A 56,628-nucleotide genomic window follows, 5' to 3' on the forward strand; every position below is an offset into this window, starting at 1 on the left:
CCGGGCCACCGAGTACACCAGCTCCCGTGTGCACTCGATCTCGGTTGCGAGGTCGGCCATCCGGTGGCGCAGCGCCTGGAAGGTGCCGATCGGTCGACCGAACTGCTTACGGTCGGTGATGAACGCCAGAGTGTCGGCGAACGACCGTTCGGCCACGCCGAGTTGCATCGCGGCAAGGATCAGACGCTCGGTGTTGAGTCCGGCCATCAGCTGGTTCCAGCCATTGCCCACCTCGCCGACGACGGCCGAATCGGGCACCTCGCAATCGGTGAAGTACAGGTCGTTGACCTCACGGCCGCCAAGGGTGTCGATGCCCTTGATCTCCAGACCCGGAGTGCCGGCGGGGATGTGGAATTGGGTCAGGCCCTCGTGCTTCTTGTCGGTTTTCTCGGTCCGTGCGATGAGCAGGATGGACTTGGCGAAGTGTGCATTGGAGCACCAGGTCTTCTGCCCGTTGATGACCCAGCCGCCGTCGACCTTCTCGGCCCGGCACGACAGATTGGCGACGTCGGAGCCGGCCTCGGGCTCCGACATCGAGATGGACAACGAATCGCCGTCGACGACGCCGGCCAGCACATTCTTCTTCAGCTGTTCGTCGGCGAACTTCTCGTAAGCGGCGGCAGTGATCAGGGTCGGGCCGATGCCACCGATCGGCGCGTTCCCGCGCATCGCCTCCTGCAGCAGGATGCACATCTCCACGTTGCCCGCGCCGGCGCCGCCGAAGTCCTCGGGAACCACGATGCCGGTCCACCCGAGAGCGGCCATTTTTCCGTAGAGCTCGGGCGAATGTAGTTCCGCACCGTTGTCGGTGAGCGCGTCACGTTGTGCACGGGTACCGGCTTCGCGTTGGCAGAAATCGGCGACGGCCTTGGCAAAAGCGGTCTGTTCGTCGGTGAAGGACACCATTGCTTGATCTGGCCTTTCGTGAGGATCGGGTGAGCGATGCTCGATGTTGGGCTAGAAAGTATCACATCAAATATATGTAAGCAGGATAGCGGTGACCTACAACACAATCGATGCCCGCTACATTGGTCGCATGCCAAAGTCTCAACGGCCGACCTCGACCGACGAAGGCGGCGTCGACGTCGCAGCGGCTGCCGATTCTGCCGGCACTGACTCGTCATCGGTCACCGGTCGCGACCTCGATGATTCCCGGACGACGGAGGACATCACCTCTCTTGATGGCGATGACTTCCTCGCCGTCAACCGCTCGAAGCGCGACCGGCTACGAGCCGAGGCCGAGTCCAAAGGAGGGCGGCGCGGGGGTCGATCACGTGGCGGGTCGGATTCGGCCGACCGGGTTCCCGGAAGGGTTGCCACCGGCGGCGGGGGCCGCGGCACGCGCATCGCCTTGATCATTCTGGTCGCGCTCTCGGCGCTACTGGCCGTGACTACGGCCTACTTCGCCTACGCCTGGGTGCAGGCCGAGGATCGCGCCGACGCGGCGGGGCCGTCGGCAGCCACTCGCTCCGAGGTCATGCGCATCGCGCGGGATTATGCGGCCACGGTCGCCACCTATGATCCGGCTCGCTATGACGATCTCGACCGTCGCATTCGCGAGATCTCCACTCCGGAATTCGCGAAGACCTACATCACCTCCTCGGCGGATGCGCGGCGCGGCAACGCCTCGGTCAGTGGCACTTCGCGGGCGGTTGCCAATGATGCGGGCGTGGAGTCATTGTCCGACGGCACCGCGGTCGTGCTGGTGACACTCGATCAGACGGTCACCTCTCCGGAAGTGAGTTCGCAAGTGCCCGAGGGTATCCCATACCAGTCTCGGGTCAAGGTCACGTTGGAGCGACGCGACGGCCGATGGCTACTGGCTGATCTGGACACCGTCTGATTGCCTGGGGGCGTGGTCGGCCAGGAGTAGCCGCAGTCCCAGGCTGCTGACGCGCTCGGCCGAGGGTCGACGGCGGGGGCGGGTCAGGTCCATCGTGACATTGAGTGCTGCCTGAACCAGAAAGCGTGCCTGCACCGGAGTCAGCTCGGGTCGATCGCGGGTCAGCCAGCCTGCCCACTCCTCGACGTTGATCCGTTGCTGGGCGCGCAGCTCGGTGCGCTGGCGCGGTTCGATGTTTCCGATCTCGCTGGCGTAGACGGCGAGGATGTCGTTGTTTGTGCAACACATGTCGCAGTAACCGGTCACCAGCGCGACGATCGCCTGTCGGGGGGTGGCGGCGCGCGCGAGCGCATCGGAGATCATCGCCGTGACGCGGTCCGATGCGCGCCAGAACGCGGCCTGCAGGATCGCGGCCTTGCTCTCGAAATGGCGGTACACGCCGGACGGGGGCAGATCGGCGGCGCGCGCGATGTCGTCGATGGTCACCTCGCGGAATCCGCGGGCGGCGAAGAGTCGGATCGACTCAGCCAGCAGCACCTCACGTTTCGACGTGGGGGACAGCCCGCCGGCGGGTCCGATCCTCGGAGTGGATTCGGGCGGGAGCTCCACATCCGTCAGTGACATCGCGGCGTCGGTGATCAGCGTCACGATCTGTCGTGCGGCCAGGACCGTCCGGTGAGTGGCGGGACTGGCGACTGCGCTGGTCATGGCGGCGGTGATGAGATCTGCTGCGGCACCGTCGAGATCCGGACGGCACGCATACAGGACGCTGCGTATACGACGATGCTGGTCGACCACCACCGTCCGGACATACCGGGCGTCGTCGTCGACGAGGTAGTCGGCCTCCCAGTGGTAGATCCCGCCGGTCCGGCGGTTGTCCACGGCCGCTGCCGTGAGTGCGCCGAGCAACCCGCGCAGCTCGCCGGCGGGGTCTTCGGGCGACGACGGCACCGCGGCGGTTGCTGCTGCCAGGGCGCCGGCCAACGAGCGCGCGGTCTCGGCGAAAAGCGCGTACTTGTTCGGAAAATGCCGGTAGAGCGCGGGCGCGGAGATGCCCGCGGCGTCGGCGATGTCGTCGAGACGCACGGCGTGATACCCGCTGTCGCTGAAAGCCTTCGCGGCCACGCGCAGGATGACATCGCGCCGATCGGCCGGCCGGCGCCGTGGCTTGCGGCCCTGCGGGGCAGCCGGAGTCGACGAACGTGAAGCCATGGGATGCGAGCTTAGCCGGAGTCGATCTTCTCCACCCGTGATTTCTTTGTTTGGGACAAAAGTCCAGGAAAAAGGGTATTTCCGTAAAGGAAAGTTAATGAGTATTCTCGTGATCTAGGTCGCACTGTGGTAGTACTGTGGGCGTCGATCCACCCGTGACAGGCGAGGGCGACAAAGCTGAGGAGTGAGGCGAACAGTGAGCGAACACGACGCTGCCGTGGACGAAGTGCGGGCCGAGGTCGACGCACGAGGGGTGGCCCGGATCGAGATCGACCGGCAGCATCGGATGAATGCGCTCAACGGCGCAGCCACCCGCACGATCATGGACGCGCTCGGCGAGTGGTCCCAGCGCGATGACGTGCGGGTGGTCATCATCGACGGCGTCGGCGGCAGCTTCAGCACCGGCGCCGATGTCATCGACATCGCGCAGACCGCGGGCGGCAACCCGACCGGTGGCCTCGATGCCACGCAGGCCCGGGGCGTCATCTCCGGCGGCTCCGAGCTCGCCCGTGCAGTGCGTGCGGTCCCGGTTCCGGTCATCGCGTCGGTGGACGGGCCGGCGGTCGGCATCGGTGCATCGTTGGCGATGGCCGCGGACCTCGTCTATGCGACCGAACGGTCCTACTTTCTGCTGGCCTTCATCAACATCGGACTGATGCCCGACGGCGGGGCATCGATGCTGGTGGCCTCCTCGATCGGGCGCGCGCGTGCCAACACCATGGCGCTGTTGGGTGAAAAGCTGCCGGCTGCGGAGGCTTTCGGTGCAGGGCTGCTCAGCGGGCTGGTCGCCGACCGTGCCGCGCTCGACGCCACTGTCGACAAGGTCATCGGAAAGCTGGCCGGCACGTCGACCAGCGCGCTGCGATTGACCAAGGCGGCGCTCGACGCCCACACGATGGGTGACTTCGAGGCCGCGCTCGACCGGGAACTCGACGGGCAGACCGAGCTGCTGCAGTCCGCCGAGTTCCAGGCTGCGATGGCGGCCTTCGCGGGCAGCGCCACATCCTGACGCGTCGGACCCTCGGCCGTGTCGCCGACCGCCACCCGACCGACATCGACACCAGCACAACACCCAACGCGACCTGCGAGAGCGGCGCACGACTGGAGGAGTATCCCCAATGACCGCAACCATCGACCCGGCCAGCGATCTGACGACCGAGCCACTGCGGTCGCGGCGTAACCACTGGAACAACCAGGTGCGTCGGCACGCCTTCATGACACCGGACGGGCCCGCGCTGAAGTTCCTCGGTCAGGTCACGACCTGGCGTGAGCTCGATGAGCGCACCCGGGCATTCGCCGCCGCGCTGAACCGCCGGGGCGTCGGATTCGGCGACCGCATCCTGTTGGTCATGCTGAACCGCACCGAGTACGTGGAGGCCACACTCGGTGCCAATCTCATCGGTGCGATCCCGGTCCCGGTCAACGTCCGCATGAGCCCCGCCGAGATCGCCTTCCTCGTGTCCGACAGCGGCGCGAAGGTGATCGTCACCGAGTCGCTGCTCGCACCGCTCGCCGACGCCGTGAGCGCGTCCACCGGAGCGATCGATTCGCTGATCGTGGTCGGCGACACCGACAACGAGGCACATCTCAAGTACGAGGAACTGATGGCGGAGGATGCCTCGGAACTTCCCGAGATCGACATCCCCGAGGAGACCGTCGCGCTCATCATGTACACCTCGGGTACCACCGGAAAGCCCAAGGGCGCCATGCTGACCCATCAGAATCTGCAGGCGCAGGCGGTGACCTGTCTGCAGGCGCTGCAGACCCGGTCCGACGACATCGGTGCCTGCGTCGCGCCGATGTTCCACATCGCCGGCCTCGGTGCGATGACCCCGCTGTTCTACATGGGTGCGCTCTCGGTGATCCACCCGCTGGGCGCCTTCGACCCGAACGACATGCTCGACACCCTCGAGCGTGAGGGCACCACCTCGATCTTCCTGGTGCCCGCACAGTGGCAGGCGGTGTGTGCCGCCCAGCAGGCCAAACCACGTGACCTGAAGTTGCGTGTGATCAGCTGGGGTGCGGCGCCGGCATCGGACACCGTGCTGCGGGCCATGAGTGAGACCTTCCCGGATGCGCTCAACGTGGCCGTCTTCGGCCAGACCGAGATGTCGCCGATCACCTGTGTCCTCGAGGGCAAGGATGCGCTGCGCAAGATCGGGTCCATCGGCAAGGTGGTGCCGGCCGTCACCGCACGCGTGGTGGACCCGGAGATGAATGATGTCAAGCGCGGCGAGGTCGGCGAGATCGTCTACCGCGGACCCAACATGATGAAGGGGTACTGGCAGAATCCGCAGGGCACCGCGGATGCCTTCCACGGTGGTTGGTTCCACTCCGGCGACCTGGTGCGCGAGGACGAGGAGGGCTTCCTCTACGTCGTCGACCGTGCGAAGGACATGATCATCTCCGGCGGTGAGAACATCTACTGCGCCGAGGTGGAGAACGCGCTGTTCGGCCACGACAAGATCGCCGAGGCCGCGATCATTGGTCGCGCACACGAGAAGTGGGGTGAGGTGCCCGTCGCGGTGGTGGTGCTCGCCGAGGGTGTCGACGACCTCACGCTGGAGGAGATGGAGCCCTATCTCAACGAGAACCTGGCCCGGTTCAAGCATCCCAAGGATCTGGTCATCGTCGACGAACTGCCGCGCAACGCCGGCGGCAAGGTTGTCAAGCCTTCGCTGCGGTCGTCCTACGGCAGCAAGGATGCCGGCCTGGCCAACTGAACACGGTTGTGTGGGTAACCACACGGGGAACTGACATCCACGCTGGTTGTATCCACCGTGGATGTCAGTTCCCTTTGTGGTTTGTGGAGCGCCGAATACCAGACTAGAACACGTTCCATTTTTCCGGGAAAGTGACTAGGGTCTCTCCTAGATCGTCCACGTCTGGCGGGGGGCGATTCACGTCAGACGAGTCGTAGTCGGAAGTGGAGGAAGTCAGTGAAGACCAAGGGTGCGCTGCTGCGCGAGAACAACAAGCCGTGGGAGATCGAGGAGATCGAGATCGGTGATCCCCAGCGCAGCGAGATCAAGATCAGGATGGAAGCGGCCGGCATGTGCCACTCCGACCATCACCTGATGACCGGTGGTATCCCGATGGCGGGCTTCCCGATCCTGGGAGGCCACGAGGGCGCCGGTGTGGTCGAGGAGGTGGGGGAGGGCGTCACCGACTTCGAGGTCGGCGACCACGTGGTGCTCTCCTTCATCCCGTCGTGTGGAAAGTGCCCTTCGTGCAAGGCGGGTCTGGCCAACCTGTGCGACTTCGGTGCCATGCTGCTGCAGGGTGAGGCCGTCTCTGACAACACCTTCCGCATCCACACCGCCTCGGGTGAACCGGTCTATCCGATGACTCTGCTCGGTACGTTCTCGCCCTACATGGTGGTCCACGAGGCGTCCGCGGTGAAGATCGACAAGGACATCCCGTTCGAGGTCGCCGCGCTGTGCGGCTGCGGAATCCCGACCGGATACGGATCTTCGACCCGTAGCGGTGACGTCCGGCCCGGTGAGGATGTCGCCATCGTCGGCGTCGGGGGCGTGGGGACCGCGGCGTTGCAGGGTGCAGTCATCTCCGGTGCGCGCAATGTGATCGCGATCGATCCCGTGGAGTGGAAACGCGAGCAGGCCATGAAGTTCGGTGCCACCCACGCGTTCGCCTCGGTCGAAGAGGCGGCGATGAGCATCGCCGAACTGACCAACGGGCACATGTGCCACAAGGTGATCGTCACCGTTGGCGAGGTACACGGCAAGGACGTCGACACCTGGATGGGCATCACCGCCAAGGCCGGCACCTGCGTCCTCACCGGCATGGGCAACATGATGGAGAGCGAGGTCACCCTGAACCTCGCGATGCTGACCCTGCTGCAGAAGAACTTGCAGGGCACCATCTTCGGTGGCGCCAACCCGAAGCTCGACATCCCGCAGCTGCTGTCGATGTATCGGATGGGCAAACTGAACATCGAGGACATGATCACCCGTCAGTACCGTCTGGACCAGATCAACGAGGGATACCAGGACATGCTCGACGGCAGGAACATCCGGGGTGTCATCCGCTACACCGACGAGGACCGCTGACGCGGTAGCGACAGAACGCGGCGGTACGCTGGCCGCTGTGTCGTCTCTGGATTCGTTAGCACAATGGCCGGTCGACAACGTTGCGGCCGCAATCATCACGCCGAGTGGGGTCACCGCGCAGTACGGGGACCCCACTCGCGTGTTCGAACTCGCCTCGGTCACCAAACTCCTGGTCGCGCAAGCCGTGCTGCTGGCGGTGGAGGAGGAGGCCGTGGCCCTCGACGATCCGGCAGGCCCGCCGGGCGCCACCATCGCGCATCTGTTGGCTCATGCCTCGGGGCTCGACTTCGCCAGTCGCGACGTCGTTGCGCCCCTTGCGACGCAGCGCATCTATTCGAGCGCCGGGTTCGAAGTGCTCGCCGAGACGGTGGAGGCCGCGACCGGCATCGGCTTCGCGGAGTACCTGCGCCAGGCGGTCTGCGAGCCGTTGGGTATGTCGTCGACCCAATTGGCCGGGCCGGCCGGTCACGGCGCCCGATCCTGCGTCGCCGACCTCGCACGGTTCGCGGCGGATCTGCTGTCGCCCCGGCTGGTGTCTGCCGAGTCGGCGGCCCGGGCGGTATCGGTGCAGTTCCCGGGCCTGGACGGGTTCGTCCCGGGCTACGGAAAGCAGCGGCCCAACGATTGGGGCCTCGGATTCGAGATCCGGGGCCACAAGACGCCGCATTGGACCGGCGAGCAGAACTCGCCGCAGACATTCGGTCACTTCGGTCAGACCGGTACGTTCCTGTGGGTCGACCCCGAACTGCACGCAGCGTGCGTCGTGCTCGGCGACCGCGATTTCGGAGCCTGGGCCAAGCCGCTGTGGAGCGAGTTCAACGATTCGGTTGTCGACGAGATTCGGTCTCGATCTCGAACCTGAGAAAGCACACCAGAAACTGGCGCAACACGGGCACCATGGGGCACAATTGACCACACAAGTGTGATATCCGGATTCGCGAGGTGTGTTGGGGAAGACGTTCCTCGTCGAGACCGGAGGTGAAACAAGGTGCGCAATCTGAGTCAGTTTGCGGACATGACGACTGGAGTGGTGTACATCCACTCGGCGCCGGTGGCGCTGTGCCCGCATGTGGAGTGGGCTCTGTCGTCGACCCTGAATGCGCGGGCCAACCTGAAGTGGTCCGCGCAAGAGGCCGACCCCGGGATGCAACGTGCGACCGTTGACTGGACGGGGCCGGTCGGTACCGCCGCACGTCTGGTGACCGCTTTGCGCGAGTGGTCGGGCCTGCGGTTCGAGGTGACCGAGAACGCCAGTGACGGTGTCGACGGTGAACGCTTCTGCTACGTACCCGGACTAGGGCTGTGGCGCGGTTCGACGAGCGCCAACGGCGACGTCGTGATCGGCGAGATGCAACTGCGTGCGCTCATCGAGCGTCAACCCGACAGTGTCGGACTCGCGGGCGAACTCGAGGCGGCGTTGGGCACTGCGTGGGATGACGCGCTGGAGGCCTATCGCATGGGTGGCGCCGGCGCCGAGGTGACCTGGTTGCAGCAGCGGGTGGGGTAGGCACACCTCTGCTATCGAGTAGGTGACGAGCGGCAGCGAGGAGCCGTATCGAGATCTCCAGCTGGACAGGTGATCTCGATACGCGTTCTCGCTGTCGCTCGCCCGCTAATCGATCGTCGGTGGGGCGCTCCGGGGGTTCCTCAGGGATCGGGTTGGGCCGGGTCAGAGCGGGATGTTCTTGTGCCGGCCGCGACGTGCGGGTGCGGCGGCGAGTGCCTCGGCGATGCGGCTACGGGTGGTGGCCGGGTCGATGACATCATCGACCACACCGATCGACTGGGCGCGACCGACACCACCGGCGATGGCCTCGTGTTCGGCAGCGAGACGCTCGTGCAGCGCCTCACGCTCGTCGTCGGGCGCTGCGGCGAGGGCCTTCTTGTGCAGGATGCCGACGGCGGCTTTGGCGCCCATGACGGCGACTTCAGAGCCCGGCCAGGCGAACACGGCAGTCGCGCCGAGCGCGCGGGAATTCATCGCGATGTAGGCGCCACCGTAGATCTTTCGGGTCACCAGGGTGACCCGAGGGACGGTGCATTCGGCGAACGCGTGCAGCAGTTTGGCGCCGCGGCGCACCACGCCGTTCCATTCCTGTCCGACGCCGGGCAGATAACCGGGGACGTCGGTGATGACCACCAGCGGAACGCCGAATGCATCGCACAGGCGCACGAACCGCGATGCCTTCTCCGCGCTCTCGGAATTCAGGCAACCGCCCATCCGCAGCGGATTGTTGGCGATCACACCGACGCTGCGGCCGGACAGTCGGCCGAACCCGACCACGATATTCGGTGCCCACTTGGCCTGCAGCTCTTCGAAACTGGAGATCTCGGTCTCGCCGTCGCCGGCGAGTTGTGTGTCGAGCAGATCCCGGAGGACCGGATGCACGTCGTATGCGCGCCGATTGGACTCGGGGAGAAGGGCTTTGAGATCAGTGTCGCCGGCGCGTGCCTGTTCGAGATCGAACTGGCCCTGCCGGCCGAAGGTGGATACGAGTCGGCGGGCCCGCCAGTATGCGTCGGGCTCGGAATCGGCCGTGATGTGGCTGACCCCGGATTTCTTACCGTGCGTCAGCGGCCCGCCGAGGGACTCCATGTCCACCGATTCGCCGGTGACACTCTTGACCACGTCGGGACCGGTGACGAACACCCGGCCCTCCGGGGCCATGATGACCACGTCGGTCAGCGCCGGACCATATGCAGCGCCACCGGCCGCGAAGCCGACGACCACCGAGATCTGTGGGATGTATCCCGACGCGCGAACCATCGCCTCGAAGACACCGCCCACGGCGTGCAGGGCCTCGACGCCTTCGGCCAATCGGGCACCGCCGGAATGCCAGATCCCCACGACGGGGGCCTGTTCGGCGATGGCGGTGTCGATCGCGTTGACGATGTGGGCACATCCCACCACACCCATGGCACCGCCCATCACGGTGCCATCGGTGCAATAGGAGACGGTGCGAATGCCGTCGACCGTGCCGATGGCTGCCTGCACACCTGATTTGTCGCGGGTGTGCAGCAGCGACATCGAGCCTTCGTCGAAGAAGTTGGTCAACCGCAACAGCGGATCACGGGGATCGGCTGTCTCCTCATGGCCGACGATGGGGGCCACTGTGGTCATCGCAGTCTCCTGTGGTGTCGGGAGGTCAGTAGCGACCGAAGGCGAGGGCGACGTTGTGCCCGCCGAATCCGAATGAGTTGTTCAACGCGTAGTCGATCTGCCCGTGACGGGCCTCACCGGCGACGACGTCGATGTCACATTCGGGATCCTGGTTCTCCAGGTTGAGCGTCGGCGGGATCACGCCTTCCTCGACACTCTTGATGGTGATCACGGACTCCAGCGCCCCGACTGCGCCGATGGAGTGTCCGAGAGCCGATTTCGGTGCGTACACCGCGGCCTGCTGCCCGATGGCGGCCTTGATGCCGGCAGCCTCGGCGGTGTCGCCGATCGGCGTGGACGTCGCGTGCGCGTTGATGTGGGTGATGTCGGTCTTGGTGAGACCGGCGGTCTGGATTGCCCGGGTCATCGCGCGTGCGTTGCCTTGGCCGCTGGGATCCGGAGCCACCAGATGGAACCCATCGGAGGTGATCCCGGCACCGAGCAGGCGCGCGTGAATGTGTGCGCCGCGAGCCTTGGCGTGCTCCTCGCGCTCGAGGATCAACATGGCGGCGCCCTCACCGAACACGAAGCCGTCGCGGTCCTTGTCGAACGGACGTGACGCACCCGCCGGATCGTCGTTGCGTGTGCTCATCGCCCGCATCATCGAGAACGCAGCGATCGGAATCGCGTCGATGTGACCTTCCACGCCACCGGTGACCACCATGTCGGCGTCGCCCATGACGATGTGCCGCCACGCGTGCGCGATGGCCTCGGCACCCGACGAGCAGGCTGACACCGGGGTGATCACACCGGCCCGTGCACCGACGTTGAGGCCGGTAACGGCCGCCGGGCCGTTGGGCATGGCCATCGAGACGGCCAACGGGGATACCTTGCGGTAGTTGCCGGAGGACTCGATCGCCTTCACCGCGTCGACCATCGCGTCACCGCCACCCTGACCGGTGCCGAGTACGACCGCGAGACGGTCGGGGTCGACCTCTGGCTCGCCGGCCTGAGCCCACAAGCGCTTGCTCATGACGTGGGCGATGCGCTCGACGTAGGCCATCCGGCGTGCTTCGACCCGGGTGACCTCATCAGCGGGATCTGCCAGCAGGCGTCCACCGACGCGGCACGGCAGTTCGCCGTACTTGGTGACGAAGTCGTCGGTGAGTTCGCGGATACCGGTCTTGCCGTCGAGCAGGCCTTGCCAGGTGGAGTCGAGGTCGACGCCGAGCGAGGTGGTGGCCACCATGGAGGTGACCACCACACTCGGGAAGTTCCCGCCCAGCGTGGAGTATTCGCGGAGGGACGGAGAACTCATCAGTTCTGGTCTGCCTCGACCTGGGCCTGGATGGCGGCAGCAGCCTCGGGGTTCTCGGCCTCGAGCTTCTGAATGTAGGCCACGGCGTCGCCGACGGTGCGCAGACCGGCGAGGTCCTCGTCGGGGATCTTGACGCCGTACTTGTCCTCGGTCTGCACCGCGATCTCGACCATCGACAGCGAGTCGATGTCCAGGTCGTCGACGAAGGACTTCTCCATGGTCACCTCGGACGGCTCGATGCCGGTGACTTCCTCGATGATCTCGGCGATGCCGGCAATGAGTTGTTCCTGAGTGGCGGCCACTGTGTGGCTCCCTTCTGTGTCGAACTTCTGGGTTGACCATCTGGGTCGACCCATGGGGTGACTGATCGGTGCTGATGCAGCTCCGGAGCACGCGCGGGCGCCTGCCCATGCGTGCTTGGACTACCGGGGGTCCGGTTATCCGGGGGTCACGGCGTCACGCCGCGACCGCTATCCAAGTTCGGTGATGGTGTCGAGGCCGTCGGGGTCCTTGAGCGCCGACGTCGGCGTTCCCTTCAGCTCTCGCTTGGCAATGCCCGCCAACGTGCCAGCCGGCGGCAGCTCGACGATGGCAGTGGTGGACTGCTCGCGCATGAAGGCCGAGCACAGGTCCCAGCGCACCGGCTTGGTCACCTGGGCGACCAGCTTGGTCAGCGCGTCCGCGCCGTCGGTGACCGGGCGGCCGTCGGAGTTGGACAGCAGGGTCCGCACCGGATCGGCAGGTGTGATGCTCGCCGCCGCCTCGGCGACGGCGTCCTGGGCCGGCGCCATGAATCGGGTGTGGAAAGCGCCGGCGACCGCGAGTTTGCGGATGCGCGCCTTGGCCGGCGGGGCGGCGATGAGTTCGTCGATCGCCTCGACCTTGCCCGCGGCGACGATCTGTCCGGCAGCGTTGCGGTTGGCCGGGATCAGATCGAGCTCGTCGAGGCGCGCGAGCACCTCGGCTTCGTCGCCGCCGAGGACCGCCGCCATGGTGGTGGGCTCCATCGCGCAGGCCTTCGCCATCTCCGCGCCGCGGATCGCCGCCAACGTGACCGCCTCGTCGGCGCTGATCACACCGGTGATCGCGGCAGCAGCGAGTTCACCGACCGAGTGGCCGCCGACGATGGCGTCGGCGGGCAGATCGGTGCGTTTGCGGTACTCGTCGAAGGCGAGCAACGCGGTGGCGACCACGAGCGGTTGCGTCACCGCGGTGTCGGTGATCTCCTCCGCGGTCGCGGTGGTTCCGAGCCGCTCGAGATCGAGTCCCGTCAGCTTCGACCACGTGGCGAGTTGGTCACGCGCACCCGCGAGTTCCAACCACGTGGTCAGCATCCCTGGTGTCTGAGAGCCCTGGCCGGGCGCAAGCATCGTGAGCACGTGACCAGAGAACACCGTCGGAGCCCATTTTGCGGGTGTTGAGGCCCATGAACCTTGTGGCTTTGATTTGTAGGGTTCCCACAAAGTTCATCGAAGGGGTACCTGGTTCGTCATCACTCCGAGATGCGTTATGAAACCGTGTCCTGATGACCTTGATCTGCGAAAACGCGAAAACCGGACTGTGGCTGATGTGACCTATGTGGCGTGAGAGGGTGATTCGTTTTGCAAGTGTGTCAATCGACCCACAGTGCCCGCGATCCTCAGTACATACGCGTCGCGGGGGTTTGTCGGATCGCGACCTGTGATTTCCGCAATTTTCTTCAGTCTGTAACGAACGGTATTTGGATGGATATACAGAAGGCGGGCGCAACTCTCGACCGATCCGCCGGAGTCGAGATACGCCTCCAGAGTCGCGTTCAACGTGCTTCCGCCTTTGGCCAACGGCTGTACCAACTGGTCGTTCAGCGCGGACATCGCCGTGGTGTCTCCGTTCAGGGCGCGCTCGGGCAGTAGTTCGAGGCTGTGCACGGGCCGAGGCGCATTGGGCCACCCCACCACGGCCGTGATCCCCGACATCGCCTCATCGGCGCTGGTGTGTGCACTGCCCAGGTTGGGCATGGTGGGGCCGATCACCACCGGGCCCTCGGCGAAGTGGGTGAGCAGCGCCGTCACGAACCGCTCGGTCGGCCGGATGCTGCCGCTGACGATGGCCACCAGGAACTTGCCCTGCACCACCGACAGCGCCGATCGGTCGAACTGTTTGGCCGTGTTGTGGATGGCCAACGGCACCGACACGTTCTGCTCCGGTGGGGGTATGCCGACGATGACGGTCGCCGGTGCGTCGGAGTCCCAGTTGAGGGCGGCGGCCCGCGAGAGCAACTGCGGTCCCGTGTCACCACGCACCACTGCGTCCACCACCAAGGCCTCCAGCCGGGAATCCCAGGCGCCGCGCGACTCGGCCGCCGAGGCGTAGATGGAGGCGGCGGCAAAGCCGATCTCACGGCCGTAGCGCAGCACCGATTCGGTCAGCGCACGTAGCTGCGCGTCGTTGCGGGCCAGCAGGGGCAGCCACTTCTCGAAGAATTCCATGGCCACGCGGACCATCTCGACGGTTTGCAGCAGGGTGATGCGCCGGGCCAGATCCTGTGGGACCACCTGGAAGGCCTGCACGGTGAACTTGACGTTGCCCTCGGGGTCCTGAATCCACTCGACAAAGTTGACCACCGCGGTCTGCACCACCAACTGCACGCTGGCCCGCTGGGCGGCATCGAGGTCACCGAAGTAGGGCAGCTGGTCCTGCATGGAATGCACGGCCTCGGTGGCCAGGCGACCGCTGTACTGTTTCACGCGCCGCAAGAGCGTGTCGGGAAGCGCATCGTGCACCGTCGCCGGTGCCGGGACGTGCGCCCCCCGTTCGCCGAATACGTCGGCCGGCGGTGGCTCAGGGTTCAGCGGAGCGTCGGTCACCACTTCAATCTATGCCCTCGGCCACGCACCGATCCGCAGACGGTGAGTGGCCGAGGACATCGATGGGCTGATCAGGCGACCCCGGGGTCGCTCGTCTGCTCGGGTGCGGCTGCCACATCGGTGATCTGGTAGCGATCGGCAGCTTCCTGGGCGACAGTGAACGGGATGTTGTTGTCGCGTGCCAGGCCGACCAACACCCCGACCACGATCGACTCCGCGTCGACGTTGAAGAACCGGCGTGCGGCCGGACGTGTGTCGGAGAAGCCGAACCCATCGGTTCCCAGGGTGAGATAGGTGCCCGGCACGTAGGCGCGGATCTGTTCCTGCACCGCGCGCATGAAATCGCTGACCGCGATCGTCGGGCCGACCGTCTGACCGAGCACCTCGGTCAGATACGGCTGTGGGTGCGCCGTGTTCGGTTCGCGGACACCGAGCCGGTCGGCCTCGACGCCGTCACGGGCCAGTTCGCTCCACGAGGTCACCGAATAGACGTTGGCGCCCACATCCCACTCGTCGGCGAGGATCTCGGCCGCGCGCAAGGCATCCGGCATGGTGACCCCGGACACCAGGATATTGGCGTAGAACTTCTTGCCGTCGGGCGCCGGCTGGAACCGATAGATGCCCTTCAGCAGCCCGGCGACGTCGAGGTTTTCCGGCTGGGCCGGCTGCGAGATCGGCTCGTTGTAGACCGTCAGGTAGTAGTAGATGTTCTCTGGGTTCTCGCCGTACATACGCTGGAGGCCGTCGGCGACGATGTGGCCGAGCTCGAACGCGAAGGCCGGATCGTAGGAGACGACCGCTGGGTTGGTTGCGGCCAACAGCGGGGAATGACCGTCGGCGTGCTGCAGACCCTCACCGGTCAGCGTGGTGCGACCTGCCGTCGCGCCGATGACGAACCCGCGGGTCATCTGGTCACCTGCGGCCCAGAAGCTGTCGCCGGTGCGCTGGAAGCCGAACATCGAATAGAAGATGTAGAGCGGGATCATCGGTTCGTCGTGGGTGGAGTACGACGTGCCGACCGCGGTGAACGAGGCCGCCGACCCCGCCTCGTTGATGCCCTCGTGCAGGATCTGGCCGTCGGTGGCCTCTTTGTAGGCGAGCATCAGCTCCGCATCCACCGAGGTGTACAGCTGTCCGTTGCGGTTGTAGATCTTGAGTGTCGGGAACCACGAATCCATGCCGAAGGTACGTGCCTCGTCCGGAATGATCGGCACGATGCGGTCGCCGATCTCCTTGTCGCGCAGCAGGTCCTTGAAGATGCGGACCAGCGCCATGGTGGTGGCCACCTGTTGTTTGCCCGAGCCCTTGCCTGCGGTTTTGAGTGCCCGGCTCACGTCGGGTTTCAGGGCCTTTGACTTTGTCCGGCGGGCCGGCAACGAGCCGCCGAGCTGCTTGCGGCGGTCCAGCATGTACTGGATCTCCGGTGCATCCATCCCGGGGTGGTAGTAGGGCGGCAGATAGGGGTCCTTTTCCAGCTGCTCGTCGCTGATCGGGATTCGGGTGGAGTCGCGGAAGGCCTTCAGATCATCGAGGGTCAGCTTCTTCATCTGGTGCGTCGCGTTGCGCCCCTCGAAGTGCTTGCCCAGTGTGTAGCCCTTGATCGTATGGGCGAGGATCACCGTCGGCTGGCCCTTGTGGGCCATCGCCGAGGCGTAGGCGGCGTGGATCTTGCGGTAGTCGTGACCGCCCCGCTTGAGATTCCAGATGTCGGCATCGGAAAGCTCCTTGACCAGCTCCTTGGTGCGGGGATCCCGGTTGAAGAAGTGTTCGCGGACGAAGGCGCCGTCGTTGGCCTTGTAGGTCTGGAAGTCACCGTCGGGAGTGGTGTTCATCAGGTTGACCAGGGCGCCGTCGCGGTCGGCGTGGAACAGCGAGTCCCATTCGCGGCCCCACACCACCTTGATGACGTTCCAGCCGGCGCCGCGGAAGAACGATTCGAGCTCCTGGATGATCTTGCCGTTGCCACGGACCGGACCGTCGAGCCGCTGCAGGTTGCAGTTGATCACGAAGGTGAGGTTGTCGAGGCCCTCGGTCGCGGCGAAGCTGGCGAAGCCGCGGGACTCGGGCTCATCCATCTCCCCGTCGCCGAGGAACGCCCACACGTGCTGATCGGAGGTGTCCTTGATGCCCCGGTCGTGCAGGTAGTGATTGAAGCGCGCCTGATAGATGGCGTTCATCGGTCCGATGCCCATCGACACCGTCGGGAACTGCCAGAACTCCGGCATCAATCGTGGGTGCGGATACGAGGGCAGACCGCCACCCTCACCGGCGTGGCTGTGCTCCTGGCGGAACCCGTCCATCCGGTGTTCGTCGATGCGCCCCTCGAGGTATGCGCGAGCGTAGATGCCGGGGGAGGCGTGGCCCTGGATGAAGATCTGGTCGCCGCCGCCCGAATGATCGAGTCCGCGGAAGAAGTGGTTGAAGCCGACTTCGTAGAGGGCCGCCGACGACGCGTACGTGGAGATGTGACCGCCGACGCCGACACCGGGACGTTGGGCCCGATGCACCATGATCGCCGCGTTCCAGCGCAGCATGGCGCGGAACCGGCGCTCGACGTCCTCGTCCCCGGGGAACCAGGGTTCGCTCTCGGTCGGGATCGTGTTGACGTAGTCGGTCGAGGTCAGTGACGGGATGGACACGCGCTTCTCGCCTGCGCGTTCGAGCAGTCGCAGCATCAGGTACCGGGCGCGCCCGGGCCCGGCGTGATCGAGCATGTCGTCGAAGGACTCGAGCCATTCGGCGGTCTCGTCTGGGTCGATGTCGGGCAGGTACGAGGCGACCCCTTCACGGATCACCCGGACACGGTTACGACCATCGCCGTTGGCGCCCTCGGCCGGCTTCTGCGAGCCCGACTCCTTGGTCGTCGTGTGTTCTGCCTGTTCGGTCACTGTGATGCCTACTCCCTCGGTCGGCCGAACACGGTGGTGTCCGGCGTGCGATGACACGGGGCCGCTCCCATGATGTCGGGACCACGGCGTCCCCCTCTTATCGTGCCGCATGTCACTACGGTTGGCACCGGGTGGGCGAGGTTGTCGCCGGATGGCTGCCACCCGCTGCGACCTGCGGTAGCGTTTCGGTGTTTGTTACTGATGAGTCAGGAGAGCGATGCGGGGCGACGGTGATCATGGGGTCACGCGCACGACGATGAGTCGGGTGCGTAGGTCGTCGATCGCGGTCGGGATCGTCGTCGCCGCGGGCTTCGGGACCGCGGGTTGCGCGACACCGATCGACGGCTCGGGTTCCGCCGCGCCCGGCCAGGTGGCCGCCTACCAGGCCGAATTGTCGGCCTCGGTGGCGTCGTCGATTCGGCAGGACGGCGTGGACCTGTGTCGGGAAGCCATGTCGTCGATGGTGGTGATGGTGCGCGGCTACAACGCGTTCGTCCAACGTCTCAGCGAGGTGCACAGCTACGACCGGGTGGGTGACCTCGACGACCGGGCGCGCGCCAGTCTGATCGCGGGTTCGGACGTGATCCGTGGGCATCTCTCGTCTGTCACACCCGAGGACGTGGCCGATCCGACCGCGCAGTTCCTCGACTCCACCGGACGACTCGGTGACGCCATCGCCAAGCGGCGGTTGACCGGCCTCAACCCGATCGCGGCGGAGTGGACGAAAGACAAGAACCTCGTGTTGGACAGGTGCGCGCAGTACCTACCGCTGCCGCCGACCTCCGACGCGTCGCCGGCTCCGGCGCCCGGGTCGGGTGCGCCGCAGACGGTTGCGCCCCCTTCGACGGCGCCATCGGCCCCGGCGACGCCATGACGGGTGACGACCTGGTGTCCGCATACCCCTGTTCGGGTTGCACCCCGAGCATTTAGGCTGTTCTCTAAGCTGACAGTCGAATACGCATTGGCAGGGAGGTCACACGCGGTGGTAGCCGCCACAGAGTCCAGCAGCGCTGGGGACAATAGCGCCCACAAGCTCGGATTCACGTCTGGCATGGTCGTGCAGGAACTCGGTTGGGATGAGGACACCGACGACGAGTTGCGGGCCGACATCGAGGACGTCATCGGTGAGGAAATGCTCGACGAGGACGCCCAGGAAGTGATCGACGTGGTCGTGCTCTGGTGGCGCGACGGTGACGGTGACCTCGTTGATGCGTTGATGGATGCGATCGGACCGCTGGCCGATGACGGGTACGTCTGGGTGTTCTCACCCAAGACCGGAACCGATGGTCACGTCGATCCCAGTGAGATCGCCGAGTCCGCACCGACTGCGGGGCTGACTCAGACCAATGTGCTCAGTCTGGGGAGATGGTCGGGATCACGGCTGGTTCAGCCCAAATCCCGTAAGCGCGCATGAGTAGCGAGGTCGCCGAACAGCCGACGTCGCCGCTGGAAGTGGGGGAGGCAGCCCCGGACTTCGAACTGCGTGATCAGAACAATCAGCGCGTCTCGCTGTCCCGGCTGCGTGCCGACGGGCAGGTGCTGCTGGTGTTCTTCCCGCTGGCGTTCACCGGCACGTGTCAGGGCGAACTGGGCTACATCCGAGATCATGAGCCGAGCTTTATCCACGAGGGGTTGCGGACCGTCGCGATCTCGGTGGGGCCGCCGCCGACGCACAAGGTGTGGTCCTCGGCGCAAGGGTTCTTGTTCCCGATCCTCTCGGACTTCTGGCCGCATGGCGAGGTCGCACGATCGTACGGGGCCTTCAACGAGGTCTCCGGGTACGCGAACCGGGCCACCTTCCTCGTGGATCGGGACGGCATCATCCGATTCAGCGACATGCTCGAGCCCGGGGAGGCGCGCGATTCTTCGCTGTGGGACAAAGCGTTGCTCGCCGTGGCCGAGGACGGAGCGGCCCCGTCGCCGCGGTGACGGGTCGGCCGGTTTGGGCTCTGACGAGATACCCATTACATTCATGAGTTGGCGTCCGGCGGTAATCAACTAGCCGGATCGTCACTTGCGCGTATAGCTCAGCGGTAGAGCTCTGGTCTTACACACCAGCGGTCAGGGGTTCGAATCCCTTTGCGCGCACCACCGCGGATGTGTCGTCGAGCGGTCGTGTGAAAAGGGCGCCGCGGGCAGCGCGCCGGAACCTTAAGAGCCGCGCCGGGACTCGCCGAGATGTCGAATGAATTGATGAAGGTCCGGCGCGCCCGACACTCGATCCGCGGACGTTGTACGAGACTTTCCACGTGCGAATGATCAACGCGCGGCGCGCGATTGTCGCAGCAGGCAGCGCAGCGCTCGGGGTCGGCATCGTCGGGAGCGCGACGCTCGGGAGTTCGCTGCTCCCGGCTCTGCTGTTCGCCAGCTGATCCATCCGCGAGGCCGCGCCGAGTGGGTTGCCTCAGGAGGTATGTTGCGACACCTCCGCGACAGCGCCGGGCTTACTCGCAGGCGACCCCATCACCGTCGCCGTCGAGTGCGGCGCGGTACCCCGGCTGACCAAGCCGCAACGGCGTGGCCCCCGCGGCACGCGCTGCCGCGCAGTTCGGGAAGTAGGAGGCCGGCGCGACCCGGTCGGTCTTCGTCGGCGGGGGCGATGCCGTCTCTGATGTCGGGATCGCGGTGCCGGAACAGGCCGTGAGCACCCGTGTCATCGCGTCCTTCTCCGCCGGCGTCACCCAGAGCCGATACAGCGACTTCACCTCGATCTGGCGGGATACGTAGGTACATCGGTAGCTCTTGTTCGGCGGCAGCCAGGTGGCCGCGTCCCCGTCGCTTTTGCGTTGGTTCGCCGACCCGGCTACTGCCTGCAGGTTTCGCGGGTCGTTCGCGAAGTCACGCCGCCGATCGGCGTCGAGTTGCTGCGCTCCCTTCTGCCACGCATCCGACAGGGCGACAACATGGTCGATCTGGACCTGAGCGGAGGTGTCCGGACCACGGGTGAAGGAGATCGTCTGACGGGTGTACGGGTCGTCGAGCGTGCCGGCGAGAACCACACAGCCGCGGGTGTCGGGTTTCAGCGCGACGTCGGTGAGGTCGCGGCGCAGGATGTCGTTGCGGGTGTCGCAGCCGTTGTGGCCGTCGGTGACGCTCACGTCGTCTGACCATGATTGTCCGAACTGCTCGCGTTCGTATCCGGTCCTGGGTGCCCGACCCTTCACCGCCAGGGTGTCCAACGTCGTCAGGGAGCGTCGGACGGCTTCCGACTGTCCGGCGGGCGGTGCGGTGGTCTCCGGGGCAGGGGAGACCGACCGGGCTGCGGAACCGCTTGCGGGCGCACTCGGCACGGTCGAGCCCACTGCCGTGCGGTCGCCGCCGGCGGTGGTGTCGTCGGCATCGGGCAGCGCGCTGACCACCACGAGTCCGAGGGCAGCCACGAGAAGAACCCCGAGCAGCAGCCAGGTTCGTCGTCGGATCGGTGTCGTCTTCGGCATCGGCGCTTTCGTGTCACAGGCGGTCGGCTGACAGCATGTCACGGGCCGCCGACAGCGTCGGAAGGCGTGCGTCGGGTGCGCATGCGAGCGGGCTGCGGAACAGTGCGAAACGCGTTCGCGCAGTTGATCAGATGCTTCATCCGTTGTTCATCCGGCGCTGTTCGACCGGTGCCGGATCGCCCGGTAGCGTCGAGGGCGCCGACGGATCGATCGTTGCACTCGCCCCGGGCGATCCCGAGGACGCACCACCTTTGTCGACATCCCCGTACCCGCGGGACTCCGGGGGTGGTGTCAGACAACTCACCGCGCCCCGACCGCTCACCCGCGGCCGGGGCGCTGTGGATTCACCGGCCTCGCAGGCGTCCCGTCACAACCGTCGCCGCCAGCTCGTCAGACGACGCCACCGAGGTCAGCAGACCGTGCTCCGACAGTGCTTCGGCGGTCAGTCCCGCCTGCGCCGCGCCGGTTTCGATCAGGACGTGACCACCCGGTCGTAGCCATTCGCCCGCCGCAGCAGCGATCCGGCGGTGATGGTCGACGCCGTCTGCCCCGCCGTCGAGGGCTTGCCGCGGCTCGTGGTCACGTGCTTCGGGAGGCATGTGGGCGATCTCGGCGGTCGGTACGTACGGGGCGTTCACGACGATGCTGTCGACGGTGCCGCGCAACGCCGCGGGCAGCGGGTCGAACAGGTCACCGCAGAATGTTCGGCCACCGAGCGGTTCGATGTTGCGGGCCGCGCAGCGCACCGCAGCCGGATCGATATCGCAGGCATACAACCGGATGTCAGAGACCTCGCGCGCCACCACGAGACCGATCGCACCGGTCCCGCAGCACATGTCCACCACCGACGAACCGGCCCGGGTGACCGCGACGGTCTGTCGGACCAACCACTCGGTGCGTCGGCGTGGGACGAACACTCCGGCATCGACGAACACGGTCTGCCCACAGAAGGTCATCCGGCCGAGCACCACCTCGAGCGGTTCTCCGGTCACGCGGCGAGCAATCCAGGCGGCGAGCTGGGTCTCGTTGTCGGCATGGGCCAGCAACAGTTGTGCTTCCTCCTCGGCGAACACACAACCGGCAGTACGCAATCGTTGCGTGGTCTGCGCCAGCAACGCGGGCAGGTCGGCGACGTTCATGATCGTTCGGCGGCGTCGGCCGCGCGCAGGTATCGTGCCGCGACGTCGTCGTGATAGCGGGCCACCGCCCGACATTCGTCGATGAGTTCGGGCGGCTCCAGGATGGTGAAGTCGGCGTCGAAGGCGCGTAACCAGCGCGCGATGCTGACCAGAGATGTACTGAAAAGCACCAATTCGCAGCTGTTCTCGTCTCCCGCCTCGATGGTGCCCCACTCGTCGTGCACCATGGCGGCAACAGTGGCCAGCGGCGCGTGGACACGTACGCGCGCCGACGCGCGTCGATACACCGCCCCGAGGCTCCGGGACAAGTATCCGGTGGCACCGCCCTCTGGGAGCTCACGCGGGACGAAGCGCGGACCGGTCGGTGTCTTCGGTTCCATGCGGTCGACCCGGAATGATCGCCAGTCGTCGCGCCCGAGATCCCAACCGATCAGGTACCACCGCAGCCCGCTACGAACCAGCCGGTACGGCTCGACCTCGCGTCGGCTCTCGGTCCCGTCGCCGCGTCGGTAGTCGAATCGTAGGCGTTCGGTGCGGTGGCACGCGGTGGCGATGTCGGTGAGGGTCGCACCGGAGACGGGATTTCGGGTCTCGCGTGGCACGGCCTCCATGGTGAGCGCATCGAGCCGGTGGCGCAGTCGTGACGGCATCACCTGACGGAGCTTCGCGAGTGCGCCTGCCGATGCCTCGGCCATGTCGCTGACCGACCCGGTGGTGATCTCGTTGAGGCCTAGCGCCACCGCGAGCACCTCCTGATCGTCGAGCAGCAGTGGCGGCATCTCCGCCCCCGCGCCGAGTCGATAGCCGCCCCCGACACCGACGGTGGCGTCGACCGGGTAACCGAGCTCGCGGAGTTTGTCGATGTCACGGCGCACCGTGCGAGTGGTGATGTGCAGCCGGTCGGCGAGCTCAGAACCCGACCAGTCGCGGCGGGTCTGCAACAGGCTCAGCAACGCCAACAGGCGGGCGGAGGTCTCCAACATGTGACCATACTGCCGTCTTTTGCGGACAGGCGTTGACCGCATTGGTCGGCGCGGTCGACACCGTTGCGCCCCGATCGACTCCGTCCGTCGAATGACGATTCTCTCGATATCGCCATCGCCGTGTGCGAGAATCGACGTGGAGCCCGACCCGAACGGTGTGGCAGCCCGCAGCCGGGTCAGGTGGACCAATTGTTTTGTGTCAGTAACGAAATGATCAGTCGGCTCTTGTTGAATCCCTGCCGGTCCACAATCAGCGGTCTGATTCTCGAGGATCTCCAGGAGCACAATCATGACCGCACATCTCAAGAAGCTGGCAGCAGGGGTAGGGCTCGCAGCGGCAGCGGCGCTGGCCGTCGCGCCCACCGCGTCGGCGGCACCCACAACGCATGAGGCAGCAACGATCGAAGTGCCCGAGATCCCGGTGCCGATCCTGCCCGTGCCGCTGCTGCCGGTGCCGTTGTTGCCGGTGCCGCTGGTGCCGATCTTCCCGATCCCGGACGCACCCAAGACGGTGTGCATCACGATCGTGTGCGTGCCGGTGGGGTGAGTCCGGCTTCAGCGGGCGCGTGAGTGGCCGGTGACTCTCAACCCACGTCGACGGTGAGCTCGGCGCCCGTGCGTGCGACCACATCATCGACGCTCACGCCGGCAGCGACTTCGGTGAGCAGCAGCGTGCCGTCGCCCATCACGTCGATCACCGCGAGATCGGTGATGATCCTGTTGACGACACCCGCGCCGGTGAGGGGCAGCGTGCAGGTATCGAGGATCTTGGGGTCACCGTTGCGGGTCGTGTGTTCCATGAGCACGATGACCCGAGCCGCGCCGTGAACGAGGTCCATCGCGCCGCCCATGCCCTTGACCATCTTGCCGGGCACCATCCAGTTCGCCAGGTCGCCGGTGCGCGAGACCTGCATCCCACCCAGCACCGCGGTGTCGATGTGGCCGCCGCGGATCATCCCGAACGAGATCGCCGAATCGAAGAATGCCGCACCGGATCTGACGGTGACGGTCTCCTTGCCGGCGTTGATGAGGTCGGCGTCGACGGCGTCCTCGGTCGGGTACCCGCCGGTGCCCAGGATGCCGTTCTCGGAGTGCAGCGTCACGTGGATGTCGGCGGGGAGGTGATCCGGGATCAGTGTGGGCAGCCCGATGCCGAGGTTGACGTACTCGCCGTCGATCATCTCGGCGGCGGCGCGTGCGGCCATCTGCCGCCGAGTCCAGCCGGTCACGGTGGTGGTCATCAGGCGGCTCCTTCGGTGGTGCTGATCGTGCGTTTCTCGATGCGCTTGTCCTGAGGTCCGGTGTGCACGATCCGCTGCACGAACACCCCCGGCAGATGCACGTCGGCGGGGTCGATCGTGCCCGGCTCGACGAGCTCCTCGACCTGCGCGATGGTGATGCGGCCGGCCATCGCTGCGAGGGGATTGAAATTCATCGCGGTCTTGTCGAACACGAGATTGCCGTGGGTGTCGCCGACACGCGCATGCACGAGCGCGAAGTCGGCGTGGATGCCCGCTTCGAGTACATACCGTTTGCCGCCGAACACCCGCGTCTCCTTCGGCGGTGACGCGACGGCGATCGTGCCGTCGGTGGCGTAGCGCCACGGCATGCCGCCGTCGGCGATGGGCGTCCCCACCCCAGCCGGTGTGTAGAAAGCCGGAACTCCGTTGCCGCCGGCGCGCAGTCGTTCGGCGAGAGTGCCTTGCGGGGTGAGCTCGACCTCGAGTTCGCCGGCCAGGTACTGACGCGCGAACTCCTTGTTCTCGCCGACGTAGGACGCAGTGACGCGGCGGATTCGGCCCAATGACAACAGGATGCCCAGCCCGTGGTCGTCCACCCCGCAGTTGTTTGAATAGACCTCGAGGTCGGTGGCGCCGGATTCGGCGACTGCCTCGATGAGCTTGTCGGGTATCCCACACAGCCCGAAGCCCCCGACAGCGAGCGTGCTGCCGCTGACGATGTCGGCGATCGCCTCGCCCACCGTAGTGCTCACCTGTGTTGCCATGACACCTCCACCGCGCTTGCGTTCGTTCAATGAACGCGAAAGTTACTGGGTGGTGAGTCTGCTCATCTGCACTTCATGCCGCAATCTTTCGTCCAGATATCGCGCCTATTGCTCGACAGATGATCTTGGTGGACGTAACGCGTTCATTATATGAACGCTATTGTCGAGCCCATGTCCAGTGCATCCGGTAACCAGGTGATCGACCGCGCCGCGGCGTTGTTGCGTGCTGTGGCCGCCACCGAAACGGGTGGTGCCACCACCTCCGAGCTGGCGCGCGCCACCGATCTGGCCCGGCCCACCGCGCATCGTCTGCTGACTGCGCTCGCCCAGCAGGGGATGGTCGATCGGGACAGGACCAGCGGGATGTGGTCGCTGGGCCCCGAGCTGTACCTGCTGGGTGCGGGCGCCGCGCAGCGCTATGACATCACCGCGGCGGCGTCCGACATCGTGGAGCGTCTGGCCCGCGACACCGGTGAGAGTGCGTTTCTCTCGGCTCGGCGCGGTGACGAGACAGTGTGTGTGCTGAGCCGCGAGGGCAGCTTCCCACTGCGCTCACATGTGCTGTATGTGGGCATCCGGTTTCCGCTCGGCGTGGCCACCGCGGGCCTGGCCATCCTGAGTCACCTACCGGATCGGGAGGTGAACGAGTACTTCTCCCGCAGCGCACTCGAATCTTACTGGGGGGACGAGCATTCCGAGAACGAAGTGCGCAGGCGGATCGCCCGCACCCGTCGCGACGGGTATGCCACCAACCCGGCGCTGCTGGTGGAGGGGAGCTGGGGACTGGGGGCCGCGGTGTTCGATCGGGCCGGACGGCCCGCCTGGGCGTTGAGTGTGACCGGCGTGCAGACGAGGTTCGGCCGTGACCGCCGAGCGATGATGGGCGAGTTGCTCCTCGATCAGGCGCAGGCGTTGTCGGTCCGCCTGCAGAACCGCGGTTGACTCCCCGGCGGCTACTCGCGCGCCCCGAGATTCAGTTCGTCCGGATGGGCCCCCACGCGGGTGCCCGTGTCCAGTTCGGCGATAGCGGCCAGGTCGTCGGCGCCCAACTCGAAGTCGAGGACGTCGATGTTCTGCGCGATGCGCTTGTCGTGCACAGACTTGGGGATCGCGATCACGCCGTTCTGCAGATGCCAGCGGATCATCACCTGGGCCGCCGATCGGCCGTACCGTTCGCCGATGCGGGTCAGGGTCGGGTCGGTCAGCAGGGTGTTGGGCGACGAGTCGGTACCCCAGCCGGCGCCGCTGCCGCCCAACGGGCTCCACGCCTCGACGGCGATGCCGCGTGATTTGCAGTAGTCGCGCAGTTCGCGCTGGGCCAACCGCGGATGCAACTCGATCTGGTTGACGGCGGGCACCACACCGGTCGCGTCGATGATGGCGTCGAGGTGATGGGGTTCGAAATTCGACACACCGATCGACAGCGCCTTACCGGTATCGCGGAGCTCGGCCATCGCGCCCCAGGTCTCGATCATCCGTTCGCGGTTCTGCAGTGGCCAGTGGATCAGATACAGATCGACGTGGTCGAGTCCGAGACGCGCCAAGCTGGCGTCGAGCGCCGCGTGTGTCCGGTCGCGGCCGTGGTCGGCGTTCCAGAGCTTCGTCGTGACGAACACATCCGATCGGTCGACGCCGGAGCCGGCGATGCCCCGTCCGACTGCGGCCTCGTTGCCGTAGGCGGCCGCGGTGTCGATGTGCCGGTACCCGGCCTCGCCGATGGCGTAGCCGACCGCGTGCTCGGTGTCGGCGTCATCGGCCTGCCACACGCCGAGGCCGAGCTGAGGGATCAGCGTGCCAGTGGACAACTCGATGGTCGGGACGTCGGTGCTCATCACTTCAGGCTAGTGTTCCCGCGCGGGACGCCAGGCACATGACTGCGAGATCACGACGAACCCAAGCGCGGATGGGTGAGGAAGAACTGCCAGATCAGCTCGGTGGCCGACACCGTGTCGCCGACGCTGCCGGTGCTGTGGCCGGGGATCGGCGCCGGCCAGCGATGGGTTCCGCCACCCAGTCGGTAGTGCACCACCGCGGCCTCCGGACGTGCACACAGCGGCCACGAGATCCGGTCGACGGCGCGGTTCATCGGCACCACCAGCGGTGCGTCCACGCAGCCTGCGCGCTGGGTCCACCGTCGTAGCCAACTCGAGGTCGAGAGGTAGGAAGCACCGAGTTTCGTACCGCCTCGATAGGCGATCGTGCGGTCGGCGGTGCCGTGGAAGTCGATCAGCGAGATGGCCGGGCCATGGGCGCACCCGGCCACGGCCTGCTGATATACCGCCGCCCCGACGGTCGCGAAGCCGGCGAAGTCCGCGGGAAGCCGACAGGCCAGCATCGCCACGAGCCCACCGCCGTTGGACCGGCCGATCGCATACGTGCGACCGCGATCCACGCAGAACCGTGACCGCAGGTCGCGCAGCATGGCGCGGGTGAATCCGACATCATCGGCCCGCGGCGACGAATAGGGTGCGCCCTGCCACGCCGACGCGCCACCCCGGCCGGGAGCGGCGACCGGATACACCACCACCGCGGGCAGACCCGAGAGGCCGGTGTAGCGCTCGAAGGCAGCGGCGCGTTCGGCCCGCCCGTGGTAGGCGAGGATCAGCGGCACCGGCACCGTGCCGGGATAGAACGCGGGAACGTGCACACGAAATCGGCGCGTCACACCACCCACCGACACCGACCGCACCATGCTCGACCCCGGTCGCACAGAGTTCCCGGCGCATCCGGACACCGGGTGGACGGCTGCGTGGTGGCCGTGCGGCGCAGGAGCGTCGAACGGCGGTAGGGGCGTTGCGGTCACTGCGGGGGCGAGGCTCGCACCCAGTCCCGAGGCGAGGATGAGACCTAACCAGACGACGGAGAGGCGCCGCCGGATGCGACGTCGGGAGCCGGACATCGCCACAGAGTACGGCGCGGTTCGGTGGCATCGGGTGGTGTTGGCCGGACTGCGGTTTCCTCCTCCCACGCGCGCCGCATCTGGAATCCTTGGCTGGTGCTCCGAGGCAAAGCGTCCCATGCCGCTCCACCCGCCGCGCGCTCGACCACAGTGTTGTCGGCCATCGTCGTTGTCGCCGTGATACTTCTCCTCGGGACAATCGCACCGCCCGCCGGTGCAGCGCCGGCGCGTCTACCGAGCACGTTCGCGTGGGGCGTGTCATCGAGCGGTTTCCAGAGCGAAGGGTCGTCGCCCGACAGCAACTGGCGGCGCCACACCCACTCGGGCCGCACGCACGACCGGGTCGGGACATCGGTGGACTTCCGGCACCGCTACCGCGAGGACATCGCACGTGCCGCCCGGCTGGGTGTCGGCGTCTACCGCATCGGAGTGGGATGGGCGCGCATCGAGCCGCGGCCGGGCGTGATCGACCACGACGAGCTGGCCTACTACGACGATGTGGTCGCCGCGATCGTCGCCGCCGGCATGCGCCCGATGATCACGCTGGACCACTGGGTGTATCCCGGCTGGATCGCCGACCGAGGTGGGTGGGCCGACCCGGCCACACGCGAGGACTGGCTGCGCAACGCGCGGCGCGTGGTGAACCGCTACGACCGGTTCCACCCCTACTGGATCACCATCAACGAACCGTTCACCTACGTGACCAACGAGCTGCGCATCGGGGGGATCACGCCGGCAGCCGTCCCGACGATGGTCGACGGTCTCGTCGACGTGCATCGGGCGATCTACCGCTACATCCACCGCCGAGACCCGAACGCCATGGTGTCGTCGAATGTCGCCTACATTCCCACGGTGGAGCCGGCTCTCGACATCGCTTACCTCGATCGGCTCCGCGGCGCCCTCGACTTCATCGGGATCGACTATTACTACTCGGTGTCGCCGGGTGACACGAATGCTTGGCGTGCGGCGACCGAGGAACAGTGGCTGGCCCCCGTTGCGGCCGACGGTCTCTACTACGCGCTGCGTGACTATGCCCGGCGCTTCCCGGGCATCCCGCTGTATGTGGTGGAGTCGGGTATGCCCACACGCGACGGCGCCGACCGGCCGGACGGGTATCGGCGTGGGGACCATCTGCGCGATCTCGTCTACTGGCTGCAACGGGCCCGCGGCGACGGCGTCGACGTCATCGGGTACAACTACTGGAGTCTCACCGACAACTACGAGTGGGGAAGCTACACACCGAGGTTCGGGCTCTACACGGTGGACGTGGGGACCGACCCGACACTGACCCGCCGGCCGACGGATGCGGTCGAGGCCTACCGGCGGATCACGGCCGCCAACGGGGTTCCGGCCGAGTACCGGCCGACCCGCAGCGCCGAGGTCTGTTCGCTGGTCGCGGCGCCCTCGAGTTGCCTGGAACCGGTTCGATGACAGACCTTTCGATGACAGACCCTTCGATGACAGACCCTTCGATGACCAAGGAGGCCACACATGGCCAAGACCGTGTTGCCCGCGGAGCCCATCGTCGACGCGCTCATCGCGCAGTGGCAGACGTTGGACGATGTGGTGTCTGCGCTGAGCGACGAACAATGGTCGGCGGACTCGATACTGCCGGGCTGGTCGATCGCCGACATCGTGGCGCACGTGATCGGAACCGAGAGCATCCTCGAGGGGCGCGACGTAACCGCCGCCCGCGACGTCAGTGCACTCGAGCATGTCCGCAATCCCATCGGTGAACTCAACGAACGATGGCTCGACCACTATCGGGAATCGCCGCGTGCGGATGTGATGGAGGCGTTCCGGGAGATCGTCGGTGTCCGCACCGAACATCTGCGTGCGATGACACAAGAGCAGTTCGACTCCGACGCGCTCACCCCCGCCGGCCAGGACACGTATGGGCGATTCATGCGCATCAGGGTCTTCGACTGCTGGATGCACGAGATCGACCTACGCGACAGCACCGGTGGGTCGGCCCCCTCGGACGAGGGGCCGGCCGGTGTGGCACTCGACGAGATCGCCGCGTCGCTGCCGTTCGTGGTCGGGAAGCGAGCCGCGACTCCCAAGGGCAGCTGCGTGCTGTTCGTGCTCGAGGGCCTCGCGGCCCGGCGCATCCGGATCTACGTCGATGACCGGGCTGCCAAGGTCGATCAGTTCCCGGACGGCGACGACTCCGCCGACGTCACGCTGACCGTCGATTCGATCGACCTCGCCCGGTTGGCCGGCGGACGGACAAGTGCGGACCCGAGCCGGGTCGCGATCGCCGGGGACGACGAGATCGGTCGAGCCATAGTCGGCGCCCTCAACTACGTGATCTGACGCTCGGGAGCGCGTCGTATGCGAACGTGTGTGCGAGGCAGGTTTCGAGTTCGGAATCCGAAGGTTCACTGTCGAGAACCCGGTGTCGTCTGAACGGATGAGTTGGGTGGGGTGCTGGCCGGTTTCGTCAACCAGCGGTGGGGGCGTCGGTGATGATCGCGCCGGAACCGAACTCGCGGGCGCGTGGGCCGTCGAGGATCTGGGCGGGTTGTGGATCACTCAGCAGCGTTCGGACGAGTTCCGGGGTCGCGGAGATCGGCTGATCGGCGGCCGCGAGGACGATGTTGCCGGTGCGTCGGCCCTTGAACATCGCCGCATCGGCGATCAACGCGACGTGCCGGAACACGGTCGTGGCGGTGGACACTTCCGCGCGGGCCAGCGCCAGATCCCGGTTGTCGCCACAATTGGCGAGGTACATTCCGCCGGGGGCCAACACACGGTGGGCCTGCTCGAGGAACTCCCGGCTGGTCAGGTGGCGTGGAGTGCGGGCGCCGGCGAATGCATCCCGCACGATCACGTCGCGAGTGTTCGCGGTCAGCGACGTCATCACCTCGCGGGCATCGCCGACCCTGATGCGTAACCGGGGGGCGCGGGGCAGATCGAACCACTCGCGGGCCAGGCGGGCGAGCTCACCGTCGATCTCCACTGCCACCTGCTTCGAGGCCGGGTATCGGCCGGCGATGAACCGTGGCAACGCACAGGCCGCCGCACCCAGGTGCAGAACGCGCAGCGGGCTGTCGAACGGAAACCTCTCCGCCATCACCGCGCTCATCTGCCGCATGTACTCGAAGTCGAGGACCGCGGGGTCGGGGTGGATGTGGGAACTCTGCGACCCGTTGACAGTGAGCAGCCACCCACCGGCAATGGTGTCCGGCATCAACTCGGCCACGCCGGTGTCGATCGAATAGGTGCCGGCGACGGGCTCGGCCTGGGATCTGGGCATTGCGGTGAGTCTATGCCGCCGCCGACGGTCGCAGGATCGAGCGCGGATACGATCGCCGACGTGCCGCATCCATCGCTCCCACCTGCGCCCATCCGCCGTGCCCGATCGGGGCGTGGCATCGCGAGCGGCCTCGTGCTCGGCGCCCTCGCCGATCGGTTGCTGGGCGATCCGCCGCGCTGGCATCCAGTGGCCGGCATCGGCCGCGCGATCGCGGTACTCGAGCAACAGCTGTACGGGGATTCGCACGCCCGGGGTGCCGGGCTGACCGGGCTGAGTGTGGCGGCGGCGTGGGGCATCGGCGCGCTCGCGACGAGACGGGCGGGTGCAAGGGGCACGGTTCTGGTCACCGCCACAACCACCTGGGCGGTGCTCGGCGGGACGACGTTGTGCAGGGTGGGTGTGGCGATGGCCGACGCCCTCGACGCGGGCGACCTGGACGCGGCACGGCGCTTGGTCCCCAGCCTGTGCGGTCGCGACCCGGACGCTCTGGACGAGGCCGGAATGATCCGCGCTGCAGTGGAATCGATCGCCGAGAACACCTCCGACGCCGCAGTGGCGCCACTGTTGTGGGGCGCGGTGGCCGGCGTGCCCGGCCTGCTCGCATACCGCACCGCCAACACCCTCGACGCGATGGTCGGCTATCGCAATCCTCGTTACCAGCGATTCGGATGGGCGTCCGCGCGCCTCGACGACCTGGCGAACCTGGTGCCCGCCCGGCTGTCCGGCCTGCTGGTGGTGGCGCTCGGCGGTGCGCCGACGCGGACCGTCGCCACCTGGCGTCGCGATGCCGGTCGCCATCCGAGCCCGAATGCCGGGGTCGTCGAGTCCGCCTTCGCCGGGGCCATCGGCGTCCGACTCGGCGGGCGCACCGAGTATCGACATGGCGTCGAGAACCGCCCGCTGTTGGGGACCGGGGCGGCGCCGACGACGACCGACCTGCGGGCCGCGGTACACCTGTCGCGCCGGGTTCAGGTGGGGGCCGCGCTGACCTCGGCGATGATCGCGATTCTGGTCAATCGCCGTAGCGGCGACTGAGCTTGGCGCGCACGTCAGCGTCCGCTGTTTCCGATTCCGGAGCGTTGCCGATCTGATGACGCTGCCGGGCACCCGATGCGGTGCCCGCCTCACGCAGATCAGCGCGGACGCGCTCTCGGCGGCTGCGGGCCGCAGCGGACGGGTCCGCGGTCGGGTCGGGTGAGCCGACCGCGATGCCGGACTCGGTCTCGGATGCCATCCGTGCTGCCCGACGTCGCTGCCGGATCTCGGAATAGATGAAGTATCCGGCGCCCAGCGGCGCCATGATCCCGAACGCCAGCCACTGGAGGCCGTACGAGAGGTAGGGGCCCGAATCCAGTTGGGGAAGCGAGATCTCGCCCAGGGAACCGGGCTGGTCGGGCGACAGTTGCAGATAGAACGGGTCCAGCGACGTATCGACCGCGCGGCCGACTTCGGCCGGGTCGATGGTGTAGACGGCCGCTCGTCCCGCTTCGGTATGGGCGCCGCGGCCCGGAGATGTGCCCTCACCCTTCCGGATTCGCGCGTCGATCGTGGTCGACTCGGAGGGCGCGGCGGGAATCGACGGCAACGCGCCCTGCTCGGGGCGGACGTACCCGCGGTCGACGAGGACCACGCGGGAACCGTCGTCGGTGGCGAACGGGGTGAGTACCTCGACGGCCGGCCGTTCGTCCACCGACCGCAGGCGTACCAGGACCTCGCGATCGGTCAGATAGCGCCCACGCAATGTGACCTCACGCCATTCGGTCGAGGGGTCGAACCCGGCCCCGGCCGGTGCGACCTCGTCGATCGGCACTGCCGACTGCGACATGGCGGACGTGATCAGGTCGTTGCGATGTTCGGTGTCAGAATTCTTGCCCAGCTGCCATGGTGCGAGCAGGGTGAAGCACATCGCGGCGAACGCCACGACCACCACACCCAGGGCCAGCCACCCCGGGCGTAGGAACGTCCGCAACACATGCACACCACAACGGTACCGAGCGGACAAAATCGACTCGGCCCGGCGTGACGCTCGGTGGGGGCGGCCCGCGGTAGCGTTGTCGCAATTCACTCGAACGCGACCGGGCGAAGGTGACGACGTGCACCGCGACCAGATGAGGTGGAGTTGTCGGAGCCGTACCGCGCCGTGCTGGGGCATCTTCCTCACGACGTCGGCCACTATTACCAGCTGGTCCTGACCGACGCCGCGGCACGCGCGCGGTTCGTGGAGCTGTTCGGGGACCCGGACGAGAACCATCAGGCTCTGCCGGGTCGGCGCCGGCCGCCGTCAGCGCCGCCGGGATGGGAACAGCACTACGTGTCGGCCGCAGCCGCCACCCATCCGGCCGAGGACTTCGCCGAGACGTTCGCGCACTACCTGCACATCCGGGACACCCTCGACACCGCGGCATCGTTCGCGGTGGCCCCCGACGGCTCGATGCCGGAGAGCGTGATGCCCGGCGACATGGGATTCGAACAGCTGGTGGAGTGCTGGTTACCGCTGAGCTGGGCCCTGAATCAGATCAACCGCTCGATGGGACATCCCGATCTGTATCCGTATCTGCTGCCCGACCGCGTGTTGGACAAGATCCGTTTCGTGCACAATCTCGTGTCGCCGGGGTGACGGTCGGCTCAGTTGCCGTCCAGCGTCGCATGAACCCACGCCAGCAGGCCTGGGATGGCGGCCTCGATCTGTTCGCGGGTCTCCTCGAAATCCTCGCCGGTCCCGTAGTAGGGATCGTTGAGATCCAGGTCGTCGGGGTCCGCATCGGGATCGAAGCTGCGGAGCAGACGCACCCGCTCTCCCAACCGCTTGCGTTCCAATTCGCGGACGTGTCCGGCGTCCATGGCCACCAGCAGGTCCGCGTCGAAGTGTTCGGGGGACAACTGGGATGCCACGTGGGCGTCCGGGTACCCGTGTGCCAGCAACTCGGTCCGCGCGCGGTTGTCGGCCGGTTCGCCGGTGTGCCACCCGGTGGTCCCGCAGCTGGTCACCCGGACCCGCGCGCCCAGGCCCGAGTCGTCGAGTGCCGACTGAAAGATGTTCTGTGCCATAGGTGACCGGCAGATGTTGCCGGTGCACACGAAACACACGTGTAGTTGATCAGACACCAAGTACCTCGCGCAGATCTGCAATGGACCCGACCGACCAGGCCGCCGAGTCCTCCTCCCCATGCAGAGCGTAACCCCATGCGACGATCACTGCTGGGATCCCGTACAGGGCGGCACCTTCCACATCGTGAGCGCGATCACCGATCATCACCACAGGGGAATCGGTCACGGCAGAACCGGGATCCGCGGTGATGCCGAGCTGGGCGAGTGCGTGTGCGATCACATCGGATTTGGCGCGTCGGCTGCCGTCATCGCTGGCGCCGGCGATGACGTGGAAGTGCTCGGCGAGCCCGAAGTGTTCGAGGATCGCGCGGGCGGTCTTCTCGTTCTTCGACGTGGCGACCGCGAGGGTGCGACCGCCGGACCGCAGGTCGGCGAGCAGGTCGCCCATACCGTCGAACACCGAGTTTTCCAGCCAGCCCACGTCGGTGTAGCGCTCCCGGTATGCACGCATCGCGTCGTCGGCGGTGGGGCCGTCGAGCCCGAGGCCGGTGAGCGTGTCGATCATCGGCGGTCCCGCGATACCAGCCACGACCTCGGGCGAGGGCTCGTCGGCACCAACCGCGGCCAGCGCGTGCCGGAAGCTGTTGGCGATGCCGTCGAAACTGTCGGTGATCGTCCCGTCGAGGTCGACTAGCAGCACCGTCGAGGGATCACGAGGATCAGCAAGAGGGGCGGCGAGGTCGGGTGTTCCAGGCGTGTCGGTCACAGTTCCATGGTGCACGTAGGCTGGGGATTTATGACATCGGGGCTGTTCGCGCGGGACCGTCACGGCGATGCCGACGCCGAACCGGGACTTGTCGACTTCGCGGTCAACGTGCGGGGCGGGCCGCCGCCGTTCGTCGCAGAAGCCCTGACCAGCCGGATCGGTGATCTGGCCGCCTACCCGTCGGGCGACGACGAGCAGCGGGCGGTGAAAACCGTTGCCGTGGCCCATGGCCGAACCTCCGATGAGGTGCTCTTGCTGTCCGGTGCGGCCGAGGGCTTCGAGCTCCTGCCGCGACTGCGGTCGCGCCACGCCGCGCTCGTCCAGCCGTCCTTCACCGAACCGGAGATCGCGTTGCGCGCCGCCGGGATCCCCATCACCGACGTAGTGTTGACCGACCCGTGGGAACTCGACCCGGACGCCGTGCCCGATGACGCCGACCTGGTGGTGGTGGGCAACCCCACCAACCCGACCTCGGTGCTGCACCCCGCCGCCGCGATCGAACGTCTGCGGCGACCAGGACGTTTCGTGGTGGTCGACGAGGCCTTCGCCGACATCACGATCGATCCCGCCACGGGCATTCCGGAACCGGAGTCCGTCGCTCACCGGTCGCACCCAGACCTCATCGTCATCCGCAGTGTCACGAAGACATTCGGTCTCGCCGGACTGCGGGCCGGATACCTGCTCGCCGCCCCGGAGGTGATCGCGCGGTTGACGGTCGGCCGACGACCGTGGCCGCTGGGCACCTTGGCGCTGACCGCGCTGACCGCCTGTGTCGGACCCACCGGTCAGGAGTACGCGCACGGTGAGGCGCGCCGGCTCGCCGCGGATCGCGCCGAGATGGTCGCGATGCTGTCGTCGGCGGGCCTCGAGGTCTGCGGGCAGCCACGTGCATCATTCCTGCTGATCCGGGTGCCACAGGCCTTGCGGGTCAAACAACGACTGCGTGATCGGGGTTTCGCGGTGCGCAGCGCCGCGAACTTCGTCGGCCTCGACGACGACCACATACGTCTGGCCGTGCGGGACATCGCCACCACCCGAACGCTCGTCGACACCATCACGGCCATTCGAGAGGAGATCGCGTCATGTCCACAACCGTCGCCGAGGTGATCGAGGTCCTCGACCGCGCCTACCCGCGAGGGCTGGCCGAGCCGTGGGATTCGGTCGGGTTGGTCTGCGGCGATCCCGGTGAGCCGGTCGACACGATCCTGACCTGTGTCGACGTCACCGAGGACGTGGTGGCGGCCGCGATCGGCATGGGGGCCCAGCTGATCGTCGCCCATCATCCGCTGTTGCTGCGCGGAGTGGATTCGGTGTCGGCCGACACCGACAAGGGGCGGATCGTGCATCGGCTCATCCGGTCGGGGATTGCGCTGTTCACCGCGCACACCAACGCCGACAGCGCCCGCCCCGGAGTCTCCGATGCACTCGCCGACGTACTCGACGTGGTCGACACGTTCCCCATCGAGCCGCGGTCGTCGACTGTTCTGGACAAGTGGGTGGTGATGGTGCCCGAAGGCAATGCCGAGCAGGTCAGCGAGGCCATGTTCGCCGCCGGGGCCGGCGAGATCGGCGAGTACCGGGATTGCTGCTGGTCGGTGGTCGGTACGGGGCAGTTCGAGGCGCAGGGATCGGCCGATCCGACGATCGGCGAGGTGGGATCGCGCACACGGGTCGATGAGGAACGGCTCGAGATGGTTGCCCAGCGCCGACTGCGTCGCGCGGTGCTGACCGCGCTGCGCGGAGCGCACCCGTATGAAGAGCCGGCGTTCGACATCCTCGAGCTCGCCGACACCGAGATGTCGACCGGGTTGGGCCGGATCGGACGGCTCCGGGAACCGACCACGCTCGCGGACTTCGCCGAACTGGTCGCCGCGCGCCTGCACACCCCGTCCGGAGTGCGGGTGGCAGGGTCGTCACAGACCGCCGTCGGCACTGTCGCGGTCTGCGGCGGCGCAGGCGATTCGTTGCTCGAGGCGGTCGCGTCGGCCGGTGCGGATGTGTACGTCACGGCCGATCTACGCCACCATCCGGCCGATGAGAACCGACGTCGCGGCGGACCGGCGCTGATCGATGCGGGGCATTGGGCCACCGAGTTCCCGTGGTGCGGTCAGGTATCGCGAATGTTGGCCGCCGAGTTGCAGGTCACGGTCTCGGTTCACCGTGAACCGACCGATCCGTTCGCGGTCGTCACCAGCTACTGACGGCCGCGTCCGGCGTCATGGGCGGACGCGTACGGTATGGGGACCGTCGCACGGCGCCCCACCGCGGGCCCCGCGTCGGGAGAACAGAACAGTGAACGGCGCAGGGATGAGGCACTGGTGACGACTGCACAGCACGACAGCCAACGACGGAGGTGGGCACGGTGAAGGCGGATCCGGGAGCGCAGCGGCTCCTGCTCGACCTCGCCGACGTCGACGCGGAAATCGCTCGCATCGACCATCGCCGGGCATCACTCCCGGAGGATGCCGAGCTCGCTGAACTGTCCAAACGCGTCGAGGTGGCGCGCGATGACCTGGTTCGCGCCGAGATCTCCGCGGAGGATCTGACCCGGGAGTACCGCCGAATGGAGGGTGAGGCGAACGGGATGGCAGCGCGCGAGGCCAAGGACTCCGCGCAGCTGACCGCCGGTGGGCTCGCACCCAAGGCGCTCTCCGAACTGCAACACGAGCTCAACGGTTTGGCTCGCCGTCGCGCGGCGGTGGAGGACGACATGCTCGGTGTGATGGAGCAGCAGGAGGCCGTCGCCGCCGAACAGCAACGCGCCGCGGCAACCATCGATCAGGTCGACGCCGAGGTTGCGACGGTGCGTGAGCGGCGCGACCGTGCGCTGGCCGCGGCAACCGACGACCGCGAGGCGGCCGACGCTCGGCGCACGGCCTTGATTGCCGACATCGCTCCCGAGTTGCTCGCCATCTACGACCGGCAGCGTGCGTCCGGTCGGGTCGGCGCCGGCTTGCTGCGCGCACGCCGGTGCGGCGCCTGCCGAATGGAACTCGACCGAGGCACCATCGCATCGATCTCCGGCGCGTCTGCCGACGACGTGATCCGCTGCGAGGAGTGTGGCGCGGTCCTGGTGCGGACCGCAGAGTCGGGTCTGTAGTAGATGACCAACGCCACCGCGACCGGCGACAGATCACCCACCTGGCAGGGGCAGCGGGTGCGGCCGACGCGGCTGTTGTTGCTGCGGCACGGTCAGACCGAGCTGTCGGTGCAGCGCCGCTACTCCGGGCGAGGCAACCCCGAACTCACCGAGCTCGGACGTCGTCAGGCGGCGGCGGCGGCCACACGACTGGGGGCCGACCCCGAGATCGCCGCGGTGGTGTCGTCGCCGCTGAGTCGGGCGCAGACCACCGCACGTGCGGTCGCCGACCGGCTGGGGCTGGATGTGACGGTCTCGGACGGGCTGATCGAGACGGACTTCGGTGCCTGGGAGGGGCTGACCTTCACCGAGGCCGCCGAACGCGACCCCGAACTGCATTCCCGATGGCTGGCCGACACCGGCGTTCCCGCGCCTGACGGCGAGAGCTTCGCCCAGGTCGCCGAGCGCGTCCGATTAGCCAAAGATTCACTGCTGCAACGATACTCAGGCCAGACGGTGCTGGTGGTGTCGCATGTCACCCCGATCAAGTCGCTGCTTCGGGACGCCCTCGGCTCTGGCCCGGAACTGTTGTTCCGCCTGCACCTCGACCTCGCCTCACTGTCGATCGCCGAGTTCTTTCCCGATGGCGGATCGGTGGTCCGGTTGGTCAACGACACGGGCCACCTCGACTGAGGTGCTGCCGCGCACCGGTATCCTGTATGGGCGAACGAGTCGGCCGGGCGGCCGCGGTGCGCGGAACGGCCCGACAACGGGTACGCCGACATCGAGGAAAGTCCGGACTCCACAGAGCAGGGTGGTTGTCAACGGCAACCCGGGGTGACCCGCGGGACAGTGCCACAGAGAACAGACCGCCGCCGCGGATCTTTCGAGATCGGCGGCGGTAAGGGTGAAACGGTGCGGTAAGAGCGCACCAGCGGCACGGGTGACCGTGCCGGCTCGGTAAACCCCACCCGGAGCAAGGCCGAAGCTCGCACCGCGGGAGACCGTGTGTGCGGGTGCGCGGATGGCAGAGGGCTGCTCGCCCGAGTCCGCGGGTGGGCCGCTCGAGGCACCCGGCGACGGTGTGCCCAGATGGATGGTCGCCACCCGGTCCTCGTGATCGGGAACAGGATCCGGCTTACACGCCGACTCGTTCGCCCCGCGGCCGGGATCCACCGGTCGGGCACCTGCTCGCATACAGTCGGGGGCGTGCAGCGCGTACTGTCGGCCCCCGATCTCGACTTCGACGCGGTTCGTACCGAACTCGGCGTGACCGAGGACTATGGTGCCGACGCACAGGCCGAGGCCGAACACCCGGTGGACCGGTATGCGGGTGAGCGGGAGGACCGTACCGACCTGGCGTTCGTCACGATCGATCCGCCGACGTCGATGGACCTGGACCAAGCGGTGCACATCGCCGCCGACGCCGACGGTTTCGTCATCTCCTACGCGATCGCCGACGTTGCTGCGCTCGTGGCCCCCGAAGGTGCCTTGGATCAGGAGAGCCGCAGGCGGGGCACCACGTTCTACTTCCCTGACCGATCGGTGCCACTGCATCCCCGGGCGCTGTCGGAGGGAGCCGGCTCGCTGTTACCCGACCAGCGTCGGCCGGCGGTGATGTGGACCATCCGGGTCACCCCGGAGGGTGCTGTCACGCAGGTGTCGCTGCGTCGGACGATGATCCGTTCGGTCGCCAAACTGACCTATGCCGGCGTGTCCGACGATGCCACGCGCGGCCGGCTGCATCCGTCGATCGCGGCGCTACCGGCTTTCGGCGAACTGCGGCACCGGGTCGCACTCGAACGCGGCGCCGTCGAACTCGACCTGCCCGACCAAGAGGTCACGCGCACCGATCGTGGGTGGATGCTGCGGCTGGCGCCGCACAGCCCGGCCGACATGTGGAACTCGCAGCTGTCGCTGCTCACCGGAATGTGTGCGGGGCGGATCATGGCCGAGGCGGGCGTGGGCCTGCTGCGCACCCTGCCGCCGGCCGATCATGCTGCGGTGGTGGCTCTGCAGAGCTCCGCCGCAGCCCTCGGTGTCCCGTGGCCGCCCGGAGCGACGCCCGGCCAGTTCCTCGCCGGGTTGCCACGCGATGCACCCGCGACACTTGCGTTGATGTCGGCCGGGGCGGGCCTGATGCGCGGAGCCGATCATCTCGTGCTCGGCGGTGACACCGGACATGCGACTGCGGAGAAGATGAGTCATGCCGCAATCGGCGGGGTGTATGCGCATGTGACCGCGCCGCTGCGTCGACTCGGCGATCGCTTCGCCACCGAGGTGTGTCTGGCGGTCACAGCCGGCGAGCCGGTGCCCAACTGGGTGACTCGGGCGCTACCGACGTTGCCGACTCTGCTGCGGTCGGCGGGCTCGCTGGCGTCGGCTGCCGACCGGGCCGGCATCGATTTAGCGGAGGCAACCGTACTGGCCGACCGAGTGGGGGAGACGTTCGAGGCGGTGGTCTTGCACTCGACCACGCAGAATCGGCCTGCCCAGGTGTTTCTCACCGAGGTCCCGGTGATCGCTCCGTGCGATGGTGACCCGCCACCGGGGCGTCGGTTGCCGGTGGTGCTGCGGGCTGCCGACCCGTCCGCGCGGGTGGTGCGGTTCGAGTTCATCCCCGATTCGGGGCAGTAGCTGGTGCCTCGAATCGGTACCGCCGACAAACGTCAGAGGTCCTTGGCCGCCTTGCGGTAGTCGGCCAACGCCCGTTCGCCGTCGACCTCCTGCCGGGCGTCGATGCGCCCGAGGACGAACATGTCCGGTCCCGACAGGGTGTTGGTGGCTGCGAGTTCGCCGAGACGCTGACGGTTGATGCGGGTGTCGTTGTAGTCGCCGAGGGAGCTCTGCAGTCGCTTGGCGGCCTTGGCGACGGCCTTGTAGCGCTTGCGACCCAACGGCTCCGCGGCATCGGTGCTGTACCGTAACCGCTTGGCGCGCTTACGGATCGTGTGCAGCTGTTCCTCCCACTCGGGGGACCGTTCGGTCATCGCGGCCAGCGTTTTCTGCGCCTTGCGGATGCTCTTGCGGTTCTTCTCGATGGACCGGTCCACGGCGGTCACGGCATCGATGTCGGCATCGGGGCCCGGCGGCGGGGAGGCGATGAGTTCGTCGATCGAGTCGAGCAAGGCGAAATAGCGGGCCGAATTCATCGCGGAGTGCGCGGCATTGATGGCCCGATCGTGGATGGTGGTCTCGGTGCCAGTGAGTTCGGCGACCAGTGCGGCCGAGGCGTTTTCCGAGCGCAGCAGTCCCTGGTCGATGGCGATCTGAACCTCGGAATCGCGAGCGTCGCCGAGAATGCGCGCCAGCAGCTTCAGTTCCTCGTTCAGATGGGCGGTACGCGCCGGGTCGAGCACAGTGGGAAAACCGGCGAAGATGCTACGCAGTCGTCGGCAGGCCACCCGCATCTGGTGGACGGCGTCCTCGGCGTCGATGCGCACCTGCGGGTCGTAGGCGACCAGGGAGTTGCGATGGATGGCGATGTCGGTGACGACCAGATCCAGCGCGGTGGGGCGCCGTCCGAGGTGCGGTTCGACGACGGTCGGCGTCGAACCGATGGCACGAGCAAGTTTGGACGCCGACGATGCGGTTCGCCCGCCGGAGTTGCGCAGCAACTTCTCGGCCGCCTTGAGCAGACGGGTGTCGCGGCCACCGTCGAGGAGTTCGAACTCCCACTCTGCCCATTCCTGGTAGTGGCCGCCGGGCAGCATCGACTGCGCGGACACGAGGTCCTCGGCGAATTCGGCAACGGGCCGACCGTCGGCGCCCATCAGCGTGGTCACCGTGCGCGTGGTGGACAGCGCGGCGACCGGGATCAGCTTGCGGGTACGGGTCAACGCGATGACCGGGGTGATCAGCTCGGCGGGGACGTCGGCGTCGGCGGGCGCGTCGCCGAAGCCGATCCGCAGCTCACGTCGGGCACCGGCGATGCCGGTGGGGCGCTTGAGATGCCAGCCGGCGTCGTGTCCGCCGGTGCGCCGGCGCATGGTGATCCGGTTGCCGGCGAGGTCGAGGTTCTCGGTGTCGAAATAGGTGGCGTCGAGCTGAAAGGTCTCCGGTGCCGACGCGCCGATGACACCTGGCAGAATCCGGAGGTCCGGGGCGGTGTGGCCCGCGTCCACGTCGAACTTCAGTTCCACTTCGATCTGCTCGGATGGGGCCACCCCAGATCCTCCTGTTCACCGGCCGGGGCTCGGCGTGGCCCGGCGTGCGCATACGTCGTCCTGACGAGTCTAGAGTGCACCGGTCATCGTCACCGCGACCGATTCGCGAAGTCGTCGGTAGCAGTGATCAAGTGGTGCTTGATACCCGGTTCGAAGGAGGCGTGACCGGCGTCGTCGACGATGTGCAACGTCGCGGACCGCCAGGCGCGGTGTAGATCCCACGCGCTGCGGGTGGGGCAGACGACGTCGTAGCGGCCCTGCACGATGACCCCGGGAATGTGCGCGATGCGGTCGATGTCGGCGAGCAATTGGCCCTCACGCAGGAAACCGTGATTGACGAAGTAGTGGTTCTCGATCGCGGCGAAGGCCAGGTCGAATCGCGGGTCGCCGGCGGCCATCCCGGAATTGTCCTGGGGCTTTTTCGGCAGCAGATAGCTGGTGGCCTGCTCCCAGCCTGTCCACGCGGTCGCCGCGGCCTGCGCGAGGTCCCGGTCGGTGGAGGTGAGCAACCGGTGGTAGGCCGCGACCAGGTCGCCGTCGCGCTCGGCTGCCGGGATCGGAGCCAGGTAGGACTCCCACAGGTCGGGATAGATGTGCGCGGCTCCACCGTTGTAGTACCAGTCGATCTCACTGCGGCGTAGCAGAAAGATTCCGCGCAGCACGAGTTCACTGACGCGATCGGGGTGAGCCTGCGCGTAGGCGAGACCGAGCGTGGACCCCCAGGACCCCCCGAACACCTGCCACCGGTCGATCTGCAGATGTTCGCGCAGCCGTTCCATGTCGGCGATGAGGTGGCCGGTGGTGTTGACCGACAGGTCGGCACCGTCGGCGATGTGCGGCCGCGACCGACCACACCCACGCTGATCGAACAGGACGATTCGGTAGCGCGTCGGATCGAAGAATCGCCGCTGCTCGGGCGACGTGCCGCCACCCGGGCCACCGTGCACGAACACCACCGGCTTGCCGTCGGCACGGCCCGAGACCTCCCAATAGACCTGCTGACCGTCACCGACGTCGAGATGGCCGTGGTCGTGCGGTTCGATCGGCGGATAGAAATCGCGCATGGGGTAAGCCTAGAGCGTGGTCGAGAACCGGCTCACCCGTTCCTGCGCGAGGGGGCGCCTCAGTAGCTGTGCTCGGGTGCGGGGAACGCTCCGCGACGCACCTCGTCGGCGTACTGCTCTGCCGCAGAGCGCAACTCCGACCCTACGTCGGCGAACCGTTTGACGAATTTCGCCGTCTTGCCGTGCGTCAGGCCAGCCATGTCCTGCCAGACCAGCACCTGCGCGTCGGTCTCGTTGCCCGCGCCGATCCCGACGGTCGGGATGGTGAGTTTGCGGGTGATCTGTCCCGCGAGGTCGGCGGGCACCATCTCCATCACGACGGCGAACGCGCCGGCTTCCTGGACTGCGATGGCATCGGCGACGAGTTGATCGCCGGCGTCGCCCCGTCCCTGGACGCGGTAGCCGCCGAGCCCGTTCACGCTCTGCGGAGTGAAACCGATGTGCGCCATCACGGGAATCCCGGCCGCGGTCAGCGTGGCGATCTGATCGGCCACCCGCTCACCACCTTCGAGCTTGATCGCGTGCGCGCCGGTCTCCTTGAACACCTTCACCGCGGACTCCAGCGCCTGCTGCGGGCCGGCCTCATAGCTGCCGAACGGCAGGTCGGCGACGACCAGGGCATGCGGCGCGCCGCGAACCACGGCGCGGATCAGCGGGATGAGTTCATCGACGGTCACCGGGATCGTGGTGTCGTAGCCCAGAACCACATTGGCCGCGGAGTCACCGACGAGTAGCACCGGGATCTCGGCGGCGTCGAAAATGCGGGCCGTCGAGTAGTCGTAGCAGGTCAGCATCGACCACTTCTCGCCGTCAGCCTTCATCTGGCCGAGATGGTGAACGCGAGTGGTGCGGCGACGGGGGGCCGAGGCGGACGAATCGCCCGCAGCGGGGCCCGTGGCGCCATAGACCGAAGATTCGGACATCGTTGTCTCTTTTCTGCCTCGAGTCCTGCCGTGCAGGTACCCGGGTTGGGGTTGGACACTGCCATTGTGGCACCGGGGAGTGCCCCGATACATGCCGGTGACCTGTGGTTTTTCTCACATCCGGCGAATGGTTGCGGCGAGCGGTGACCGTACGATCTGTGCCATGGCGAGCTCCGGGACGCTACCTCGACGCGCCGGATTGCTCGTCCTGCTGGTGCTGGTGACGGTCGTCAGTGGCTGTCGCGTGAACCCGGCGGACGCCGAGATCGACTGGCGGCCCTGTGGTCCGGAGTTCGCAGTGGCCGCCGGCGCGGTACCCGGCATGCTCGCCGGGCGTGTGTCGTGCGGTTGGGTCGAGGTTCCGCTCGACCCAACCGACACGGGTCGGGGGACCGTCAATCTCGCCGTCGCGCGGATCTCTGCTGCGGGCCCGAGCAACGGCACGGTGGTCATCGACCCGGGCGGCCCGGGGGCGTCGGGCGTCGGCCATCTTGTCGGCGCGGCGGCGGCGCTGGCATCGCAACCGATCGCCGCCACCCACGATCTCGTGGCGGTCGATGCGCGCGGGGTGGGCGCCTCGCGGCCGTCGCTGCGGTGTCGCACCGATGCCGAGCGTGACGCCGAACGAGCGATGGACTTCGGTGACCGGTCGGCCACCGGTGTGCGACGCATCGAGTCCTATCGGCGCAGCATCGCCCAACGTTGCGCCGATCGGATCGGCGAGCACTTCCTCACGCGGGTCGGCACCGACTTCGTGGCAGCCGATCTCGACCGTGTCCGCCAACTGCTCGGCGTCAACGAGATCTCGTTTCTCGGTCACTCCTACGGCACCCGTCTCGGTTTCGCCTACGCGCAGCAGTATCCGGACCGCCTGCACGCGATGGTCCTCGACGCGGCGGTGGATCCCACGCAGGACCCCGACGATGCGACGGTCGAGCAGATGGCCGGCTTCCAGGCTGCGTTCGACGCATTCGCCGCCGATTGCGTGGCCCGGGCGGGGTGTCCGCTGGGTGATCGCGCCGATCGCGCGGTCGAGGTCTACCGCGGCCTCGTGGGGCCGTTGGTCACCCGGCCCGTACCCGCCGGTGATCGATCACTGACCGCCGGGGATGCTGCGTCGGGCACCATCTTCGCGCTGTACCAGCGGTCCCGGTGGGTCGATCTGCGTCGCGCGCTCGGCTCGCTCGAGCGCGCCGACGGCACTCCGATGGTGCAGTTGGCAGATGCGTACGAGGGACGCGGCCACGATGGTCGCTACGGTCCGATGCAGGATGCGTTCTTGGCGATCAGTTGCGCCGACGATCCGCCGCTCGACGCGGGAGCCGACGCCGGCGAGCTGGACCGGCGGATAAGGATCGCCGCGCCGTTCCTCGACGACGGACGTGGCACCGGTCGGGGCCCGGTGAGTATCTGCGAACTTCTGCCTCCACCGGCCCGGTCGCCGGCGGAGCCTGGCGCCGATCCGGCGAGCGTGGCCTGGCCGGCGACGGCGCCGACTCCTCTCGTCGTGGCGACGACCGGGGACCCGGCGACGCCGTATCGGACGGCGATGTCGGTGGCCAACAGGATCGGGGCGCAGACGGTCACCGTGGTCGGCGCCGACCACACAGCGGTCTTCGTCGGTGACCGCTGCGTCGACGAGGCGGTCGACAGCTATCTGGCTGATCCCATCAACTCGTCACGAGGTCTCACATGTTGAGACGGCATCTGAAAAAGCCCAGCGTGTCGGGTTTGACTTGCGCGTGTAACACAGATTTAACAGCGTACTTCTAATGTCCCGGACATGGATCGCCAAAAGGAATTCGTGCTGCGGACCCTCGAAGAGCGCGATATCCGATTCGTCAGGCTGTGGTTCACCGACGTACTCGGCTATCTCAAATCGGTGGCGATCGCGCCGGCCGAACTCGAAGGAGCCTTCGCAGAGGGTATCGGGTTCGACGGTTCGGCCATCGAGGGGTTCTCCCGCGTCTCCGAGGCGGACACGGTTGCCAAGCCGGATCCATCGACGTTCCAGATCCTGCCGTGGACCACGTCGGCGGGCCGCCACCACTCGGCCCGGATGTTCTGTGACATCGCGATGCCCGATGGCACGCCGAGTTGGGCGGATTCCCGGCATGTGCTGCGCCGCCAGCTGAACAAGGCGGCCGACCAGGGATTCAGCTGTTATGTGCACCCGGAGATCGAGTTCTTCCTTCTCAAGGACGCCCCGCTCGACGGCAGCGTGCCCACACCGGCCGACACCGGCGGCTACTTCGATCAGGCCGTGCACGACGCGGCGCCCAACTTCCGGCGGCACGCGATCGAGGCGCTCGAGTCGATGGGGATCTCGGTGGAGTTCTCCCACCATGAAGGCGCACCCGGCCAGCAGGAGATCGACCTGCGCTATGCCGACGCGCTGTCGATGGCCGACAACGTCATGACCTTCCGGTACGTGATCAAAGAGGTCGCGATCGAAGAGGGCGTCTGGGCCACGTTCATGCCCAAACCGTTCAGCGAGCACCCCGGCTCGGCAATGCACACCCACATGAGCCTGTTCGAGGGCGACTCGAACGCATTCCACAACCCCGACGACCCGATGCAGTTGTCGGCGACCGGAAAGAAGTTCATCGCAGGCATCCTGCACCACGCCAGTGAACTGTCCGCGGTCACCAACCAGTGGGTGAACTCCTACAAGCGGCTCATTCACGGCGGGGAGGCGCCGACGGCGGCCACCTGGGGTGGCGCGAACCGGTCCGCGCTGGTCCGGCTACCGCTCTACACGCCGAACAAGGCATCCTCGCGCCGAATCGAGGTCCGCAGCCCGGATTCGGCCTGCAACCCGTACCTGACGTTCGCCGTGCTGCTGGCGGCCGGGCTCAAGGGCATCGAGGAAGGCTACGAACTGCCCGACGAGGCCGAGGACGACGTGTGGGCGCTCACCCCAGGTGAACGCCGGGCGATGGGCTACCGGGAACTTCCCGGCAGCCTCGCCGACGCGCTGACCGAGATGGAGAAATCCGAGCTGGTCGCCGAGGCGCTTGGGGAGCACGTCTTCGACTACTTCTTGCGTAACAAGTGGACCGAATGGGCCAACTATCGCAGCCTGGTCACCCCCTACGAACTCAAGAGCTACCTGCCTCTCTGACCCGCCACCTGAGTGAGAGGTGGTCGGCTCCGCCCGCTAGTTTTGGGTTGTGACTTCACTTCGTGGACGAGGCCGCCTGCCCAGCGCGGGACGGCTGGGGCTGCTCGAGGACACCGCTCCGGGCCACCTCTCGGAGTTGGGTTGGAACAACGACGAATCGGTCGACGTGCTCTGGGCCCTGTCGCGCGCGGCGGACGCGGATCTGGCGTTGCGTGCGTTGATGCGGATCAAAGGCGTGGTCTCCGCCGACGAGTGGTCGGAGATCGACCGGCTGATCCGTGACGACCGTGGCTTCCGGGGACGCCTGTTCGCGGTACTCGGGGCGTCTGATGCCTTCGGCGATCACCTCGTCGCCGAACCGGCGAGCTGGCGGTTGCTGACGTCGTCGACGCTACCCACCCTCGACGAGATCTATACCCGGATGCTGGCATCGGTCGACGCCAGGGCCGAACCCGGCGAGGTCGAGCAGGGCAACAAGCTCTATCGCGCCGCGGTCACCGGACCCAAAGCGGTGGTCGCTCTGCGGATCGCGTATCGGAATCTGCTGCTGGAGCTGGCCGCGCACGATCTGGCGCCCACAGTCGAAGACGAACCGGTTCACTATCTGCCCGAGGTCGGCGGATTTCTCGCCGACGCCGCTGACGCGGCCTTGACGGCTGCGCTCGCCGTCGCGATTGCCGAGGTGTGCGGCGACAACCCGCTGCCGGTACGGCTCGCCGTGATCGCAATGGGCAAATGCGGTGCGCGTGAGCTCAACTACGTCAGCGATGTCGACGTGGTTTTCGTCAGCGAACCGGCCGACGGCGTGGCCGCCCGGATCGCCGGCGAGATGATGCGCGTCGGGTCGTTGGCGTTCTTCGACGTGGACGCGGCGCTGCGACCCGAGGGCAAGGCGGGCGCGTTGACCCGCACGCTGGAATCCCATGTCGCCTACTACCGACGATGGGCGAAGACCTGGGAGTTCCAGGCGCTGTTGAAGGCGCGCGCCATGACCGGCGACATGCAGCTCGCCGCCGACTACGTCGACGCCGTCAACCCGATGGTGTGGACGGCTGCCGAACGGGAGGATTTCGTTCCGGAGGTGCAGGCGATGCGACGGCGCGTCGAATCGCTGGTGCCCGAGGAATTGCGTGAACGCAACCTCAAACTCGGCAGCGGCAGTCTCCGCGACGTCGAGTTCGCGGTGCAGTTGCTGCAGATGGTGCACGGACGTGTCGACGAGGACATCCGCGAGAAGGCCACCGTGGACGCGCTGACCGCCCTCACAGCCGGCGGCTACGTCGGTCGCGACGACGGCGCCAATCTCAATGCGTCCTATCAGTTCATGCGTGCCCTCGAACATCGTCTCCAACTGCAACGCCTGTCGCGGACACACCTGTTGCCCGCCTTCGAGGACACCGGCAACATGCGGTGGCTGGCGCGGGCGGCGCACATCCGCCCAGAAGGTGACAAAGACGCCACCACCGTGTTGCGCGAGGAACTGACCCGGCAGAAGGCCCGTATCCGTCGCTTGCACGAGAAGCTCTTCTACCGTCCGCTGTTGGAGGCGGCCACCCGGTTCAACACCGACGAACTGACGTTGTCCGACAAGTCGGCTGAGCTTCGGCTGTCCGCCCTCGGCTACGCGAAACCCGAACGCGCACTGAGTCACATCCGCGCGCTGGCGTCGTCGCCCGGGCGACGGGGCCAGATCCAACTGCTCATCCTGCCGTCTTTGCTGGAGTGGATCGGCAACACCCCCGATCCCGATGCCGGCCTGCTGAACTATCGGCGGCTGTGCGACGTGATGGACGACGCCGAATGGTTCATCCGCCTGCTGCGCGACGACGGTGTGGTCGCCGAGCGGTTGATGCACGTCCTGGGCACCTCGGAGTACATCGCGAACCTGCTGATGCGTTCGCCGGAGGTCATCCACCTCTATTCCGACGGCGCCAACGGACCCAAACTGTGCGACGTGCGACCAGAAGACGTCGCCAAGGGGCTGATCGCGTCGACGGTGCGGCAAACCGACCTGAAACGTGCGGTGGCGGTGGCTCGTTCGCATCGACGGTTCGAACTCGCGCGGATCGCCTCAGCCGACATCCTGGGACTGATGGATGTGCCGGCGGTGTGCGCGGCCCTGTCGAGTGTGTGGGCGGCGGTGCTGAACGCGGCACTGAGCGTGGCGATCGCGCAGTCCGAACGCGACCGCGGTGAACCCGCGCCCGCGCGGATCGCGGTGATCGGTATGGGCCGGCTCGGCGGGGGAGAGCTGGGCTACGGGTCCGACGCCGATGTTCTGTTCGTCTGCCAGCCGCAACCGAACGCCGATGAGTCGGCCGCAGTGCGATGGGCGCAGACGATCGCGGAGAAGGTCCGATCGATGCTGGGGTCGCCCAGTGAGGACCCGCCGCTCGAGGTCGACACCGGGTTGCGTCCGGAGGGTCGTAACGGGCCGGTGGTGCGGACGCTCGCGGCGTATGCGGCGTATTACGACCAGTGGGCACAACCCTGGGAGATCCAGGCGCTGCTCCGGGCGCATCAGGTTGCCGGCGACGATCAGCTCGGTGTCGACTTCCTGCACATGGCCGACCGTATCCGCTACCCCGAGGGTGGGGTGTCGGCGGATGCGGTGAAGGAGATCCGCCGGATCAAGGCGCGCGTGGACGCCGAACGGCTCCCGCGCGGTGCCGACCCGGCGACGCACACCAAACTGGGTCGAGGCGGCCTGGCCGACGTCGAATGGACGGTCCAGCTCCTGCAGTTGCGTCACGCGCATCGCTACATGTCGCTGCACAACACGTCCACCCTGCAATCGTTGGACGCCATTGGGGCGGTGGAACTGCTCGGCGAGAACGACGTGGCGCAGTTGAAGGAAGCGTGGCTCACGGCCACCCAGGCGCGCAATGCGCTGGTGCTGGTACGGGGCAAACCGGTCGATCAATTGCCGGCCCCCGGCAGCCAGCTGCGTGCGGTTGCCTACGCCGCGGGGTGGCCCGAAGACCAGGCCGCGGAGTTCCTTGAGCATTACCTGCGGGTGACGCGTAGAGCGAAGGTCGTGGTGCGCAAGGTGTTCGGCGCATGAGCGGGCACAACGCACAGTCGGTGTCCGTGGGTCTGCGTTCAGCAACCGCGGTGGCCCACGATCGCGCCGAACGAGCGCATTTCGTCGACGATCTGATGTCGGGACGTCTCGACGCCGCCGGGTACCTACGGATGGCGGTGCAGCTCTATTTCATCTATCGCGCATTGGAATCGGTCGGTGACGAACTCTCCGGCGACGAGGTCGCCGGAGCGGTGGTCGACGAGCGGTTGCGCCGGCTGCCGCGCCTGACGGCCGACTTGGCGGCACTCGGCGTGGACCCGACCACGATCACTCCGTTGCCCGGGGTGACCGCGTATGTGGCTGCGATCGAGCGGACTCGCACCGATCCGGTCCGATTCGTCGCCCACCACTACACCAGGTACCTCGGTGATCTCAGTGGCGGACAGGTGATCCGCAGTCGGATGAAATTGCACTACGGGCTGACCGACGACGCGCTGAGCTTCTACGTTTTCGACGAGATCGACAAGCTCAAGCGCTACAAAGACACGTACCGGGACACCCTGGATGGCCTACCGCTCGACGACCACCAGGTGCGCATCCTCCTCGATGAGGCGGTCCGGGCGTTCGAGCACAACGAACAGATGTTCGCCGAGCTGGCGGGACACTAATTCGTGGAATCCGCGCGGTTCTCCCGAGCGCTGGTGATCCCTCCCTTCACCAGCAGGTAGGGGACCACCAGGGTCGCGGCCGCGGTCACCAGCCAGACGATGACGGTTGCGGCGATCCAGGTTTCGACGCCACTGATCTCTATCCCGTTGCCGCCCAGCAGCGTCGCCAACAGCAATGCCACAAAGGTGGAGACCAGACCCACTCCGCCCATGAACGCCTCGGCGTTGCGGTGGACGAACTTGGTGATGAACGGGCTCAGGATCAACTGTGCGGCGGCGAAAACCGCCAGGGCGATGAGGAACCCCGCGAAGTGGACGGTCATGTCGTCGAGGATCCAGGTCGCGACGAGCAACCCGATCGCCGCGGAGATGAGATAGGTGAGCGTGCGCACCAGAATGCGGATCATGACGTCATCCTAGTGTCCGCAGGCCTGGCACCTGCAGCATTCGCCGGCCTGCTCGACCGTGTCGTCGCCAGAACGACGCCGACGCGCAACGATCGAGCCGGACGGCTCGACCGGTGAATCAGGTCACGATCAGACGCGACGACCGGTGCCGGTGCGCTTGAGGATTGCCGAACCGACCGCGACGACGATGACCGAGCCGATCAGGGCACCGATGATGCCGCCCCAGTCGAACTTGTCCTCATCGCCGATGCCCAGCAGGCCGGTGAAGATCCAATAACCCAGCAGGGCGCCCAGTAGACCCAAGACGGTGGAAGCCGCCCAGGACTTCCATCCGCTCATCGCCTTGAATGCGTCGTTGGGGACCAACGCGCGGGCGATGGCTCCACACACGAAACCGAGTAGCAGTGCTGCGATCAGACTCCCGATGTCCATGACACCTCCTGAACGCAGACTAATCGCGCCGGGTCACGGCGACACCGATATTCGGTGACTACAAGATTTCGACTTTGGCGCCGGAGTCGAGCAGGATCTCGCTGCGGTCGTCGTCGGAGCTGGTGACGAGCTCCAGCAGGAGCTGATCGGTGGCGGTCCGGGTCGCGGGCGTGCGGACGACGGCTCGGATGCCGTTGACGCTGATGCGGTCGCCCGGAGTGAGGTCTTCGACGAATCTGGTGCGGCTCATGTCCTCAACTTAAATCGAATCGGAGTGAAACGGCAGGGTACAAAGGCCTTAACGTGACGTCAATCACGTGAATGTTGAGCTGCGCAGACGGCGAAGGGCGGCCGGGTGATATCCCGGCCGCCCTTCGCGTCAGGCGTGCTGCGCAGGTGCTGCGCTCAGCAGTCGTAGTAGAGCGAGAACTCGTACGGATGGGGACGGATCTGCACCGGCTCGATCTCGTTCTCACGCTTGAGCGCGATCCAGGTCTCGATCAGGTCCTCGGTGAACACGCCACCGGCGGTGAGGTATTCGTGATCCTCTTCGAGCTTGTCGATGACCGCGGACAGCGAGGTCGGCGCCTGTGGGATGCTCTTGGCCTCCTCTGGCGGGAGCTCGTAGAGGTCCTTGTCGACCGGCTCGTGCGGCTCGATCTTGTTCTTGATGCCGTCGAGGCCGGCCATCATCATCGCCGCGAACGCCAGGTACGGGTTGCCCGAGCTGTCCGGGCAGCGGAACTCGAGGCGCTTGGCCTTCGGGTTGTTGCCGGTGATCGGGATACGCACGCAGGCGCTGCGGTTGCGCTGGCTGTAGACCAGGTTGATCGGGGCTTCGTAACCCGGGACCAGGCGCTTGTAGGAGTTCACCGTCGGGTTGGTGAAGGCCAGCAGCGACGGCGCGTGGTGCAGGATGCCGCCGATGTAGTAGCGCGCCAGATCCGACAGACCCGCGTAGCCGGCCTCGTCGTGGAACAGCGGCTTGCCGTCCTTCCACAGCGACTGGTGGGCGTGCATGCCCGAGCCGTTGTCGCCGAAGAGCGGCTTCGGCATGAAGGTGACGGTCTTGCCGTTCGCGTACGCGGTGTTCTTGATGATGTACTTGAACAGCAACACGTCGTCGGCCGCGTGCAGCAGGGTGTTGAACTTGTAGTTGATCTCCGCCTGGCCGCCGGTGCCGACCTCGTGGTGGCCGCGTTCGAGCTCGAAACCGGCGTTCTGCAGGTTGGTCGACATCTCGTCGCGCAGATCCACGTAGTGGTCGTACGGCGCGACCGGGAAGTAGCCACCCTTCGGGCGGACCTTGTAGCCGAGGTTCGGGCTGCCGTCCGGGTCGGTCGGCGAGGCGGTGTTCCACCAGCCCGATTCCGACTCGACCTCGTAGAAGGTGCCGTTCATCTCCGATCCGAAGGAGACGCCGTCGAAGATGTAGAACTCGGCCTCGGCGCCGAAGAAGCAGGTGTCGGCGATGCCGGTGGAGGCCAGGTAGTCCTCGGCCTTGCGGGCGACGTTGCGCGGGTCGCGGCTGTAGGCCTCACGGGTGAAGGGGTCGTGGACGAAGAAACTGATGTTCATCGTCTTGGCCTTGCGGAACGGATCGATCCGCGCAGTGGCCGGGTCGGGTAGCAGCATCATGTCCGACTCGTCGATCGACTGGAAGCCGCGAACCGACGAGCCGTCGAAGGCGAGGCCGTCCTCGAACACGTCCTCGGTGAACGCCGAGGCCGGGATCGAGAAGTGCTGCATCACACCGGGCAGGTCGCAGAAGCGGATGTCGACGTACTCGACACCTTCTTTCTTGATGCCCTCGAGTAGTTCTTCTTTGCTGCTGTACACCGTGCGGTGACTCCTTAACTTGTTCGGGTGGCCAGCGACCTGGCCCGACTCAATCCGCCGCACCACGAGATGCAGCGCCGGATCTCAGCTGGAACCGTATGGACGCGAGGTTGCCTAGCCGTCAAGGGCATGTTTCTCCTGTGTTACACGCCCTTGATGCCTCGACAACACGGGTGTCCCGCATCGCAACAATGCCATGCCCGTCCCCGACGCACCACGCAACTCCCCGAATCGTCGCGAACGGTCGTCGGGGAGGTCGGCACACACGGGCCGATACCATGGAGAACATGCGCGTACCGACTCCGTCCGATCATTCGCCCACGCCCGGTGTGGGGGAGTGGTTCTGATGGGCCGCGCAACGGGAACGTGGCTGTCGGGACCACAGATCGGTCCGGGCGGCGGTGGCGACTACCGTGGGCAGGATTTGGGCCTACCGGAGTCGGGACCCGGATCCCTGGCCGGTGGCTGGCTGCGGACCCTGGGACTCGGTGTGGATTGGATTCTGGCCGGTGGGGTTTCACTGCTGTTCGTCTCGTTCGACTCGCCGAATCTGGGCACGACGGTGTTGTTCGTGTGGTTCGTGCTGGGAGTGGTGTCGCTGACGCTGTTCGGCTTCACTCCAGGGCAGTTCGCTGTCGGCCTTCGGGTGGCGCGCGTCGACTACGGACCCGATCGGACCGAGGCGGAGGTGACCGGCGAGGTCCCTGTTGCCGCGGTCGGCATCCTGCGAGCTCTCGGTCGGCAGGTGCTGATCGTGTTCCTGGTGCCGGCGCTGATCAACGACTACAACGGGCGTGCTCTGCACGATCGCGCCACCGGCACGGCATTGGTCCGGAGCCGATGAGCCAGGTGATGGGCGCCGGTGCCACCTCGTAAAGGGCCACCGGCCGCCCGTCAGAAGGCCGCGCCCAAGCGCGCGAGCACCTCTCGCGACTCCGCCGCCGACTCGGCGTCGGTGACCGTCAGGACCGAGGCCCGCCACGTCGCGGCGAGGACTCGGCCGGTGCTCGTTCCGCCACGCGTGATGTCGGACAGGAACTCCGCCACGCGGTCTTCGTCGGCGTAGGGCGCCGCTTCGCCGAGAATGCGCGTGAACCTCGTTGTCGACGGCGAAGTCGAACCCGACCACGAGCGCCTGTCGTAGCCGGAACGAGTCCCGACCGGCCGCCGCGCCCGTCATGCGGTCCAGCAGTCGTTGCTCGACATCGGTGCGCACCACCCGGTAGAGGCCGAGCTTGTTCTGGAAATGGTGATACAGGGCCCCCGTGGTGACGTCGGCGGCCCCGGCGAGATCACCCACGGTGACCTCTGCATACGGTCGGGCGCCGAACAGTTCGACCGCAGACAGCACCAATCGGCCCTTGGCCGAGGTCGATACCGGAAACCACTATGAAGCTGGAATTCTTACTGGCTCCGACGCGCGACCTACAGGCCTCGCTGAGCCTGTATCGCGACGGATTGGGCTTCGTCGAAAAAGTGGCGAGAAGGCGATATGACTGTGACGCTCGCGCTGCCCGATTCCGATGTCGGGATCATGCTGGACGCAGCCGACCCGGATGCCCCGAGCGGTCCGGTGTTCGCAATCGACAGCGTCGCCGCTTTTCACGCCGACCGGCCGAGTGAACTCGGCGTCGTCGCGGAGCCGTCGGAGATCCCGGACGGTTCGATCGCCGCCTACAGAGACCCGGGCGGTTTCGTCTTCTACGTGTTGGATCAGGCACAGGCCACGTGACGGCGCGTGGGTGACCGCACGCCCCGCGGATCAGCCCTTACGCCGCGCGGTGCGCTGCATCCCGCGGACCTTTGCGTTGCCGGGCATCGGGCCCTTGGGCATGCCCGGCCCCTGCGGATTGCGTCCGCCCAGCGCCGACAACCGACCCTCGAGGGTCTCCATCCGCTTGCCGTCGATGTTCTTGGGCAGCTTGTTGATGTGGCGCTCGAGCTTGTTCAGCGGGATCTGCCCGTCGTCGTTGCCCACCACGATCTCGTAGATAGGGGTGTCGCCGACGACCCGCGCGGCCTTCTTCTTCTCTTGGGCGAGCAGGGGTTTGACGCGGGCGGCCGAACCCTCGCCGACGAGGATGACACCCGGCTTGCCGATGACCCGATGGACGGCGTCGAGATGGGCGTTGCCCGAGACGGCCTGCTTCACCCGCCATTGGCCGCGCATGTTGCCCAACGCCCAACCGGCGGCTCCCGGCTGGCCTTCGGCCCGGGTGTAGACGGTGCGCTGCACGCGACGGCCGAAGAGGATGAACGCGGCGAGCAGGCCCAGGACGATACCGAGGGGCAACAGCAACCACACCGAACCGAACAGCAGGCCGAGCCCGACGAAAATGGCGACGATGAGCACGAACAGGCCGACCATGTACGGGATCAGCCGCTTGTCTTCCTTCCGCTGCATCTGGAAGGCCTGCCACAGTTGCTGGCGACGTTCCTTCGACGCCTGCTTCCGAGCCTTCTTCGCCGCGGCTTTCGCCTCTTTGTCTTGCGCCTTTGCCATGGAGCCCAGTTTACGGCGCCACGCCACCACCCCTCGCAAGGGTTCCTCCGCACGTGGTACGCAGGTCCTCCGGACGCCGCGGAGGCGGAGATGGCCGAGGGACGAACCCAGGGGCCGGTGTCGAGCCCGGTTACCTGCCGGCGAGGCGGGTGAGTAGGCTGGATGCCTCCTGGCTGGCCGAACCCTCGTCGGCGAGGTGCGCCAGCGCGGGGGACAGGTCACGGCCGCGATGTGCCATGGCCTGCGCGTAGAGCCGTCCCGCGCGGTAGGACGAGCGGACCAGCGGTCCGGCCATCACCCCGGCGAAGCCGACCTCGGTGGCGAACTCGGAGTGGTCGACGAACTCCTCGGGCTTGACCCACCGCTCGACCGGGTGGTGCCGCGGCGAGGGGCGCAGGTACTGGGTGATGGTGAGGATGTCGCAACCGGCCTCGTGCAGGTCGACGATGGCCGACTGCACCTCTTCTGGCGTCTCGCCCATCCCGAGGATCAGGTTGGATTTGGTGACCAGTCCGAAGTCGCGGGCCTGGGTGAGCACGTCGAGCGACCGCTCGTACCGAAACGCCGGTCGGATGCGCTTGAAGA

General features: G+C 66.9%; 55 protein-coding genes, 1 tRNA gene, 1 other RNA gene and 2 pseudogenes (2 of these 59 only partly in view). 29 read left to right on the forward strand and 30 right to left on the reverse strand.

All coding sequences use genetic code 11. The annotated features are described in order from the left end of the window. Positions 1-906, reverse strand: partial view of an acyl-CoA dehydrogenase family protein gene (locus L1892_RS06285; RefSeq protein WP_235722696.1) — the 5' portion only. 234 nt of this gene lie to the left of the window's left edge; the window shows 906 of its 1,140 coding nt (coding positions 1-906); it begins with the start codon at positions 904-906; its stop codon lies beyond the left edge, outside the window. Between the two features lie 130 nt (positions 907-1,036). On the opposite strand from L1892_RS06285, the gene L1892_RS06290 reads away from it, so the two are divergent. Further along, complete coding sequence (locus tag L1892_RS06290) at positions 1,037-1,843, forward strand: hypothetical protein (protein WP_235722697.1); 807 nt, start codon at positions 1,037-1,039, stop codon at positions 1,841-1,843. Here L1892_RS06290 and L1892_RS06295 read toward each other — a convergent pair. Further along, positions 1,817-3,055 carry a TetR/AcrR family transcriptional regulator gene (locus L1892_RS06295; RefSeq protein WP_235722698.1) on the reverse strand — a complete coding sequence of 413 codons (1,239 nt, stop codon included), beginning with the start codon at positions 3,053-3,055 and terminating at the stop codon, positions 1,817-1,819. The genes L1892_RS06290 and L1892_RS06295 overlap by 27 nt on opposite strands. A 196-nt stretch (positions 3,056-3,251) precedes the next feature. Here L1892_RS06295 and L1892_RS06300 point away from each other — a divergent pair, with 196 nt between their 5' ends. From L1892_RS06300 to L1892_RS06320, 5 genes are all read left to right on the forward strand, one after another. Continuing rightward, the gene (locus L1892_RS06300; protein ID WP_235722699.1) at positions 3,252-4,064 is read left to right on the forward strand and encodes an enoyl-CoA hydratase-related protein; all 813 of its coding nucleotides are present in this window, start codon (positions 3,252-3,254) and stop codon (positions 4,062-4,064) included. A gap of 109 nt (positions 4,065-4,173) precedes the next feature. Next, positions 4,174-5,778: a fatty-acid--CoA ligase FadD5 gene (gene fadD5 / locus L1892_RS06305; RefSeq protein WP_235722700.1), complete on the forward strand. Its 1,605-nt coding sequence runs from the start codon at positions 4,174-4,176 to the stop codon at positions 5,776-5,778. 216 nt (positions 5,779-5,994) lie between these two features. Next, positions 5,995-7,125, forward strand: coding sequence for an NDMA-dependent alcohol dehydrogenase (locus L1892_RS06310; RefSeq protein WP_235722701.1), 1,131 nt, complete (start codon positions 5,995-5,997; stop codon positions 7,123-7,125). Between the two features lie 37 nt (positions 7,126-7,162). Next, complete coding sequence (locus tag L1892_RS06315) at positions 7,163-7,987, forward strand: serine hydrolase domain-containing protein (RefSeq protein WP_235722703.1); 825 nt, start codon at positions 7,163-7,165, stop codon at positions 7,985-7,987. Between the two features lie 126 nt (positions 7,988-8,113). Continuing rightward, positions 8,114-8,632, forward strand: a complete 519-nt coding sequence (locus tag L1892_RS06320) for a DUF3145 domain-containing protein (protein ID WP_235722705.1) — start codon at positions 8,114-8,116, stop codon at positions 8,630-8,632. 162 nt (positions 8,633-8,794) lie between these two features. Here L1892_RS06320 and L1892_RS06325 read toward each other — a convergent pair whose 3' ends face one another. From L1892_RS06325 to aceE, 6 genes are all read right to left on the reverse strand, one after another. Then, complete coding sequence (locus L1892_RS06325; RefSeq protein WP_235722706.1) at positions 8,795-10,246, reverse strand: acyl-CoA carboxylase subunit beta; 1,452 nt, start codon at positions 10,244-10,246, stop codon at positions 8,795-8,797. Between the two features lie 25 nt (positions 10,247-10,271). Next, positions 10,272-11,543: a KasA/KasB family beta-ketoacyl-ACP synthase gene (locus tag L1892_RS06330; protein WP_235722708.1), complete on the reverse strand. Its 1,272-nt coding sequence runs from the start codon at positions 11,541-11,543 to the stop codon at positions 10,272-10,274. Beyond that, positions 11,543-11,845 (reverse strand): meromycolate extension acyl carrier protein AcpM, encoded by a 303-nt coding sequence (acpM, locus tag L1892_RS06335; RefSeq protein WP_160901079.1) that lies wholly within the window; start codon positions 11,843-11,845, stop codon positions 11,543-11,545. The genes L1892_RS06330 and acpM overlap by 1 nt, the downstream gene beginning before the upstream one ends. A 168-nt stretch (positions 11,846-12,013) precedes the next feature. After that, on the reverse strand, positions 12,014-12,922 hold the full coding sequence (locus tag L1892_RS06340) for an ACP S-malonyltransferase (protein WP_235722709.1): 909 nt from the start codon (positions 12,920-12,922) through the stop codon (positions 12,014-12,016). A 195-nt stretch (positions 12,923-13,117) separates the two neighbouring features. After that, positions 13,118-14,389, reverse strand: coding sequence for a PucR family transcriptional regulator (locus L1892_RS06345; RefSeq protein WP_235722710.1), 1,272 nt, complete (start codon positions 14,387-14,389; stop codon positions 13,118-13,120). 71 nt (positions 14,390-14,460) lie between these two features. Then, positions 14,461-17,277, reverse strand: a complete 2,817-nt coding sequence (gene aceE, locus L1892_RS06350) for a pyruvate dehydrogenase (acetyl-transferring), homodimeric type (RefSeq protein ID WP_235722712.1) — start codon at positions 17,275-17,277, stop codon at positions 14,461-14,463. A gap of 256 nt (positions 17,278-17,533) precedes the next feature. Between aceE and L1892_RS06355 the strand changes: the two genes are divergently transcribed. The 5 genes from L1892_RS06355 (at position 17,534) to L1892_RS24640 (ending at position 19,649) form a co-directional block, all read left to right on the forward strand. Further along, the gene (locus L1892_RS06355; RefSeq protein WP_235722794.1) at positions 17,534-18,151 is read left to right on the forward strand and encodes an Rv2240c family protein; all 618 of its coding nucleotides are present in this window, start codon (positions 17,534-17,536) and stop codon (positions 18,149-18,151) included. 108 nt (positions 18,152-18,259) lie between these two features. Continuing rightward, complete coding sequence (locus L1892_RS06360; RefSeq protein WP_160901083.1) at positions 18,260-18,691, forward strand: DUF3052 domain-containing protein; 432 nt, start codon at positions 18,260-18,262, stop codon at positions 18,689-18,691. Then, a complete protein-coding gene (locus L1892_RS06365) occupies positions 18,688-19,206 on the forward strand; it encodes a peroxiredoxin (RefSeq protein WP_235722713.1) in 519 nt (172 codons plus the stop codon). Before L1892_RS06360 ends, L1892_RS06365 begins: the two co-directional genes overlap by 4 nt. Positions 19,207-19,293: 87 nt before the next feature. Further along, positions 19,294-19,368 (forward strand) — tRNA-Val (locus L1892_RS06370). 158 nt (positions 19,369-19,526) lie between these two features. Further along, complete coding sequence (locus L1892_RS24640) at positions 19,527-19,649, forward strand: hypothetical protein (protein WP_266062913.1); 123 nt, start codon at positions 19,527-19,529, stop codon at positions 19,647-19,649. Between the two features lie 72 nt (positions 19,650-19,721). On the opposite strand, the gene L1892_RS06375 is transcribed toward L1892_RS24640, so the two are convergent. The 3 genes from L1892_RS06375 to L1892_RS06385 form a co-directional block, all read right to left on the reverse strand. Beyond that, on the reverse strand, positions 19,722-20,714 hold the full coding sequence (locus tag L1892_RS06375; RefSeq protein ID WP_235722714.1) for a GmrSD restriction endonuclease domain-containing protein: 993 nt from the start codon (positions 20,712-20,714) through the stop codon (positions 19,722-19,724). Positions 20,715-21,058: 344 nt separating this feature from the next. Further along, positions 21,059-21,853 (reverse strand): putative protein N(5)-glutamine methyltransferase, encoded by a 795-nt coding sequence (locus L1892_RS06380; RefSeq protein WP_235722715.1) that lies wholly within the window; start codon positions 21,851-21,853, stop codon positions 21,059-21,061. Beyond that, positions 21,850-22,836: a helix-turn-helix transcriptional regulator gene (locus L1892_RS06385; RefSeq protein WP_235722716.1), complete on the reverse strand. Its 987-nt coding sequence runs from the start codon at positions 22,834-22,836 to the stop codon at positions 21,850-21,852. The genes L1892_RS06380 and L1892_RS06385 overlap by 4 nt, the downstream gene beginning before the upstream one ends. A 289-nt stretch (positions 22,837-23,125) precedes the next feature. Between L1892_RS06385 and L1892_RS06390 the strand changes: the two genes are divergently transcribed. Continuing rightward, positions 23,126-23,383, forward strand: a complete 258-nt coding sequence (locus L1892_RS06390) for a hypothetical protein (RefSeq protein ID WP_235722717.1) — start codon at positions 23,126-23,128, stop codon at positions 23,381-23,383. A 37-nt stretch (positions 23,384-23,420) separates the two neighbouring features. Here the strand turns inward: L1892_RS06390 and L1892_RS06395 are convergent, their stop codons facing one another. Both L1892_RS06395 and L1892_RS06400 read right to left on the reverse strand, forming a co-directional pair. Continuing rightward, complete coding sequence (locus L1892_RS06395; RefSeq protein ID WP_235722718.1) at positions 23,421-24,077, reverse strand: 3-oxoacid CoA-transferase subunit B; 657 nt, start codon at positions 24,075-24,077, stop codon at positions 23,421-23,423. Beyond that, positions 24,077-24,841: a CoA transferase subunit A gene (locus L1892_RS06400; RefSeq protein WP_235722719.1), complete on the reverse strand. Its 765-nt coding sequence runs from the start codon at positions 24,839-24,841 to the stop codon at positions 24,077-24,079. Before L1892_RS06400 ends, L1892_RS06395 begins: the two co-directional genes overlap by 1 nt. A 171-nt stretch (positions 24,842-25,012) precedes the next feature. On the opposite strand from L1892_RS06400, the gene L1892_RS06405 reads away from it, so the two are divergent. Continuing rightward, entirely contained in the window at positions 25,013-25,783 is a 771-nt protein-coding gene (locus L1892_RS06405; RefSeq protein ID WP_235722720.1) for an IclR family transcriptional regulator, read from the forward strand. An 11-nt stretch (positions 25,784-25,794) separates the two neighbouring features. Here L1892_RS06405 and L1892_RS06410 read toward each other — a convergent pair whose 3' ends face one another. Both L1892_RS06410 and L1892_RS06415 read right to left on the reverse strand, forming a co-directional pair. Further along, the gene (locus L1892_RS06410; protein ID WP_235722722.1) at positions 25,795-26,673 is read right to left on the reverse strand and encodes an aldo/keto reductase; all 879 of its coding nucleotides are present in this window, start codon (positions 26,671-26,673) and stop codon (positions 25,795-25,797) included. Positions 26,674-26,723: 50 nt separating this feature from the next. Beyond that, the gene (locus tag L1892_RS06415) at positions 26,724-27,740 is read right to left on the reverse strand and encodes a CE1 family esterase (protein WP_235722723.1); all 1,017 of its coding nucleotides are present in this window, start codon (positions 27,738-27,740) and stop codon (positions 26,724-26,726) included. 96 nt (positions 27,741-27,836) lie between these two features. Between L1892_RS06415 and L1892_RS06420 the strand changes: the two genes are divergently transcribed. Continuing rightward, a complete protein-coding gene (locus L1892_RS06420) occupies positions 27,837-29,171 on the forward strand; it encodes a family 1 glycosylhydrolase (RefSeq protein ID WP_372474974.1) in 1,335 nt (444 codons plus the stop codon). Positions 29,172-29,231: 60 nt separating this feature from the next. After that, positions 29,232-30,056 carry a maleylpyruvate isomerase family mycothiol-dependent enzyme gene (locus L1892_RS06425; RefSeq protein WP_235722724.1) on the forward strand — a complete coding sequence of 275 codons (825 nt, stop codon included), beginning with the start codon at positions 29,232-29,234 and terminating at the stop codon, positions 30,054-30,056. Positions 30,057-30,183: 127 nt separating this feature from the next. Here L1892_RS06425 and L1892_RS06430 read toward each other — a convergent pair whose 3' ends face one another. Next, on the reverse strand, positions 30,184-30,999 hold the full coding sequence (locus L1892_RS06430) for a spermidine synthase (RefSeq protein WP_235722725.1): 816 nt from the start codon (positions 30,997-30,999) through the stop codon (positions 30,184-30,186). A 60-nt stretch (positions 31,000-31,059) separates the two neighbouring features. On the opposite strand from L1892_RS06430, the gene L1892_RS06435 reads away from it, so the two are divergent. Further along, complete coding sequence (locus L1892_RS06435) at positions 31,060-32,034, forward strand: cobalamin biosynthesis protein (protein ID WP_266060911.1); 975 nt, start codon at positions 31,060-31,062, stop codon at positions 32,032-32,034. On the opposite strand, the gene L1892_RS06440 is transcribed toward L1892_RS06435, so the two are convergent. Beyond that, positions 32,012-32,977: an SURF1 family cytochrome oxidase biogenesis protein gene (locus L1892_RS06440; protein ID WP_235722727.1), complete on the reverse strand. Its 966-nt coding sequence runs from the start codon at positions 32,975-32,977 to the stop codon at positions 32,012-32,014. The two genes, L1892_RS06435 and L1892_RS06440, sit on opposite strands and share 23 nt — an antisense overlap. Positions 32,978-33,080: 103 nt before the next feature. Between L1892_RS06440 and L1892_RS06445 the strand changes: the two are divergent. Next, positions 33,081-33,616 (forward strand): annotated as a pseudogene (locus L1892_RS06445) (putative zinc-binding metallopeptidase); the annotation flags it as partial. Positions 33,617-33,624: 8 nt separating this feature from the next. Here the strand turns inward: L1892_RS06445 and L1892_RS06450 are convergent. Next, the gene (locus L1892_RS06450; protein ID WP_235722728.1) at positions 33,625-34,104 is read right to left on the reverse strand and encodes a low molecular weight protein-tyrosine-phosphatase; all 480 of its coding nucleotides are present in this window, start codon (positions 34,102-34,104) and stop codon (positions 33,625-33,627) included. Then, the gene (locus L1892_RS06455) at positions 34,097-34,813 is read right to left on the reverse strand and encodes an HAD hydrolase-like protein (RefSeq protein WP_235722729.1); all 717 of its coding nucleotides are present in this window, start codon (positions 34,811-34,813) and stop codon (positions 34,097-34,099) included. The genes L1892_RS06450 and L1892_RS06455 overlap by 8 nt, the downstream gene beginning before the upstream one ends. Before the next feature lie 30 nt (positions 34,814-34,843). On the opposite strand from L1892_RS06455, the gene cobC reads away from it, so the two are divergent. From cobC to L1892_RS06485, 6 genes are all read left to right on the forward strand, one after another. Next, on the forward strand, positions 34,844-35,920 hold the full coding sequence (gene cobC, locus L1892_RS06460) for an Rv2231c family histidinol phosphate aminotransferase CobC (protein WP_235722731.1): 1,077 nt from the start codon (positions 34,844-34,846) through the stop codon (positions 35,918-35,920). Beyond that, on the forward strand, positions 35,896-37,014 hold the full coding sequence (locus L1892_RS06465) for a Nif3-like dinuclear metal center hexameric protein (RefSeq protein ID WP_235722732.1): 1,119 nt from the start codon (positions 35,896-35,898) through the stop codon (positions 37,012-37,014). Before cobC ends, L1892_RS06465 begins: the two co-directional genes overlap by 25 nt. A gap of 161 nt (positions 37,015-37,175) precedes the next feature. After that, on the forward strand, positions 37,176-37,913 hold the full coding sequence (locus tag L1892_RS06470) for a zinc ribbon domain-containing protein (protein WP_235722733.1): 738 nt from the start codon (positions 37,176-37,178) through the stop codon (positions 37,911-37,913). A gap of 3 nt (positions 37,914-37,916) precedes the next feature. Then, positions 37,917-38,585, forward strand: coding sequence for a bifunctional RNase H/acid phosphatase (locus tag L1892_RS06475; RefSeq protein ID WP_235722736.1), 669 nt, complete (start codon positions 37,917-37,919; stop codon positions 38,583-38,585). Between the two features lie 35 nt (positions 38,586-38,620). Further along, positions 38,621-39,049: RNase P RNA component class A (rnpB, locus tag L1892_RS06480), an RNA gene on the forward strand. 52 nt (positions 39,050-39,101) lie between these two features. Continuing rightward, positions 39,102-40,529: an RNB domain-containing ribonuclease gene (locus L1892_RS06485; RefSeq protein ID WP_235722737.1), complete on the forward strand. Its 1,428-nt coding sequence runs from the start codon at positions 39,102-39,104 to the stop codon at positions 40,527-40,529. A gap of 32 nt (positions 40,530-40,561) precedes the next feature. Here L1892_RS06485 and L1892_RS06490 read toward each other — a convergent pair whose 3' ends face one another. From L1892_RS06490 to panB, 3 genes are all read right to left on the reverse strand, one after another. After that, positions 40,562-42,058 carry a CYTH and CHAD domain-containing protein gene (locus tag L1892_RS06490; protein ID WP_235722738.1) on the reverse strand — a complete coding sequence of 499 codons (1,497 nt, stop codon included), beginning with the start codon at positions 42,056-42,058 and terminating at the stop codon, positions 40,562-40,564. Positions 42,059-42,147: 89 nt separating this feature from the next. Continuing rightward, positions 42,148-43,122 (reverse strand): prolyl aminopeptidase, encoded by a 975-nt coding sequence (gene pip, locus L1892_RS06495; RefSeq protein WP_235722739.1) that lies wholly within the window; start codon positions 43,120-43,122, stop codon positions 42,148-42,150. 59 nt (positions 43,123-43,181) lie between these two features. Beyond that, positions 43,182-44,045: a 3-methyl-2-oxobutanoate hydroxymethyltransferase gene (panB, locus tag L1892_RS06500; protein ID WP_235722740.1), complete on the reverse strand. Its 864-nt coding sequence runs from the start codon at positions 44,043-44,045 to the stop codon at positions 43,182-43,184. 163 nt (positions 44,046-44,208) lie between these two features. Here panB and L1892_RS06505 point away from each other — a divergent pair, with 163 nt between their 5' ends. The 4 genes from L1892_RS06505 (at position 44,209) to L1892_RS06520 (ending at position 50,862) form a co-directional block, all read left to right on the forward strand. After that, positions 44,209-45,744, forward strand: a complete 1,536-nt coding sequence (locus L1892_RS06505) for an alpha/beta fold hydrolase (RefSeq protein WP_235722741.1) — start codon at positions 44,209-44,211, stop codon at positions 45,742-45,744. Between the two features lie 84 nt (positions 45,745-45,828). After that, positions 45,829-47,169 (forward strand): type I glutamate--ammonia ligase, encoded by a 1,341-nt coding sequence (gene glnA, locus L1892_RS06510; RefSeq protein ID WP_235722742.1) that lies wholly within the window; start codon positions 45,829-45,831, stop codon positions 47,167-47,169. 49 nt (positions 47,170-47,218) lie between these two features. After that, a complete protein-coding gene (locus L1892_RS06515; protein WP_235722743.1) occupies positions 47,219-50,233 on the forward strand; it encodes a bifunctional [glutamine synthetase] adenylyltransferase/[glutamine synthetase]-adenylyl-L-tyrosine phosphorylase in 3,015 nt (1,004 codons plus the stop codon). Beyond that, positions 50,230-50,862 carry a biliverdin-producing heme oxygenase gene (locus tag L1892_RS06520; protein WP_235722744.1) on the forward strand — a complete coding sequence of 211 codons (633 nt, stop codon included), beginning with the start codon at positions 50,230-50,232 and terminating at the stop codon, positions 50,860-50,862. The genes L1892_RS06515 and L1892_RS06520 overlap by 4 nt, the downstream gene beginning before the upstream one ends. On the opposite strand, the gene L1892_RS06525 is transcribed toward L1892_RS06520, so the two are convergent. The 4 genes from L1892_RS06525 to glnA (L1892_RS06540) all read right to left on the reverse strand — a co-directional run bounded on the left by L1892_RS06525 (position 50,859) and on the right by glnA (L1892_RS06540) (position 53,540). Then, positions 50,859-51,269 (reverse strand): phage holin family protein, encoded by a 411-nt coding sequence (locus tag L1892_RS06525; protein ID WP_235722745.1) that lies wholly within the window; start codon positions 51,267-51,269, stop codon positions 50,859-50,861. The genes L1892_RS06520 and L1892_RS06525 overlap by 4 nt on opposite strands. Before the next feature lie 129 nt (positions 51,270-51,398). After that, on the reverse strand, positions 51,399-51,701 hold the full coding sequence (locus L1892_RS06530) for a GlsB/YeaQ/YmgE family stress response membrane protein (RefSeq protein WP_235722747.1): 303 nt from the start codon (positions 51,699-51,701) through the stop codon (positions 51,399-51,401). Between the two features lie 58 nt (positions 51,702-51,759). Next, entirely contained in the window at positions 51,760-51,951 is a 192-nt protein-coding gene (locus tag L1892_RS06535) for a hypothetical protein (protein ID WP_235722748.1), read from the reverse strand. Between the two features lie 155 nt (positions 51,952-52,106). Beyond that, a complete protein-coding gene (glnA, locus tag L1892_RS06540; protein ID WP_235722750.1) occupies positions 52,107-53,540 on the reverse strand; it encodes a type I glutamate--ammonia ligase in 1,434 nt (477 codons plus the stop codon). 346 nt (positions 53,541-53,886) lie between these two features. Between glnA (L1892_RS06540) and L1892_RS06545 the strand changes: the two genes are divergently transcribed. Further along, entirely contained in the window at positions 53,887-54,384 is a 498-nt protein-coding gene (locus tag L1892_RS06545) for an RDD family protein (protein ID WP_235722751.1), read from the forward strand. 50 nt (positions 54,385-54,434) lie between these two features. Here L1892_RS06545 and L1892_RS06550 read toward each other — a convergent pair whose 3' ends face one another. Together L1892_RS06550 and L1892_RS25010 are read right to left on the reverse strand one after the other, a co-directional pair. Then, positions 54,435-54,587, reverse strand: a complete 153-nt coding sequence (locus L1892_RS06550; protein ID WP_235722752.1) for a hypothetical protein — start codon at positions 54,585-54,587, stop codon at positions 54,435-54,437. A 184-nt stretch (positions 54,588-54,771) separates the two neighbouring features. After that, a pseudogene (locus L1892_RS25010) lies at positions 54,772-54,891 on the reverse strand (helix-turn-helix domain-containing protein); the annotation flags it as partial. Positions 54,892-55,032: 141 nt separating this feature from the next. Here L1892_RS25010 and L1892_RS06555 point away from each other — a divergent pair. Next, positions 55,033-55,272, forward strand: a complete 240-nt coding sequence (locus L1892_RS06555; protein WP_235722754.1) for a hypothetical protein — start codon at positions 55,033-55,035, stop codon at positions 55,270-55,272. A 30-nt stretch (positions 55,273-55,302) separates the two neighbouring features. Here L1892_RS06555 and L1892_RS06560 read toward each other — a convergent pair whose 3' ends face one another. After that, positions 55,303-56,043 (reverse strand): DUF4191 domain-containing protein, encoded by a 741-nt coding sequence (locus L1892_RS06560; protein ID WP_235722755.1) that lies wholly within the window; start codon positions 56,041-56,043, stop codon positions 55,303-55,305. Positions 56,044-56,173: 130 nt separating this feature from the next. Then, positions 56,174-56,628, reverse strand: partial view of a lipoyl synthase gene (lipA, locus tag L1892_RS06565; protein ID WP_372474975.1) — the 3' portion only. 604 nt of this gene lie beyond the right edge of the window; 455 of the gene's 1,059 nt are visible here — the last part of the coding sequence; the start codon falls outside the window, past its right edge; it ends in the stop codon at positions 56,174-56,176.

The sequence above is a fragment of the Gordonia tangerina genome, assembly GCF_021556435.1.
Lineage (GTDB): Bacteria > Actinomycetota > Actinomycetes > Mycobacteriales > Mycobacteriaceae > Gordonia > Gordonia tangerina.

Bases quoted from the DNA above. Each gene is read 5' to 3' on its own strand.
- L1892_RS06290 (WP_235722697.1), top strand. From the start codon at position 1,037: ATGCCAAAGTCTCAACGGCCGACCTCGACCGACGAAGGCGGCGTCGAC.
- L1892_RS06295 (WP_235722698.1), bottom strand. From the start codon at position 3,055: ATGGCTTCACGTTCGTCGACTCCGGCTGCCCCGCAGGGCCGCAAGCCA.
- fadD5 (WP_235722700.1), top strand. From the start codon at position 4,174: ATGACCGCAACCATCGACCCGGCCAGCGATCTGACGACCGAGCCACTG.
- L1892_RS06325 (WP_235722706.1), bottom strand. From the start codon at position 10,246: ATGACCACAGTGGCCCCCATCGTCGGCCATGAGGAGACAGCCGATCCC.
- L1892_RS06330 (WP_235722708.1), bottom strand. From the start codon at position 11,543: ATGAGTTCTCCGTCCCTCCGCGAATACTCCACGCTGGGCGGGAACTTC.
- L1892_RS06355 (WP_235722794.1), top strand. From the start codon at position 17,534: ATGAGTCGGGTGCGTAGGTCGTCGATCGCGGTCGGGATCGTCGTCGCC.
- L1892_RS06365 (WP_235722713.1), top strand. From the start codon at position 18,688: ATGAGTAGCGAGGTCGCCGAACAGCCGACGTCGCCGCTGGAAGTGGGG.
- L1892_RS06375 (WP_235722714.1), bottom strand. From the start codon at position 20,714: ATGCCGAAGACGACACCGATCCGACGACGAACCTGGCTGCTGCTCGGG.
- L1892_RS06380 (WP_235722715.1), bottom strand. From the start codon at position 21,853: ATGAACGTCGCCGACCTGCCCGCGTTGCTGGCGCAGACCACGCAACGA.
- L1892_RS06385 (WP_235722716.1), bottom strand. From the start codon at position 22,836: ATGTTGGAGACCTCCGCCCGCCTGTTGGCGTTGCTGAGCCTGTTGCAG.
- L1892_RS06390 (WP_235722717.1), top strand. From the start codon at position 23,126: ATGACCGCACATCTCAAGAAGCTGGCAGCAGGGGTAGGGCTCGCAGCG.
- L1892_RS06395 (WP_235722718.1), bottom strand. From the start codon at position 24,077: ATGACCACCACCGTGACCGGCTGGACTCGGCGGCAGATGGCCGCACGC.
- L1892_RS06400 (WP_235722719.1), bottom strand. From the start codon at position 24,841: ATGGCAACACAGGTGAGCACTACGGTGGGCGAGGCGATCGCCGACATC.
- L1892_RS06405 (WP_235722720.1), top strand. From the start codon at position 25,013: ATGTCCAGTGCATCCGGTAACCAGGTGATCGACCGCGCCGCGGCGTTG.
- L1892_RS06410 (WP_235722722.1), bottom strand. From the start codon at position 26,673: ATGAGCACCGACGTCCCGACCATCGAGTTGTCCACTGGCACGCTGATC.
- L1892_RS06415 (WP_235722723.1), bottom strand. From the start codon at position 27,740: ATGTCCGGCTCCCGACGTCGCATCCGGCGGCGCCTCTCCGTCGTCTGG.
- L1892_RS06425 (WP_235722724.1), top strand. From the start codon at position 29,232: ATGGCCAAGACCGTGTTGCCCGCGGAGCCCATCGTCGACGCGCTCATC.
- L1892_RS06430 (WP_235722725.1), bottom strand. From the start codon at position 30,999: ATGCCCAGATCCCAGGCCGAGCCCGTCGCCGGCACCTATTCGATCGAC.
- cobC (WP_235722731.1), top strand. From the start codon at position 34,844: ATGACATCGGGGCTGTTCGCGCGGGACCGTCACGGCGATGCCGACGCC.
- L1892_RS06465 (WP_235722732.1), top strand. From the start codon at position 35,896: ATGTCCACAACCGTCGCCGAGGTGATCGAGGTCCTCGACCGCGCCTAC.
- L1892_RS06475 (WP_235722736.1), top strand. From the start codon at position 37,917: ATGACCAACGCCACCGCGACCGGCGACAGATCACCCACCTGGCAGGGG.
- pip (WP_235722739.1), bottom strand. From the start codon at position 43,122: ATGCGCGATTTCTATCCGCCGATCGAACCGCACGACCACGGCCATCTC.
- panB (WP_235722740.1), bottom strand. From the start codon at position 44,045: ATGTCCGAATCTTCGGTCTATGGCGCCACGGGCCCCGCTGCGGGCGAT.
- L1892_RS06505 (WP_235722741.1), top strand. From the start codon at position 44,209: ATGGCGAGCTCCGGGACGCTACCTCGACGCGCCGGATTGCTCGTCCTG.
- glnA (WP_235722742.1), top strand. From the start codon at position 45,829: ATGGATCGCCAAAAGGAATTCGTGCTGCGGACCCTCGAAGAGCGCGAT.
- L1892_RS06520 (WP_235722744.1), top strand. From the start codon at position 50,230: ATGAGCGGGCACAACGCACAGTCGGTGTCCGTGGGTCTGCGTTCAGCA.
- L1892_RS06525 (WP_235722745.1), bottom strand. From the start codon at position 51,269: ATGATCCGCATTCTGGTGCGCACGCTCACCTATCTCATCTCCGCGGCG.
- L1892_RS06530 (WP_235722747.1), bottom strand. From the start codon at position 51,701: ATGGACATCGGGAGTCTGATCGCAGCACTGCTACTCGGTTTCGTGTGT.
- L1892_RS06535 (WP_235722748.1), bottom strand. From the start codon at position 51,951: ATGAGCCGCACCAGATTCGTCGAAGACCTCACTCCGGGCGACCGCATC.
- L1892_RS06545 (WP_235722751.1), top strand. From the start codon at position 53,887: ATGGGCCGCGCAACGGGAACGTGGCTGTCGGGACCACAGATCGGTCCG.
- L1892_RS06555 (WP_235722754.1), top strand. From the start codon at position 55,033: ATGACTGTGACGCTCGCGCTGCCCGATTCCGATGTCGGGATCATGCTG.
- L1892_RS06560 (WP_235722755.1), bottom strand. From the start codon at position 56,043: ATGGCAAAGGCGCAAGACAAAGAGGCGAAAGCCGCGGCGAAGAAGGCT.